The sequence below is a fragment of the Jeotgalibaca ciconiae genome (assembly GCF_003955755.1).
In the GTDB taxonomy this organism is placed as follows: Bacteria; Bacillota; Bacilli; order Lactobacillales; family Aerococcaceae; genus Jeotgalibaca; species Jeotgalibaca ciconiae.
In genome coordinates this window covers 2,285,071-2,342,741 of record NZ_CP034465.1, presented here as the reverse complement: position 1 = coordinate 2,342,741, position 57,671 = coordinate 2,285,071, and the positions used below count along the sequence as shown (strand labels likewise).

General features: G+C 37.9%; 53 protein-coding genes (2 of these 53 only partly in view). 8 read left to right on the top strand and 45 right to left on the bottom strand.

Annotated features, from left to right (window positions below; all coding sequences use genetic code 11):
- Both EJN90_RS10885 and EJN90_RS10880 read left to right on the top strand, forming a co-directional pair.
- Nucleotides 1-623, top strand: the 3' portion of a protein-coding gene (locus tag EJN90_RS10885) for a toxic anion resistance protein (RefSeq protein WP_126111161.1). It extends 583 nt beyond the left edge of the window; only the last 623 of its 1,206 coding nucleotides appear in the window; its start codon lies beyond the left edge, outside the window; it ends in the stop codon at nucleotides 621-623.
- Between the two features lie 145 nt (nucleotides 624-768).
- Complete coding sequence (locus EJN90_RS10880; protein ID WP_126111159.1) at nucleotides 769-1,020, top strand: GlsB/YeaQ/YmgE family stress response membrane protein; 252 nt, start codon at nucleotides 769-771, stop codon at nucleotides 1,018-1,020.
- A 148-nt stretch (nucleotides 1,021-1,168) separates the two neighbouring features.
- On the opposite strand, the gene cspD is transcribed toward EJN90_RS10880, so the two are convergent.
- From cspD to mraZ, 17 genes are all read right to left on the bottom strand, one after another.
- The gene (cspD, locus tag EJN90_RS10875; RefSeq protein ID WP_126111157.1) at nucleotides 1,169-1,369 is read right to left on the bottom strand and encodes a cold-shock protein CspD; all 201 of its coding nucleotides are present in this window, start codon (nucleotides 1,367-1,369) and stop codon (nucleotides 1,169-1,171) included.
- 195 nt (nucleotides 1,370-1,564) lie between these two features.
- Nucleotides 1,565-4,324: an isoleucine--tRNA ligase gene (gene ileS / locus EJN90_RS10870; RefSeq protein ID WP_126111155.1), complete on the bottom strand. Its 2,760-nt coding sequence runs from the start codon at nucleotides 4,322-4,324 to the stop codon at nucleotides 1,565-1,567.
- A 328-nt stretch (nucleotides 4,325-4,652) separates the two neighbouring features.
- Nucleotides 4,653-5,306, bottom strand: coding sequence for a DivIVA domain-containing protein (locus tag EJN90_RS10865; protein ID WP_126111153.1), 654 nt, complete (start codon nucleotides 5,304-5,306; stop codon nucleotides 4,653-4,655).
- Between the two features lie 25 nt (nucleotides 5,307-5,331).
- On the bottom strand, nucleotides 5,332-6,111 hold the full coding sequence (locus tag EJN90_RS10860) for a YlmH family RNA-binding protein (protein WP_126111151.1): 780 nt from the start codon (nucleotides 6,109-6,111) through the stop codon (nucleotides 5,332-5,334).
- 16 nt (nucleotides 6,112-6,127) lie between these two features.
- On the bottom strand, nucleotides 6,128-6,421 hold the full coding sequence (locus EJN90_RS10855; RefSeq protein ID WP_126111149.1) for a YggT family protein: 294 nt from the start codon (nucleotides 6,419-6,421) through the stop codon (nucleotides 6,128-6,130).
- A 46-nt stretch (nucleotides 6,422-6,467) separates the two neighbouring features.
- Entirely contained in the window at nucleotides 6,468-6,920 is a 453-nt protein-coding gene (locus EJN90_RS10850) for a cell division protein SepF (RefSeq protein WP_126111147.1), read from the bottom strand.
- Nucleotides 6,921-6,950: 30 nt separating this feature from the next.
- Entirely contained in the window at nucleotides 6,951-7,625 is a 675-nt protein-coding gene (locus EJN90_RS10845) for a YggS family pyridoxal phosphate-dependent enzyme (RefSeq protein ID WP_126111145.1), read from the bottom strand.
- A 2-nt stretch (nucleotides 7,626-7,627) separates the two neighbouring features.
- Nucleotides 7,628-8,878: a cell division protein FtsZ gene (ftsZ, locus tag EJN90_RS10840; protein WP_126111143.1), complete on the bottom strand. Its 1,251-nt coding sequence runs from the start codon at nucleotides 8,876-8,878 to the stop codon at nucleotides 7,628-7,630.
- 30 nt (nucleotides 8,879-8,908) lie between these two features.
- Complete coding sequence (ftsA, locus tag EJN90_RS10835) at nucleotides 8,909-10,243, bottom strand: cell division protein FtsA (RefSeq protein ID WP_126111141.1); 1,335 nt, start codon at nucleotides 10,241-10,243, stop codon at nucleotides 8,909-8,911.
- 221 nt (nucleotides 10,244-10,464) lie between these two features.
- Nucleotides 10,465-11,349 carry a cell division protein FtsQ/DivIB gene (locus tag EJN90_RS10830; protein WP_164544070.1) on the bottom strand — a complete coding sequence of 295 codons (885 nt, stop codon included), beginning with the start codon at nucleotides 11,347-11,349 and terminating at the stop codon, nucleotides 10,465-10,467.
- A gap of 105 nt (nucleotides 11,350-11,454) precedes the next feature.
- Nucleotides 11,455-12,555 (bottom strand): undecaprenyldiphospho-muramoylpentapeptide beta-N-acetylglucosaminyltransferase, encoded by a 1,101-nt coding sequence (gene murG, locus EJN90_RS10825; protein ID WP_126111137.1) that lies wholly within the window; start codon nucleotides 12,553-12,555, stop codon nucleotides 11,455-11,457.
- A gap of 40 nt (nucleotides 12,556-12,595) precedes the next feature.
- The gene (murD, locus tag EJN90_RS10820; protein ID WP_126111135.1) at nucleotides 12,596-13,963 is read right to left on the bottom strand and encodes a UDP-N-acetylmuramoyl-L-alanine--D-glutamate ligase; all 1,368 of its coding nucleotides are present in this window, start codon (nucleotides 13,961-13,963) and stop codon (nucleotides 12,596-12,598) included.
- Nucleotides 13,964-13,976: 13 nt separating this feature from the next.
- On the bottom strand, nucleotides 13,977-14,942 hold the full coding sequence (gene mraY / locus EJN90_RS10815; RefSeq protein ID WP_126111133.1) for a phospho-N-acetylmuramoyl-pentapeptide-transferase: 966 nt from the start codon (nucleotides 14,940-14,942) through the stop codon (nucleotides 13,977-13,979).
- Nucleotides 14,943-15,033: 91 nt separating this feature from the next.
- Nucleotides 15,034-17,184 (bottom strand): penicillin-binding protein, encoded by a 2,151-nt coding sequence (locus EJN90_RS10810; protein ID WP_126111131.1) that lies wholly within the window; start codon nucleotides 17,182-17,184, stop codon nucleotides 15,034-15,036.
- Nucleotides 17,181-17,567, bottom strand: a complete 387-nt coding sequence (gene ftsL, locus EJN90_RS10805) for a cell division protein FtsL (protein WP_126111129.1) — start codon at nucleotides 17,565-17,567, stop codon at nucleotides 17,181-17,183. The genes EJN90_RS10810 and ftsL overlap by 4 nt, the downstream gene beginning before the upstream one ends.
- A 46-nt stretch (nucleotides 17,568-17,613) precedes the next feature.
- Entirely contained in the window at nucleotides 17,614-18,561 is a 948-nt protein-coding gene (gene rsmH / locus EJN90_RS10800) for a 16S rRNA (cytosine(1402)-N(4))-methyltransferase RsmH (protein ID WP_126111127.1), read from the bottom strand.
- A gap of 8 nt (nucleotides 18,562-18,569) precedes the next feature.
- Nucleotides 18,570-19,001: a division/cell wall cluster transcriptional repressor MraZ gene (gene mraZ / locus EJN90_RS10795; RefSeq protein ID WP_126111125.1), complete on the bottom strand. Its 432-nt coding sequence runs from the start codon at nucleotides 18,999-19,001 to the stop codon at nucleotides 18,570-18,572.
- A gap of 379 nt (nucleotides 19,002-19,380) precedes the next feature.
- Between mraZ and EJN90_RS10790 the strand changes: the two genes are divergently transcribed.
- A complete protein-coding gene (locus EJN90_RS10790) occupies nucleotides 19,381-20,706 on the top strand; it encodes an IS3 family transposase (protein ID WP_126109157.1) in 1,326 nt (441 codons plus the stop codon).
- A 329-nt stretch (nucleotides 20,707-21,035) separates the two neighbouring features.
- On the opposite strand, the gene carB is transcribed toward EJN90_RS10790, so the two are convergent.
- The 14 genes from carB to EJN90_RS10720 all read right to left on the bottom strand — a co-directional run bounded on the left by carB (nucleotide 21,036) and on the right by EJN90_RS10720 (nucleotide 34,052).
- Nucleotides 21,036-24,227, bottom strand: a complete 3,192-nt coding sequence (gene carB, locus EJN90_RS10785) for a carbamoyl-phosphate synthase large subunit (RefSeq protein ID WP_126111123.1) — start codon at nucleotides 24,225-24,227, stop codon at nucleotides 21,036-21,038.
- A complete protein-coding gene (carA, locus tag EJN90_RS10780) occupies nucleotides 24,220-25,320 on the bottom strand; it encodes a glutamine-hydrolyzing carbamoyl-phosphate synthase small subunit (protein ID WP_126111121.1) in 1,101 nt (366 codons plus the stop codon). The genes carB and carA overlap by 8 nt, the downstream gene beginning before the upstream one ends.
- Nucleotides 25,321-25,676: 356 nt before the next feature.
- Nucleotides 25,677-26,696 (bottom strand): glycosyltransferase, encoded by a 1,020-nt coding sequence (locus tag EJN90_RS10775; protein ID WP_126111119.1) that lies wholly within the window; start codon nucleotides 26,694-26,696, stop codon nucleotides 25,677-25,679.
- A 41-nt stretch (nucleotides 26,697-26,737) separates the two neighbouring features.
- On the bottom strand, nucleotides 26,738-27,112 hold the full coding sequence (locus tag EJN90_RS10770) for a DUF3397 family protein (protein WP_164544069.1): 375 nt from the start codon (nucleotides 27,110-27,112) through the stop codon (nucleotides 26,738-26,740).
- Nucleotides 27,113-27,551: 439 nt separating this feature from the next.
- Complete coding sequence (gene rpmF / locus EJN90_RS10765) at nucleotides 27,552-27,731, bottom strand: 50S ribosomal protein L32 (protein ID WP_126111115.1); 180 nt, start codon at nucleotides 27,729-27,731, stop codon at nucleotides 27,552-27,554.
- Nucleotides 27,732-27,779: 48 nt separating this feature from the next.
- Complete coding sequence (locus EJN90_RS10760) at nucleotides 27,780-28,337, bottom strand: YceD family protein (RefSeq protein WP_126111113.1); 558 nt, start codon at nucleotides 28,335-28,337, stop codon at nucleotides 27,780-27,782.
- A 97-nt stretch (nucleotides 28,338-28,434) separates the two neighbouring features.
- Complete coding sequence (locus EJN90_RS10755) at nucleotides 28,435-29,637, bottom strand: nucleotidyltransferase (RefSeq protein WP_126111111.1); 1,203 nt, start codon at nucleotides 29,635-29,637, stop codon at nucleotides 28,435-28,437.
- Between the two features lie 29 nt (nucleotides 29,638-29,666).
- Nucleotides 29,667-30,413: a class I SAM-dependent DNA methyltransferase gene (locus tag EJN90_RS10750; RefSeq protein WP_126111109.1), complete on the bottom strand. Its 747-nt coding sequence runs from the start codon at nucleotides 30,411-30,413 to the stop codon at nucleotides 29,667-29,669.
- A complete protein-coding gene (rsfS, locus tag EJN90_RS10745) occupies nucleotides 30,413-30,769 on the bottom strand; it encodes a ribosome silencing factor (protein ID WP_227872504.1) in 357 nt (118 codons plus the stop codon). Before rsfS ends, EJN90_RS10750 begins: the two co-directional genes overlap by 1 nt.
- Nucleotides 30,770-30,783: 14 nt before the next feature.
- The gene (yqeK, locus tag EJN90_RS10740; RefSeq protein ID WP_126111105.1) at nucleotides 30,784-31,383 is read right to left on the bottom strand and encodes a bis(5'-nucleosyl)-tetraphosphatase (symmetrical) YqeK; all 600 of its coding nucleotides are present in this window, start codon (nucleotides 31,381-31,383) and stop codon (nucleotides 30,784-30,786) included.
- Nucleotides 31,376-32,029, bottom strand: coding sequence for a nicotinate-nucleotide adenylyltransferase (locus EJN90_RS10735; RefSeq protein WP_126111103.1), 654 nt, complete (start codon nucleotides 32,027-32,029; stop codon nucleotides 31,376-31,378). Before EJN90_RS10735 ends, yqeK begins: the two co-directional genes overlap by 8 nt.
- 36 nt (nucleotides 32,030-32,065) lie before the next feature.
- Nucleotides 32,066-32,377, bottom strand: coding sequence for a ribosome assembly RNA-binding protein YhbY (gene yhbY, locus EJN90_RS10730; protein WP_126111101.1), 312 nt, complete (start codon nucleotides 32,375-32,377; stop codon nucleotides 32,066-32,068).
- 15 nt (nucleotides 32,378-32,392) lie between these two features.
- Nucleotides 32,393-33,532 carry a ribosome biogenesis GTPase YqeH gene (gene yqeH / locus EJN90_RS10725; protein WP_126111099.1) on the bottom strand — a complete coding sequence of 380 codons (1,140 nt, stop codon included), beginning with the start codon at nucleotides 33,530-33,532 and terminating at the stop codon, nucleotides 32,393-32,395.
- Nucleotides 33,525-34,052 (bottom strand): YqeG family HAD IIIA-type phosphatase, encoded by a 528-nt coding sequence (locus EJN90_RS10720; RefSeq protein WP_126111097.1) that lies wholly within the window; start codon nucleotides 34,050-34,052, stop codon nucleotides 33,525-33,527. The genes yqeH and EJN90_RS10720 overlap by 8 nt, the downstream gene beginning before the upstream one ends.
- 29 nt (nucleotides 34,053-34,081) lie before the next feature.
- Here EJN90_RS10720 and EJN90_RS10715 point away from each other — a divergent pair, with 29 nt between their 5' ends.
- The gene (locus EJN90_RS10715; protein ID WP_126111095.1) at nucleotides 34,082-34,429 is read left to right on the top strand and encodes a hypothetical protein; all 348 of its coding nucleotides are present in this window, start codon (nucleotides 34,082-34,084) and stop codon (nucleotides 34,427-34,429) included.
- A 63-nt stretch (nucleotides 34,430-34,492) separates the two neighbouring features.
- Here EJN90_RS10715 and thrB read toward each other — a convergent pair whose 3' ends face one another.
- The 8 genes from thrB to EJN90_RS10675 all read right to left on the bottom strand — a co-directional run bounded on the left by thrB (nucleotide 34,493) and on the right by EJN90_RS10675 (nucleotide 43,728).
- Nucleotides 34,493-35,359 carry a homoserine kinase gene (gene thrB / locus EJN90_RS10710; protein WP_126111093.1) on the bottom strand — a complete coding sequence of 289 codons (867 nt, stop codon included), beginning with the start codon at nucleotides 35,357-35,359 and terminating at the stop codon, nucleotides 34,493-34,495.
- A gap of 20 nt (nucleotides 35,360-35,379) precedes the next feature.
- Nucleotides 35,380-36,624, bottom strand: a complete 1,245-nt coding sequence (locus EJN90_RS10705; RefSeq protein ID WP_164544068.1) for a homoserine dehydrogenase — start codon at nucleotides 36,622-36,624, stop codon at nucleotides 35,380-35,382.
- Between the two features lie 183 nt (nucleotides 36,625-36,807).
- On the bottom strand, nucleotides 36,808-37,038 hold the full coding sequence (locus EJN90_RS10700; protein WP_126111089.1) for a YkuJ family protein: 231 nt from the start codon (nucleotides 37,036-37,038) through the stop codon (nucleotides 36,808-36,810).
- A gap of 110 nt (nucleotides 37,039-37,148) precedes the next feature.
- Nucleotides 37,149-38,021 carry an NAD(P)-dependent oxidoreductase gene (locus tag EJN90_RS10695; protein ID WP_126111087.1) on the bottom strand — a complete coding sequence of 291 codons (873 nt, stop codon included), beginning with the start codon at nucleotides 38,019-38,021 and terminating at the stop codon, nucleotides 37,149-37,151.
- Between the two features lie 296 nt (nucleotides 38,022-38,317).
- Complete coding sequence (locus EJN90_RS10690; protein ID WP_126111085.1) at nucleotides 38,318-39,514, bottom strand: glycosyltransferase family 4 protein; 1,197 nt, start codon at nucleotides 39,512-39,514, stop codon at nucleotides 38,318-38,320.
- 514 nt (nucleotides 39,515-40,028) lie between these two features.
- A complete protein-coding gene (locus EJN90_RS10685; protein ID WP_126110898.1) occupies nucleotides 40,029-41,387 on the bottom strand; it encodes an IS91 family transposase in 1,359 nt (452 codons plus the stop codon).
- A gap of 344 nt (nucleotides 41,388-41,731) precedes the next feature.
- Complete coding sequence (gene ptsP, locus EJN90_RS10680) at nucleotides 41,732-43,462, bottom strand: phosphoenolpyruvate--protein phosphotransferase (protein ID WP_126112439.1); 1,731 nt, start codon at nucleotides 43,460-43,462, stop codon at nucleotides 41,732-41,734.
- Nucleotides 43,462-43,728 carry a phosphocarrier protein HPr gene (locus EJN90_RS10675; RefSeq protein ID WP_126111083.1) on the bottom strand — a complete coding sequence of 89 codons (267 nt, stop codon included), beginning with the start codon at nucleotides 43,726-43,728 and terminating at the stop codon, nucleotides 43,462-43,464. The genes ptsP and EJN90_RS10675 overlap by 1 nt, the downstream gene beginning before the upstream one ends.
- Nucleotides 43,729-44,163: 435 nt before the next feature.
- Here EJN90_RS10675 and EJN90_RS10670 point away from each other — a divergent pair, with 435 nt between their 5' ends.
- Nucleotides 44,164-46,359 (top strand): ATP-dependent Clp protease ATP-binding subunit, encoded by a 2,196-nt coding sequence (locus EJN90_RS10670; RefSeq protein ID WP_126111081.1) that lies wholly within the window; start codon nucleotides 44,164-44,166, stop codon nucleotides 46,357-46,359.
- Between the two features lie 207 nt (nucleotides 46,360-46,566).
- The gene (locus EJN90_RS10665; RefSeq protein ID WP_126111079.1) at nucleotides 46,567-46,860 is read left to right on the top strand and encodes a DUF1827 family protein; all 294 of its coding nucleotides are present in this window, start codon (nucleotides 46,567-46,569) and stop codon (nucleotides 46,858-46,860) included.
- Nucleotides 46,861-46,941: 81 nt separating this feature from the next.
- Here EJN90_RS10665 and EJN90_RS10660 read toward each other — a convergent pair whose 3' ends face one another.
- The 3 genes from EJN90_RS10660 to EJN90_RS10650 form a co-directional block, all read right to left on the bottom strand.
- Nucleotides 46,942-48,519, bottom strand: a complete 1,578-nt coding sequence (locus EJN90_RS10660; protein ID WP_126111077.1) for a peptide chain release factor 3 — start codon at nucleotides 48,517-48,519, stop codon at nucleotides 46,942-46,944.
- Between the two features lie 565 nt (nucleotides 48,520-49,084).
- Entirely contained in the window at nucleotides 49,085-50,452 is a 1,368-nt protein-coding gene (locus tag EJN90_RS10655) for a hemolysin family protein (RefSeq protein WP_126111075.1), read from the bottom strand.
- A gap of 419 nt (nucleotides 50,453-50,871) precedes the next feature.
- Nucleotides 50,872-52,284 (bottom strand): FAD-dependent oxidoreductase, encoded by a 1,413-nt coding sequence (locus EJN90_RS10650; protein WP_126111073.1) that lies wholly within the window; start codon nucleotides 52,282-52,284, stop codon nucleotides 50,872-50,874.
- Between the two features lie 254 nt (nucleotides 52,285-52,538).
- Here EJN90_RS10650 and EJN90_RS10645 point away from each other — a divergent pair, with 254 nt between their 5' ends.
- The gene (locus tag EJN90_RS10645) at nucleotides 52,539-52,976 is read left to right on the top strand and encodes a GNAT family N-acetyltransferase (protein WP_126111071.1); all 438 of its coding nucleotides are present in this window, start codon (nucleotides 52,539-52,541) and stop codon (nucleotides 52,974-52,976) included.
- A 491-nt stretch (nucleotides 52,977-53,467) separates the two neighbouring features.
- Nucleotides 53,468-54,793 (top strand): IS3 family transposase, encoded by a 1,326-nt coding sequence (locus tag EJN90_RS10640; protein WP_126111069.1) that lies wholly within the window; start codon nucleotides 53,468-53,470, stop codon nucleotides 54,791-54,793.
- A gap of 69 nt (nucleotides 54,794-54,862) precedes the next feature.
- Here EJN90_RS10640 and mgtE read toward each other — a convergent pair whose 3' ends face one another.
- The 3 genes from mgtE to EJN90_RS10625 all read right to left on the bottom strand — a co-directional run.
- A complete protein-coding gene (gene mgtE, locus EJN90_RS10635; RefSeq protein ID WP_126111067.1) occupies nucleotides 54,863-56,236 on the bottom strand; it encodes a magnesium transporter in 1,374 nt (457 codons plus the stop codon).
- A gap of 1 nt (nucleotide 56,237) precedes the next feature.
- Complete coding sequence (locus tag EJN90_RS10630; protein ID WP_174919281.1) at nucleotides 56,238-57,149, bottom strand: RluA family pseudouridine synthase; 912 nt, start codon at nucleotides 57,147-57,149, stop codon at nucleotides 56,238-56,240.
- A 143-nt stretch (nucleotides 57,150-57,292) separates the two neighbouring features.
- Nucleotides 57,293-57,671 carry the 3' end of a phosphoglycerate dehydrogenase gene (locus EJN90_RS10625; RefSeq protein ID WP_164544067.1) on the bottom strand. 578 nt of this gene lie beyond the right edge of the window, so only the last 379 of its 957 coding nucleotides appear in the window; its start codon lies beyond the right edge, outside the window — the gene reads right to left on this strand; the stop codon is at nucleotides 57,293-57,295.

The following is a 57,671-nucleotide window of genomic DNA, read 5'->3' as shown; positions in this document are numbered from 1 at the left end:
TTTACATTGCTGCTGGAGAAGTAAAAATGGAAGAACTATCCACTAGCAAAATTCCAGCTGCAATTGCAACGGCAGAACAATCAAAAAGCCAAATGGATGTACAAATCGTTAATGACTTGAACCAGTTCTTAGATCGTTTAGAAAAAAGAACCCATGATTTACGTCTAGCGAGACAAATGACGATCCAACAAGCTCCGCAAATTCGTTTGATCCAAAATACGAATCAGGCATTAGCTGAGAAAATCCAAGCTTCCATTCACACTGCCATTCCTTTATGGAAAAATCAGGTCGCAATTGCAATGACACTTCTTCGTCAAAAAGATGCTGTCACTGCTCAACGTCAAGTGTCGCAAACGACCAATGATCTGATGCTGAAAAACTCTGAAATGTTAAAAATTTCCGCTATTGAAACAGCCAAAGAGAATGAACGTGGCGTGATTGATATTGAAACACTTGAAAAGACCCAACAAGATTTAGTAGAAACCCTTCAAGAAACCCTTAAAATCCAACAAGAAGGACGTATTAAGCGTCGCGAAGCGGAAACAGAGCTTTCTTCTATGGAAAACGAGTTACGTGATCATCTTCTTAACTTACAAAAGGAAGAGAATGATTTATATAATTAGTTAATTAGAAGCTGGGATGATCATTCCAGCTTCTTTTGTTGTATAAAAGTGTTATCGTTTTGATAAAAGACTTAAGTACTTTATAATTAGTTATAGTTAGATAATGATTTTTATCTAAATAACTTACCAAAAGGAGGAAACAAAAATGGGATTAATTTGGACATTGATTGTCGGAGGAGTACTTGGGGCAATCGCAGGTGCAATTATGGGTAGAGATATACCAGGTGGTATTATCGGTAATATTATTGCTGGATTCCTCGGATCTTGGCTTGGTACGATGATTTTAGGAGAATGGGGACCTGAAATAGGTGGATTCTTTATTGTTCCAGCTTTAATTGGTGCTGTAGTTCTTATATTCATTGTTTCATTAATATTAGGAAGAATGAATAAGCGATAATAATCATTTTGTACAGAGCTGACAAAAGGGCTAGAGAGAAATGTCTCTCAGCCCTTTTTTATGCAATAAATTTTAAAAAGCACAATGATCGGTAAGATCACTGTGCTTTGGATTTTTTAGTTTATGAAGTAATTAATAATTTTAACGATTATAATTTTACAACATTAGCTGCTTGAGGTCCACGGTTTCCTTCAACAATGTCGAATTCCACGTCTTGCCCTTCTTCTAATGTTTTAAAGCCGTCGCCTTGAATAGCTGAGAAGTGTACGAATACATCGTCTCCACCTTCAACTTCGATAAAACCAAATCCTTTTTCGCCGTTAAACCATTTTACTTTACCTTGTTCCATACTAATACAGTACCTCCAAAATTTTACTAATAATTTGTCATATAAAAAACTTTTATATTTTCAAATTACTTCTTTAAGTATAATGAAGTTCCTTATAAAATGCAAGTTTTTTCTAAAAACGGTTACAAAAAAATACAGATTGGATTTTTTGGGTAAAAAAAAGGATAAGAGTTTCCCCTTATCCCTTACTTACTTTCATTCTTCTTCGACTAAAGCTTCTGGAAATTCGCTTCGAACAATATCTGCACAACGTTCACATAGGGTCGGTGCGTCTTCAATTGTGCCCACTTCAGCTTTAATTGCGCGACATCTCTCACAAGTCTCACCATGAGCGTGCTCTACGACTACACGAATACCGTCTTCTAGATTTTCTTCTTCATGAAGATCTAATTGCGATACGATAAATAGTTGTGACAATTCTGTATCAATTGATTCAAACAACTCTTTTACTTCTTTTGAAACATATAAATGAAGATGAGCTTCAAATGATTTACCAATCACTTTTTCATTACGAGCTTCTTCCAATGCTTTCAAAATTTTATGGCGCAAGGACATAAATGTATTCCATTGTTTTAAAACTTCGTCTTTATCAGCTTCAAAGACTGCTTGCGGTAAATCAGCTAATTGAGCATACTCCTCTTCTTCTTTTAAATAAGCCCAAATTTCTTCCGTTGTATGAGGAATGATTGGTGTTAATAGTTTTGTAATGTTCAACACTGCATCATAGAATACCGTTTGCATGGATCTTCTTGCTGCATCATCTTCACGCTCAATGTAAACAACATCTTTCGCAAAATCTAAATAGAAAGAAGATAATTCGACTGTACAGAAATTCATAATCGTTTGGTAAATAGTAGAAAAACTATACTCTTCGTATGCTTTCAAACAGGTTTCAACTACTTGGTTCAAACGAATCATCATAAATTTATCTACTGAACGTAGTTGATCATAGGCAACTCGATTCACAGATGGATCAAAATCTTCTGTGTTACCAATTAAGAAGCGCATTGTATTGCGGATCTTACGGTAAGTTTCAGATACTTGCTTCAAGATTTCGTCACTTACACGGACATCTGATTCATAATCCACACTAGATACCCATAGACGAATAATATCTGCTCCCATGTTTTTAACTACTTTTTCTGGAAGGATGGTATTTCCCAGCGACTTACTCATCTTGCGGCCTTCTCCGTCCAACACGAATCCTTGCGATAGAACACTCTTATAAGGAGCCTCTCCATTAATTGCTACACTTGTCGTTAAACTTGAATTAAACCAACCACGATACTGATCAGATCCTTCTAAATACATATCTGCTGGGAATGTTAGATTTTCTCTTGAACGTAAGACTGATTCATGAGAAGAACCAGAGTCGAACCAAACATCCATAATGTCTGTTTCTTTCGTAAATACCCCATTTGGACTGCCTGGATGTGTAAATCCTTCTGGCAACAATTCTTTTGCATCACGTTCAAACCAAATATTTGAACCATATTTTCCAATTAAATTCGCAACATGATCAATTGTTTCAGGAGTAATAATTGAATCACCATTTTCAGCATAGAAAATTGGCAATGGAACTCCCCATACTCTTTGACGAGAAATTACCCAGTCACCGCGATCGCGGATCATATTATAGATACGAACTTTTCCAGATGGATGAATCCAATCAACTTTTTCAATTTCGTCTAAAATATCTTGACGGAATTTTTCAATGGATGCAAACCATTGTGGAGTAGCACGGAAAATAACTGGTTTCTTTGTACGCCAATCATGCGGATAACTATGTTCAAAGAAGTCCAACTTCAATAATTGGCCTTTTTCTTCCAATAGTTCTGTAATCATTTTGTTCGCTTTATCATAAAAAACACCTTCAAAACCTGGCGCTTCCGCTGTATAGCAACCACGATCATCTACAGGAGACAGTACATCCAAACCATATTTCTTACCAATGATGTAATCGTCATCCCCATGTCCTGGTGCTGTATGTACCAGTCCAGTACCTGCTTCTAAAGTTACATGGTCACCGACCATTAACAATGACTCACGATCATAGAACGGATGTTGTGCTGTCATATACTCCATATCAGAACCTTTTAATTCTTTCAAGACAGAAACATTTTCCCATCCAATCTCATTTTGAACGGTTTCTAATAAATCAGTTGCGACAACAAACTTGCGTCCATCCGCTTCGATTTGTGAATAATTAAAGTCAGCATGAACGGTAATCCCTAAGTTTGCAGGCAATGTCCACGGTGTAGTAGTCCAGATTACAAAAGAAGTATCTGTATCTAATAAGCCTTTTCCATCTTTTACCGGGAATGCCACGTAAATAGAAGGCGACTTGACATCCTTGTATTCAATTTCAGCCTCCGCTAAAGAAGACTCACTGGAAGGAGACCAATAAATTGGTTTTAATCCTTTATAAATATAGCCTTTCTCGGCCATTTTACCAAATACACGAATTTCTCCTTCTTCGTACTCCGGAGTCAGGGTTACATAAGGATTATCCCATTCGCCATTCACTCCTAAACGTTTAAAGACAGTACGCTGCCCATCAATTTGCTTCCAAGCATAGTCTTCACAAAGTTTACGGAATTCTGCTAAACTCATTTGCTTGCGATTCACACCTGTATTCGTCAATGCTTGTTCGATTGGCAAACCATGCGTATCCCAGCCAGGAACATAAGGAGCACGGTATCCCGACATAGATTTTGAGCGAACGATAAAATCTTTACTGATTTTATTTAGAGCATGTCCCATGTGAACTGCTCCATTTGCATAAGGTGGGCCATCATGCAGCACAAAAGTTGGCTTGCCCGCATTCTTTTCTTGTCTTTTTTCATATACACGATTTTCTTCCCAGTCTTTTTCACGTTCTTGTTCACGTACTGGTAAATTTGCTTTCATAGGAAATTTTGTTTTTCCTAATAGCAAAGTATCTTTCATTTTCATGAAATATATTCCTCCATTTTTACATAAATTTCTTTGCCAACAACAGTCTTTCTCCAAAAAGAAAAAGACCCCGTCCTCAAAAGGGACGAAGTCTTCGTGGTACCACCCAAGTTCAAAGCATTAAAAATAATAATAATAGCTTTCTCTAGAAACTGGTAACGCTGTTCAGGCGATTATACTTAGTGATTTATAGTGATAACTCTATAAAAGTTCAGTAAATATTTCATGGATGATCCGCTGATTATAGGGACTATTGACCTCTCACCATCTGTCAATTCGCTGATAAGTATCTAATCTTTGGGTGTTCCAATCATCAATTAGTTTAATTTTACTTGTTTCCAACTAAAATATCAATAGCTTCCACTTGGCCGCCTTCAGTTTCTTCCTCTAGCTCTTCATTCTCAGTAACTATATGAACTGTATCGTTAAATCCAGTCCCTTCAATCAAATCATCTACTTTACGAGAACGATTCATCAACACTTCATCAAGCGTAGGAGTCTTAATTTCTTTTTCAGGTGCTGTGTTCAACAATACATCCCATTCTTCATTTTGAATAAGATTTAATTGTGATTCTACAAGTAACTGTAGTTTTTGTCTAAAATTGCGACTTTCTCTGCGAACACTATCTGTTTCTTGATTAATTTGAGTCGCTTTATCGGCTGCTTCTTTTAATAAACGGTCCGCACTTTTTTCTGCTTCAAAGAGGATAATTTCTGCTTCTTTACGAGCATTCTCTTTCAGACGATCAGCCGCATCTTGTGCTACGACGATCGATTTATTAAGAGCATCTTGTAGATTTTGGAAATGTTCAATTTTCTCTTCCGCAAATCTCAATTGTTTTTCTGAATCTTTATGCTCTTTAATAATTTGCTCGTAATCTTTCTTTAAAAGATCAAGAAAATCATCTACTTCATCTTTATCATAGCCTTTAAATTTTGGTGTGAACTCTTTATGCTGAATATCCAATGGTGTTAACGCCATTTATCATCATCCCTTTCAACTCAAATTACTTACGAAGAACGCCTATTTCTATTCGCCACTTGTCTTTTTTTGACTTCCCTTGTATTTCTCGAATCTGAATTCTTCCATATCCTCGAATAGAAATAATATCAAAAATTCCTAACTCAAAATCAGGACGGTCATACAGCGCCCAATTTAATTTAACTTTGCCAGCTATGATGAGCTCTTTTGCTCGCTGGCGTGAAACATTATAGACGGAAGATATAATTGTATCAATCCGTAAAGAAGTTACCGTATCCTGTTCGATCGTCCAGTCATCAATTGGCTGGATTAAATCAAGATAATCTCGTTCTTCTAAACGAACAGAAACATTACCAATTCGGCTCAACTGCAATTTCACAAAATTGCTAACATTTTCTGCTGTAAAGAATTGCCATCTCTGCCCATCTGACATAATATCGCCGAACATCTCTCTTTTTATTCCTGAACCAATCAATGTACCTAGTATTTTCCCATGAGAGAGTTGAGTAAATTTAACTGGGTATTGAATTTCAAATAATTGTAATTCATAATCTTCCTGTTGAGGCTCAAAATACTCTGGATACAGCAACGCACGTTTTCGCTCGGCAGCTTCATAGCCGCCAAAAAAAGAAACACGAACTTCTCCTTTTTTACCAACTAACATTTCAACGATATATTGTTGTCTCGGATCTAAAAATTCTGTCAAATAAGGAGAATATTGTCCTTGTACTTGTATTATCCAAGATTCAACCATATCAATAAAAACTTGTTCTTCTTTTCGAAAATGTTGATATACCTGTTCCATTTGTAAATCCTCCCTTTTAGAATTGTGTAACTAATCGAAGAAGGAATACTAAAACAACATGTGCCCCATATTCTACTAAGCGTAAGAATAGAATTGCAAAAAGGACACTAAAACTTACCATACCGACTGATGGTATCAGACGGTAAAAAATACTTAAATAAGGTTCTACTAGCTTCCTGATAAGCTGTCCAAATTTTGATGACAAAGCATTTGGCAGCCAAGTCATTAGTGCGTAGATGGCCAGAATAGCTGTATAAGCATTAATAATCTTTGGCACAGCGTATATGAGCCAGATAATGATTCTTGCCATTCAATTCTCCTTTCCCTTCAAAGCAAAGCACAAGTGTCTGTTCGCGTTAAAAGTAGTATTCAGAACTTTCATTTTCGGATTCTCTACTAGCAATCTCAAAGTTTGCAGGTGTGCACAGGAAAATGCCTTCACCAACTTGCTGAATGTCCCCATTAATGGCATATACAGTGCCCGCAATAAAATCAATTACTTTTGTTGCTTGATCTTTTTCCATCCTCTTAAAGTTTAAAAGAACAGAGCCTTTTCCCATGAGATAATCGGCAATTCGTTCAGATTCTGTAAAGACTCTCGGCTCAATTACATGGATGCTCGCTTTTTGCATCGGATTACGCTGATTCATGGGGATAACCTTCGATTTTAAATTTTGTGTTGGAACAGAGCTACGCGAAACATACTCACTAGGAATATGCTCATTCTCCTCAAGCTGACTCTGTTCGTCCCAGTCTTGAGATTCATCATCCAATCCAAAAAAATTTCTAATCATATCTTTTAGACTCAAGTTATTCCCTCACTTCTTTATTGATAACCATTATTCGCTAAAAAAGGCTGACCCAATCCGAATAAAAGTAGCACCTTCCTGAATCGCATACGGATAATCGCCACTCATTCCCATACTTGTTTCAGTGCAAGGAGCATATGCCCATCGCTTCTCAGCAATCTTCTCTTGCAAATCTTTGAGCTTTTTGAAATAACCATGCAATTCTCCCTCAGTTGCTTCAATTGGCGCCATTGTCATCAAACCAATAATCAATACATTAGGATATACGGAGAGCTGTTCAATAAATTTTTCCAAATCGGAAGGAGAAACTCCATGCTTCGAAGTCTCTCCTGATACATTTACCTGTACAAAACAAGCAACTGGTTTTTCAGCTCTTTTGTCTATTTCTTTTGCCAAAGATTCTCGATCCAACGAATGAAGATAATCAATTTTATTAATTATTTGTTTAACTTTTCTAGTCTGTAGAGAACCAATGTAGTGCCATTTTATATCCGATTGAGAAAAGACCGCTTGTTTTTCTAACAGGCCTTCTGGTCGGTTTTCACCGAAGTGACGATGGCCGTATCTATACAATGCGTCCATTTCCTCTATCGTTCTTTGTTTCGTTACAGCAACACAGTTTAGTTCCTCGGAATTACGATTAGCAGCAGTTAAATTATCCTTAATCTGAGATTCAATTTTCTGACAGTTTGAAATAATTGTCATTTTTATCTACGTCTCTTACGGAAAAATGGCGGTGTTTCTAATTGGTCATCATCGTCAGAAGCATCTTCGTTTTGTTGGAAACGAGGATAGTTTTCTTTTTGAGATTCCGGTGTGTTCTCTCTTGCAGTAGAATCTCTGCGAATGTCCCAGTCTCCGAACAAATCTTTTTCGGGTTGTGCTTCTTTTTCATTTACTGCTGGCTCTTGATAGCTGGGTGTCGGGTTTGAAGTTACTTCTTTACGACCTTTAAAAGGGCTCCCTCCACGCGCATTAGACTTTTTTTCTTCTTTACGTTTTTCTGAATCGATCCCTGTAGCGATAACAGTTACGACTACTTCATCTCCTAAGCTTTCGTTAATAGAAGTACCGAAGATAATGTTCACTTCAGAAGTTGATGCTTGTGCAACAATGTCACTTGCATCTTGTGCTTCAAACAAGGTCAAGTCTGATCCACCAGTGATATTTAATAGAATTTGTTCTGCGCCATCGATGGAAACTTCCAGCAATGGAGAAGAAATAGCTTTTTTCGTTGCTTCTGCAGTACGATTTTCACCTGATGCAACACCAATTCCCATTAAAGCAGAACCTTGGTCTTTCATTACTGTATTTACGTCAGCAAAGTCTAAGTTTACGTATCCAGGTGATGTAATCAAGTCTGAAATACCTTGTACCCCTTGACGCAGTACGTTGTCTGCTTCGTTAAAAGCTTCTAACATAGGAGTCTTTTTATCAACAATTTCTAATAGTCGATTATTAGAAATAATAACTAATGTATCAACGTTTTGTTTTAATTCAGCAATACCTTCCGCTGCGTAGCGTCCTCTTTTTGGACCTTCAAAACTAAATGGACGTGTAACCACGCCAACTGTTAGCGCGCCTTGATCTTTTGCAATTTTTGCAACGATTGGAGCTGCACCTGTACCAGTACCGCCCCCCATTCCACATGTAACGAAAATCATATCCGCGCCTGCTAAAGCTTCCGCTAATTGAGGTTCGCTTTCTTCAGCAGCTTTTCGTCCAACGTCAGGAATAGAGCCTGCTCCCAATCCTTTTGTCAATTTAGGTCCTAATTGAATTTTCACTTCTGCTTTTGAAGCGTTTAAAGCTTGAGTATCTGTATTTGCAACGATGAATTCTACACCTTTTACATCATCTGCAATCATACGGTTAACCGCGTTACCGCCTGCTCCCCCTACACCAATAACTTTTACTTTTGCTCCACCGCTCATAATTGAATCGAATTCCAGTTCCATTATTTTTCCTCCTACTTATCTATCTTCCACTTATTCAAAAATCGATTGAATAAATTGTTTTATTTGATTAACAACTGAATCTTTTTTCGTTGGTTCTGTATCTGTATATTCTTCCGTAACAGGCTCAGAATATTCTTGTTTCTCTTGTTTTTGTTGCAATGGAACCACATTTTGTTTCTGTGTCTGAGTTTGAATAGGAGATGATTTTTTTGCTTTGTTTTTGGCAACTTGATAAATATCATCTTGTTCTCCTACAAACTTTATCAAACCGAGACTTGTTGAAAAAATAGGATTACGCATTCCCATTTGTTCTGGAATATACATCTTCACATTACTTTCGAACACTTCTTCAGCAAGTTCTAACACACCCGGAAGAGCTGCTCCTCCGCCTGTTAGTATAATGCCGCCTGGAAGTTCAAATGCCTCTACTTGATCTAACGCACGCTTGACATTTTCCAGAATTTGTAAGACACGCGCCTCAATTATTTCTGAAAGGTATTTTTCGTCTACCCGTACTGGCTCATCTTTTCCGATTACTTCGACTGGGAAGTATTCTTGATCAGACGTATCGCTTGGTATTGCATAGCCATATTCACGTTTGATTTTTTCAGCATTTTCAATGGTCGTATTTAAGATAATAGAAATATCTTTTGTAATCAGGCTTCCGCCTTCTTGATCTACATAGACAAATTTTAGTTGATCATCATGCATGACTGAAGCAGTTGTTTGACCACCGCCCATGTCGATTAAAATAGTACCAAAATCCCGTTCACCTTTATTCATTGCAATACTTGAAATTCCCAATGGCTGAACAACCATATCTTGAATAGCAAGCCCTGCACGTTCAACACATCGTTTAATGTTATGTACGATTGTTTTTGGTCCTGTAATCATGCTTGCATATAATTCTAAGCGAACACCAATCATACCTCTTGGATCTCTTATTCCATCAAATCCATCTACAATGAATTCTTCTGGAATTACTGAAATGATTTCTCTTTCTGGAGGTAAAGATCTCACTCGAGCTGCATTAAATACATTTTGTACATCTTTATCCGTAATTTCTTTGTTTTCACTAGCTACCCCATACATTCCATGACAAGGCTCGATACTTATCTGATTTCCTGGAATCCCGACGATCACATCGCGTATTGGGATATTTGCTTTTCTTTCAGCTTGTTCAACCGCTCGTTTAATCGAGTCAACAGTCTCATCGATATCAACTATGACTCCACGGCTGAGACCTTTAGACATTTCATTACCTACTCCAATAATGTTCAACTGATTATTTACATATTCCGCCACAACTACTTTTATTGAAGTGGTTCCAATATCTAGGCTGACAAACAAACCTTGATTTTTCATAACTTATTGAAACCTCCGATTTCCTATTGCATTCACATTTTGAAGGAACTACATTTGAAATTTTTGACGGCTCAGTGCTATTTCTGTTCGTCATTTTTTTATTTTTTTAAAATTACTTATACCTTATACATTTTATCATAACAGTCTTCTCTTTTTAAGGTTTTTCAGGATTAATCCCATATTTCTTTTTTTAAGATTCATTAAACACTCAACTTCCCGATTTATTCTTCGCTGGAATTTTCTTCAGCTTGGTTGTTGCCGGTGTTTTCTACATCCTGATTATTTGGGAATGGTGTAAAATAAACGCCTACTTCCATATCAATAATCCCTTTTTTATCTTCAAGCTCTTCCAATATTTCAGGATAATAAATAATTTTATCAGCAAAATCATTCAAATTTGCTTTTACTCGATTTCCATCATTCATATGTAAAGTAATGGCATACGGGTTTTCTTCTGTTCCAGCAAAACCAATTTCCGAAATGCTGTTTTGAATTTCTTCATTTGTTTTCCTAAACTCAGAAATAAATTGATTCAAGACAGGCCCTAGTTCAAAACGGGTCAATAATGGTTTATTTCCTAAAGGAACAGTATATTCATCAAGTAAAATCGTCCCATTTTCTAACACACTCTGATACCGATTGCCGTTATCAATGTACGCAATGGTCGTAAAATCTTCCACATTTACTAAAATGTCATGCACTCCTTGCAAGTGAACTTCAGCCTTCTTTATTTGAGGAAGCGCTCCTTGAATTTGTGCTTCAATTGTCTGTTGATTTGTAAGCGTGCCAATTACGGTTTGTTTCTTTGTAATTTGACTCGCTTCAAGAATTAATTGTTCAGGAACAATTGTATTTCCTTCGATATATACTTCATTTACCTTTCCATATGGAGAAAGTAAATAACCTGTGCCCATTAAGCCAAGCACAAAAAAAGTATAAAGTAACAAATAATGATTCTTTTTTGTATGTTGTTTTTTATTCTCTGAACTTGTATTCTTTTTTACTGTTTTGTTTCCATCTTGAGAAGCTGCATATTCAGCTTGCGCTTTTTCCAGCTCTGTCAGTTCCCTTTTTTTCTGCTTGGCTTTGTTAAAACCTTGAAACACCGATCCACACCTCCTCAAAATAGTGTCCATCTTTCTAATCATTCCTTATTCTATCGTAAGATAGACACTTTTTGTTGTTAGTATTGTTTCGTTCCTTTTACATTATCATTTCATTATCGAACGGACTACATCCATTAAACGATCTGCCGCATCAGGAACACCCAATTCTTTCGCTTTTTCTGCCATATCATTTCTTTTTTCTGGGTTCGTAAGTAAAGAGTCAATCAATGAAAACAAGCTTTTCTCATTTAAATCGACCTCTTCAATAATTTCTGCAGCTGAATTTTTGGACAGACTTTGTGCATTCTTCAATTGATGATTGTTTGTCACATATGGACTTGGTATCAAGATACTTGGAATGCCAAGAGCTGTTAATTCGGTTAACGTTGTTGCACCACTGCGACAAGCTACTAAGTCAATACTATTGAATAATGCCGGCATCTGTTCTACGTAAGGCACAACTTTCACATTGGTCACGGCAGGGACTAAGGCTTCAATTTGTTTTTTTATCTTTTCATAATGAATATCACCCGTTATTAATAAGGCTTGATAAGGTTTTCCTGCAAAAGATGAAGCAGCATCAACTAATGACTGGTTGATTTTTTCAGCCCCTCGACTGCCGCCGAATATTAATACAGTCGGAAGGTCTTCTTTTAATTGATAGTTCGATAAAGAAGTTTTTTCAGTAATACTAACTACTTCTTGAGCACGTGGATTCCCTGTATAGATCACTTTATCAGCATACTTTTGAAAATCATTACGTGCATCTTCAAAACAAAGACAAATTTTATCCACGTATCGTGCTAAAAATTTATTTGTAACACCTGCAACTGAATTTTGTTCATGAATAATAGACGGAATACCTAGACGAGAAGCAGCATATAAAACGGGAGCACAAACATATCCACCGGTTCCGACCACAACATCGGGTTGAAACTCTTTAATGATTTTCTTTGATTTTGAAATGCTCGTAGCCATTAAGAAAAGTGTTTTAAGATTGTCTAGTGAAAGAGAGCGTCGCAATCCTTGTATTTCGACTGATTGAAACGGAACCCCTGCTTTGGGAACAATCTTACTTTCAAGCCCGCGATCAGTGCCTATGTATAAAAATTCTGCATGGGGATATTGTTCCTTTATTCGTCTAACTAATGCTAGCGCAGGGTAAATATGTCCTCCTGTTCCACCGCCTGATAATAATATCTTCATAAATTTAAGAGCTATTTCAGCTCTCCACCTCTTTCCATTTTTAATCTGCTTTCAATTCTTGGACGGCGTGAATGTATAAATCACCACGAACTTCGAAGTTTTTATATTGATCCCAACTGGCACATGCCGGAGATAATAAAATAACATCCTCTTTTTCACTGATTCGATAACTTTCGGCAACAGCTGTTTCTACGTTTTCAGTCAGTTTGATAATCTTAATAGCTGCTTTTTCAGCTGTCTCTTGCAACTTTTCTTTTGTTTCACCGAAAAGAATCATGGCTTTTACCTTATCTAAATAAGGGATTAATTCGTCAAAAGAATTACCACGGTCTAATCCACCAGCAAGCAAGATAATTTCGTTGTTTGGAAAGCTTTCTAAGGCTGTTTTTGTAGCAACTATATTTGTTGATTTAGAATCGTTATAGAAACTTCTACCATTTATTTCTTTCACGAATTGAATGCGGTGCTTCACTCCGCCAAATTGGGATAACGCTTCATGAATGATATCATTTTCAATCCCTTTTAATTTAGCCACAGCTATAGCTGCGAGGGCATTTTCAATATTATGAAGACCCGGAACATGGATATCTGAGATAGGCATGACAGACGCCTCGTTGAAGTAAATCATGTCATCTTTCAGATAAGCACCGTTTTTTATTTCTTCCTTACGAGAAAACGGAACTATTTTTGCTTTCGTGTTTTTAGAAAGTTCTCTTAATTCTTCTTGGTCCCAGTTCAAAATTAAATAATCATTTTCCGTTTGATTTTCCGTTATCCGCCATTTGGCTTCCACGTATGCATCTCTTGTTCCATGATAGTCGATATGGGCTTCGGTAATGTTTGTGATAACTGCAATACTTGGATGCATTTCATCAATTCCCATTAATTGGAAACTGGATAACTCCATCACAATGTCGTCATCCTTCGTTGCTTCTTGTGCAATAGCTGCGGCAGGAATACCGATGTTTCCTGCTTTATACGCTTTGCCTGCCGGACGTTTATAATCCAGTAATTCATGAATCATTGTAGTCGTTGTTGTTTTCCCGTTTGTTCCTGTGACACCTATCAGATCAGCTTCCATTACTTCAGCAGCCAACTCAACTTCCGTTAAAATAGGAATTGCCAGCTCCGTTGCTCGCTCCAGCATTGGATTGGAATATGGAATACCAGGATTTTTAATGATGTAAGCAAAACTTTCATCTAACAACTCGACCGGATGATATCCTGCAATTACACGAATACCGGATGCAACAAGTTCTTGTGCATCCGGATTATTTTCTAACTCTTTTGCATCGTTCACCGTTACAAAAGCACCGAGTTTCAGCAACAATTTTGCTGCGTGAAACCCGCTTAGTGCCAAACCGAGAACCAATACTTTTTTATTTTCATAACGTGTTTGTCTGATCATTTTTTTACCTCCATCACAAAACTAGTAAAAGACCAATAATTGCTGCAATTAGTCCTACCAGCCAGAATGTGATTACTACTCGCCACTCACTCCAACCACTCATTTCAAAGTGATGATGAATGGGACTCATTTTAAAAATTCTTTTTCCACGTAACTTGAAAGAACTTACTTGGAGAATCACGCTTGCTGTTTCAATAACAAAAATAAGCCCAATAATTAATAAACTCCATTCTTGGTGAAGAGACAAAGATACAACAGCAAGTCCTGCACCTAACGCTAGTGAACCCACATCTCCCATAAAGATTTTTGCCGGCTTTTTATTAAAAATAAAGAATCCAACTAAACCGCCAATAATCGTTAAACAAAACAATAAGATTTCTGTTTGACCTTGGACATGAGCGATATAGGCATAGGCTGCATAAGCGATACTTGCTGTTCCTGCAACTAAGCCATCTAATCCATCTGTTAAATTGACAGCGTTAGAAAACCCTGTAATCCATATGATTGTAAAAGCAGCAAAAAACAGCCAATTTTCAACTTGTCCAATAAATGGAACGGTAATCAGTGGTGCTTTGCCACTTAAGTAAAACAGGATGACAAAGATTCCTGAACCTACTAGTTGAGCGATAAATTTTTGTTTAGAGGTTAGTCCTTCGTTTTGCTTTTTGAAGATTTTTATAAAATCATCCCAAAAACCAATTGCAGCAAAAAATAGTAAGGCAACCAGTAACATAATCGTTGTATAGTTAAATACCTTTTGCCACACAGCGGTAACAATGGTAATCAAGATAGCTGCAATAATAAATACAGCTCCTCCCATAGTGGGAGTTCCACTTTTTGCTTCATGCCATAAAGGTCCTTCTTCTCTTGTCGTCTGGCCAAATTGGCGTAACCGAAGATAACCAATGAAAATTGGCAAGATGCTGATTGTCAGAGCAAAGCTAAAAGCAGAGGGGATCAGCATTTCTGTCCAGTGCATGTTATTCCTCCTTGAATGTTGACAGGTTTTGGTCAGGAGATGAATAAAGGTCTCATCTCCTAATCCGTTAGCCATTATATCGCAACATTTCCTATTCTAAATTAATTTTAATAGATTCTTCAACATTTAATAATGAGCCTTCTGATTTTTCTTGATAGACTACGTAGCCATCTCCTTCAAATTCGAAAGAAACTCCTGTTAATTCAGATATTTTCAGAACATCATCTTTTGACCAACCACGAACATCTGGCATGGTCATCGCGCCTTCCGTCATCAAAATCACCTTTTGATTAAACAATGCTTGCGTTTCATTGTATGGGAATTGCTGGACAATTCTACTGCCACTGCCGATTACGCTAACAGATGAAAAACCAATTTCTTCTAAATTTGCTACTGCTTCCTCTTTTGATAGGTTGGTTACTTTGGGAATTGCGGCTTGTTTCTTTGTTCCTTCCGATTCTGTTCCAAGCTCATCATAAGCAACCGCACGAGTCATCATTGGATTAAACACATCCGTCAAATAATCAACAAAATTCTTCTGTTCATTATTCTTCGGCATTTTTAAGGTAACGTATAAAATATAACTTGGATCTTCAATAGGAGCGAAGCCAACTGCAGAATATAGATACTCATTAGTTCCTGTATAATATTTCCCGGATTCTGGATCTACTAATTCTGCTGTTCCTGTTTTGACACCAACTTTGGCATTATCAATGGAATAAGCAGTCGCTGTTCCATAATCTTCGTAGACAACGGTTGTTAAATATTCTAGAACAGTTTGAGCAGTTTCCTTTGTAATAGGCGAAGAAGTTTCTTGTGGTTGAATTACTTCTTCTTCATTAGTAACTGGATCAACAATTTTGTGAATATAATTGAGCTTCATCGTTTTTCCATCATTTGCAATCGATGTAAAAGCTTGAACCAATTGAAAGGGGGTGATGGTTACCCCTTGTCCAAATGTTGTATTAGCTTTCTCCAACGGGTAACTGTAATTATAAGCCCCTGTCGCTTCATTCGCTAATCCAGATTCAGTGGAAGTACTAACTCCAAAAGCATGCATGTATTCTTCCCAGACATCATATCCCATTTCTTGGACGAGTTTCACTACCATTACGTTACTTGAACGACCGAAACCTTCTAAATATGAAATCTGTCCCCAACCAGTCAGATTGTAATCATGGATGGTTCCACCCTCCACTTCAATCTCACCAGATGAATAGGTATCATATGGACGAAAAATACCTTCATTAATTGCTGCAGCAATTGTCAGAATTTTGAAAGTAGAGCCAGGTTCAAATGGTTCTTCTATCAGCAAATTCTGCCATTTGGAATCAATTCCTTCCATTGTTGTGGCATTAAAAGTCGGACGCTGAGTGGCTGCCATAACAGCCCCCGTTTTTGGATTTACTAACATCGCGACCATTTCTTCCGGTTCTGCTTCTTCGTATACTTTTGTCATAAGTGTTTCCAAATATGTTTGCAAACGCATATCAAGCGTCAAATAAATTTCTTTCCCGTCTATTGGTTCTTCCAAAACAACTTCTGTTCCTGGAATGCCGTAACCTTCTGAATCTTTTTGATCACTCACTTTTCCATCTTGACCATTTAAAATATCATCGTATGCTTCCTCAATACCCATCATTCCGACTAAACGATTTTTTTCTGCATCTTCCGTTTCAGTGTCAACCGCTGCGTAGCCTACTAAATGAGAAGCGAAGATTCCGTTTGGGTATAGACGGGAAGGTGTTTCTTCGAAAAAGATTCCCGGCAGTTTTTCTGCTTCAATATCTGCCTTTGTTCCATAGGTTAAATTGGTACCTGCTAAGCCAAATTCAACTTGATCCACTCCTTCTTGATTCAAGAGCGATAGAATTTCGCTTTTTGACATACTAATATGTTTAGAGAGTGCTTCAGCTGTTTCTTCTTTTTCAATAATATGCTGTGGATTTTCCTTGTCCTGACTCCATTTATCAGTTAAAACAGCCACTAACGAATAAGAAGTAGCATCCATGGCAATAGGATTACCACCGATATCATAGATGGTCCCTCTTTTTGCGGGTAGGATGCTACTTCTGGAATACAAGTTATCAATCTGTTCGCTTAAATTTACGCCATCTACCTTTTTCGTTAACATAATTGTTGAAAAGCGATAAACAAACACAAGAAACGTTAATCCCGTTAGCAGCATCATGATTTTAGTCATTATACGACGGTTCTTTTGCGGGTTGTTCTTATCTTTCATTCGATTACATTCCTTATGTTGGTTTCGTTCATTTCCAAACCTAATTCTTGCGCTATTTCCATAATCCGGTTATAGCGTGAAAGTTCTTGAACTTCTTGGCTCAAATTATTATTTTCTGTTGATACAGCGACATTTGTATTTTGCAAGTCTTGAAAACTTCTATTTTGATTGGAAATCATTACTTGAGTGATTAAACTAGAAAATACTAATATAATTGCAGAAATCCCCATCAACGTCATCGTAATCATTTCTTTTTTTGTTACTACTCTTGTTTTTTGTTTTGGCCTGACTATCTCGGGAGACTTTGGCTCTTGTAACGGCTGCGGGTTATGATTCGGTTGTATTTGGTTATAGGTAGACTCTGCATATTCTGGTGTTGCCAAATATCCCACTCCTTCTTTAACTGCTAAATAAAACTAGCCTTCTTATTCATTTAACACGCTCGATAACTCGTAACTTTGAGCTTTGAGAACGCCTATTTTCATTTAATTCATTTTCCGATGGCAAAATTGGTTTGCGGTTGATTAAGCGGAAATCTGCTTCAATTTCTTGTGGAAGTACCGGTAAATTCGGTGGTACATCTAAAACAGAAGAGGCTTCCTTAAACATAACTTTTACGATTCGATCTTCCAATGATTGGAACGTAATCACACTGATTCGTCCGCCCACCGCTATTATTTCCAAGGCATCTTCCAGTGAATCGGAAATTGCAGAAAGTTCATCATTAACAGCAATCCTTAGTGCTTGGAAAATTCTTTTCCCAGGATGTCCACCTTTTCTTCGAGCCGGTGCCGGAATGCTTTCCCGGATAATATCGACCAGCTCTCCCGTTGTTACAATCGGCTGTTTCTCTCTCTCTCTTTCGATTCTTCTAGCAATCTGTTTGGAAAATTTTTCTTCTCCGTACCGGAAAAAAATTTTTATTAATTCTTCGTAGGACCATTCGTTCACAATGGTTTTTGCAGTTAATTCTTGTTCTTGATTCATTCTCATATCTAAAGGGGCATCAAAACGATAACTGAATCCTCTTTCAGCTTCATCAAGCTGGGGAGAAGAAACACCTAAATCATATAAAATACCATCGACAGATTGAACATTTCGATTTTCTAATTCTTCTTTTAAATAACGAAAATTCTCTTTAATTAACGTAACCTGTCCTTTTTCAATATAAGGGGCTAACTCTTTTTTTGCATTTTCAATCGCAATTCGATCCTGATCAAAGGCATAAAGATGACCGCCTTCAGTTAATTGCTCTAATATTTTACGACTGTGGCCAGCTCCACCTAGCGTGCAATCAACGTATACACCATCTGGTTTAATAGCCAGTCCTTCGATTGACTCTTCTAAAAGGACACTATAATGTTCAAATTCAGTCATGTTTTCACCTACAATCCAAAATCAATCATATTTTCAGCGATATCTTCAAATGAATCCTCTGCCATATCCGCAAATTCTTCCCATTTCGCATTACTCCAAATCTCAACACGATCAGATACACCTACGATACGACATTCTTTTTCAATTTTTGCATAATCAACTAATGTACTTGGGATATTAATTCTTCCTTGTTTATCTATTTCTGCTTCTACTGCTGCAGAATAGAAGAAACGAACGAATGAACGCGCATCTTTTTTCGAAAGTGGTAATTGTTTTAGTTTTTCTTGAAGTATTTCCCATTGCTCCATTGGATAGCCGAATAAACATCCATCTAACCCTCTTGTGAGGATGAAAGACTGACCAAGCTCCTCACGAAACTTAGCAGGCATAATAATCCGCCCTTTTGCGTCCATATTATGTTTATATTCGCCAATCAGCATGAGAAATCACCCCACTTTACAATATGAATTTAGTCTACCACAATCCCCCACTTCCCACCACCTTTTATCCAAAAAATGGTAAAAAAAAATCTTTTGATGGTATTTCCCGATTTTTTGATCAATAATCCTCTTTTTTGGAATGCACGATACAGTGTTTAAGACTGGCCTGCTCCACAAAAAAAAGCCCCGCAATTGGAGTATCTTACTCTAAAATGGACCCTATAGAATGGACACTAAAAAAAGTGCCCTTCTATAGGGTTTGTTTTTGTATACTTATGAATAGAGGAAAATACGTTAACGTTTGAATTGAAGTAGTATTGCTCCATTCATTAAACCACAATTCATATTAACTGCACTACGTGCAGAAAGGAGCCGCTAAATGTCAAAGTTAATTTTTACATCGGAACAAATTCGAGTTTTGAGAAGAAATCCGTACGTTAAAAATGTATCAGAGAAAAGCATTACTTATTCCGATGAATTCAAACGCCATTTTGTTTCAGAATCATTGGATTCAAAAACGGCTAAACAAATATTTATTGAAGCAGGATTTGATCCGGAAATGCTTGGTGAAAGCCGGATAAAAGCATTCGCTAAGAAATGGCGAAAAAGATATCGTGATAATGGTGTTTTGGCATTGAAAGACACTCGACAAAACCGTTCAGGCAGACCGCGAAAGACTGAACGAACACCTGAACAACAAATTGAAAAGTTACAAGCTAAAATTTCATTATTAGAGCAGGAAAATGAATTGTTAAAAAAATCAGAATGGAGCGAAAGGAGGCTAGAAAACAGCGAAAAGACTAGTGAAACCTTCGCAAGAATCCATAAAATGAAAACAGATGGTTCATACACAGGAACGATTATAGATGCATGTGAAACGCTGGAGGTTTCTCGCTCAGGTTATTACAATTATTTAAAGGGCTTAGCCCAGAGAAACGTACGAGAAGAGGAAGATCAAGCTTGGAGAATCCAAATTGAAAACGCCTATAGCTACCGTGGTTACAAGAAAGGCTCTCGTAGTATTGTCATGTATTTCAAGAATATTCTAGGAATGACAGTCAATCGTAAAAAGGTCCAGCGCTTGATGAGGAAATTTCATATTTTCTGCCCCATTCGTAAAGCGAACCCCTATAAGAGAATGGCGAAAGCTACCAAAGAACACCACACTGTTGAGAATAAATTGGAGCGTCAATTTGTCCAAGGAATAGCTCATAAAGTTCTCTTAACTGATATCACTTATTTACCTGGAGCCAATGGATTTATGGGTTATTTGTCGACCATTAAAGACGGCACGACGAAAGAGATACTCGCTCACTATGTATCTGATAACCTAAAACTAGCTATCTCATTAACTACCATTGATGTATTAATGAGCGCCCACGGCGCAACGTTACACAAAGATGCCTTTATCCATTCAGATCAGGGCGTGCACTATACGAGTCCTAAATTCCATAAGAAGTTGGCGGATAATGACTTAGGACAGTCCATGTCTAGAAGAGGTAATTGTTGGGACAACGCTCCTCAAGAGTCGTTCTTTGGTCATTTGAAAGATGAAATGGAGTATAAAAGTTGTGTCCATTTAGAAGAGTTACGAGCAATAGTAGATGATTACATAGACTACTATAATAATGAACGCGGACAATGGAACCTAAAAAAATTGCCTCCTGTTCATTACAGGGAGCAATTTTTATCGGGTGTTGCATAAGGTCTTTTTTTTAATGTCCTTGACACAGGGTCCATTTCACTCCAATTGCGGGGCTTTTTTATAGACTAGGGGATTATAAGTTCAGCCATCAATGTCTAGCTCCCAAGTCCTGACCTAATGAAAAAAAGATAAATTTGCCCCATTGCGCGCTTCGCTGCTCGCTAACGCATATCATTCGACTAACCCGCTGAAGCGTGAAGTCTCCTGACAATTCAGGGTCAAATTTCCTATTTTTTCATAGGCCAAGGCGGACTTGTCCGCTTTTCTTATTTTTTAGTATTGTTAGATATGCATCAATGCCAGAAATGATAAGGTCATTATTTTTGTCTTTACTTACTCATTTCTTCCAATTGAAAATGGATTGTTTCCATTGCTTGCAACAACGCTTCTGCTGTATCCAAGGAAGTCAAACACGGAATATTGTTTTCTACTGCCTCACGACGAATCAAAAATCCATCAGTCTCACTCGACTTTCCAGCTGTCATCGTATTGATGACCAAGTTGATACGGCCATCGCGGATAGCATCTAGAATATTATTGCTGTTTTCATTGATTTTTTCAATGACATCGACTTTAATATTTTCGGCTTCCAAAGCTTTACCCGTCCCGGTCGTCGCAACAATATGATACCCTAACATGATCAATCGTTTTACTAACGAAATAAGTTCTCCTTTATCCTTGTCAGACACTGTCATTAATGCCGTGCCATATTCAGGCACATGGATACCAGATGCAATAAACCCTTTGTATAATGATTTCGGCAGATCGATGTCTTTCCCAATGATTTCCCCCGTAGACTTCATTTCTGGTCCTAACACTGTATCGACCTTCTTAAGTTTGTTGAAACTGAAGACAGGCATCTTCACATATACGTTAGGCTTTAGTGGAGCCAGCCCTGTTGTGTACCCCATGTCCTTTAATTTCAACCCTAGAATTCCTTTTGCAGCCAACTTCGCCATCGGAATCCCCGTTACCTTGCTCAAGAAAGGGATTGTCCTGCTTGCGCGGGGATTTACTTCGATAATATAGACTTGGCCGTCACTGATGACAAACTGGATGTTCACTAGTCCGACCGTTTTCAGTCCCTTGGCTACGCGAATGGTGTAGTCTTCAATCGTTTGAATCAATTCAACCGACAGATTTTGTGGTGGATATACAGCAATCGAATCCCCAGAATGGACGCCAGCCCGCTCGATGTGTTCCATGATCCCCGGAATTAAAACCGTTTCACCATCACAGATTGCATCAACTTCCAATTCTTGTCCAATCAGATAATGATCGACCAATATTGGACGTTCTGGGCTAGCTATGACTGCTTCTCCCATATACTTCTCAAGATCGATTTGATTGTATACGATTTGCATTGCCCGTCCTCCCAATACATAGGATGGACGCACTAATACGGGATAACCGATTTCATTTGCTACAGCCACCGCTTCTTCAACAGTCACAGCTGTTTTGCCGGGCGCCTGTGGAATATCCAAGTCACGCAACAACTGCTCGAACAACTTACGATCTTCAGCCCGGTCCAAGTCTTCCAAGCTCGTGCCGAGGATTTTCACACCATGTTTTACTAATTTTTCAGCTAAATTAATGGCTGTTTGACCTCCGAACTGCACAACAACTCCTAAGGGTTGTTCCAAATCAATAATAGCCATCACATCTTCTTCGGTCAGCGGCTCAAAATACAATTTATCTGAGACCGAGAAGTCTGTCGAAACAGTCTCTGGGTTATTATTAATCACGATTGTCTCGTAACCGGCTTCCTGAATCGCCCAGACTGCATGCACCGTTGCGTAATCAAATTCGACTCCTTGTCCAATACGTATCGGACCTGAACCCAATACAATGACCTTTTTGCGTTCACTTGGAAAAGATTCCTGCTCCATTTCATAGCTGCTATAGAAATACGGCGTGAAGGATTCAAACTCACCCGCGCAAGTATCCACCATTTTGAAAACAGGGACAATCCCATTTTCTTTGCGTAACTCATAGACATCTTCTGAAGGCATATTCCAAAATTCCGCAATGATTTCGTCACTAAAACCGTATTTCTTGGCTTCTCTTAGAATCTCAAGATTTTTCGGTTCGGCTGCCGCTACTTCCTTTTCCAAGTCAATGATGTGCTTTAATTTGTACAGGAAGAAATAATCAATCTCGCTCCATTCATGGATTGTTTTCGGTGTTACTCCCTGACGCAACGCTTCGCCTAAATAGAAAATTCGTTCATCGCAGGCGAAACGAATATTTTTTTCGATCTCTTCCATCGTCACAAGCTGTCCATGGTCTTTAGGCAAAGATATGTGGTTGACACCGTATTCCAACGAACGAATTGCTTTTAGCATGGATTCCTCAAAGGTTCGTCCCATAGCCATGACTTCACCAGTCGCCTTCATTTGTGTTCCTAGACTGCGATCACCCTTTTCGAATTTGTCAAACGGAAAACGCGGGATTTTGGTCACTATGTAGTCCAAAGTCGGTTCGAATGCGGCATAAGATGTACCCGTCACTGGGTTCTTCATCTCATCCAAAGTCAAGCCAACAGCTATTTTTGCTGCCATCTTTGCAATCGGATAGCCAGTCGCTTTGCTCGCCAATGCTGAAGAGCGGCTGACACGAGGGTTCACTTCAATGATGTAGTAGTCGAACGAATACGGATCCAATGCCAACTGGACATTGCAGCCTCCTTCAATTTTTAAAGCACGAATAATCTGCAAAGAAACATTGCGCAGCATTTGATGTTCCCTGTCCGTCAAAGTTTGAGATGGTGCGACAACAATCGAATCGCCCGTATGAACTCCAACCGGATCAACGTTTTCCATATTGCAGACAACAATCGCATTGTCATTGCTGTCACGCATCACTTCGTATTCAATTTCCTTAAAGCCAGCAATCGACTTTTCCAATAAACATTGGGTTACCGGTGAATATCGCAAGCCGTTCGCCACAATCTCACGCAAGTCGGCTTCATTGTAACAGATACCGCCTCCGGTCCCTCCCATCGTGAAAGCAGGTCGAACAATCAATGGGTAACCGACTTTAGCTGTGAAAGCCAAAGCTTCCTCTACCGTATGGACGATATCGCTCTCTGGGACTGGCTGGTTCAGTTCTGCCATTAATTGACGGAACAAGTCACGGTCTTCAGCCTGTTGGATGGAACTCAACTTTGTACCCAGTAATTCAACATTGAAGTCTTCCAAGACACCTGCTCGATCCAGTTCCACTGCCATATTTAAACCGGTCTGTCCGCCTAACGTTGGCAATAATGCATCCGGACGTTCTTTACGGATGATATTGGTGATGAAATCTAAAGAGAGTGGTTCCATATAAACTTTATCCGCAATTTCGACATCCGTCATAATTGTGGCAGGGTTCGAATTGACCAAGATAACTTTATATCCTTCTTCTTTTAAAGCCAAGCACGCCTGTGTTCCAGCGTAGTCAAATTCTGCTGCTTGCCCGATGATGATTGGTCCTGAACCAATTACTAGAATCGTTTGAATATCTGTACGTTTAGGCATGTTGTTTTCCTCCTTGAGCAGTTTTCATCATATTGATAAAATGATCAAACAAATCATTCGAATCATGCGGGTCGGGCGATGCTTCAGGGTGATACTGAACCGAAAAAATCGGTTTTTCTTTATGCTTAATGCCTTCATTCGTTCCATCGTTCAAAGCACGATGACTTACAATTAAATCGGTTTGTTTCAAACTATCTTCATCTACAGCATAGCCATGATTTTGGCTCGTAATGCTGATTTTTCCATTTTCAAGGTCCTTGACCGGATGGTTTGCGCCCCGATGTCCAAATTTTAATTTATAGGTAGTTGCACCGCTAGCCAACGAAATCAATTGGTGTCCAAGACAAACACCAAACATCGGTAAATTTTCTTGTGCAATCAGTTGCTTGATTGTTTCAATCGCTTCCGGAACAGATGTCGGATTTCCAGGTCCGTTACTCAACATAATACCTTGTGGTTTGTAGGCCAAAATTATCTCAGCACTCGTATTCCAAGGAACCACGATAACTTCACAGTCTCTTTTCGATAATTCTACAAGGATGTTATCCTTGGAGCCAAAATCCAGCAATATAACACGTGGTCCATCACCAGGAAATTGCTTGATTTCCTTTGATGAATTCAATTGAATTTCATCAACTGGCAATTGATAGACCTTCAACGATTCGACAATTTCATCCAATTTATCGGCATTATCTACCAATGTGCCGCGCATTGTACCACTACTGCGAATCTTTCGTGTGATGCTGCGTGTATCCACACCGTAGATTCCGGGTACATCAAAATCCTTTAAAGCTTCATCCAACGTTTTAGTAGATCGGAAATTACTTGGATGTTCCGCCAATTCATGAACGACCATTCCTTTCAAACCTGGATACACACCTTCATAGTCATCTTCATTGATGCCATAATTTCCGATTAACGGATAGGTAAAAGTAATAATTTGACCTGTGTAGGAAGGATCCGATAAGGTTTCTTGATAGCCTGTCATCCCTGTGTTAAATACGATTTCTCCAATCGCATCTTTTGTTGATCCGAATGCGTACCCCGGATAACAACTGCCATCTTCTAATACTAAAAATCTACGTTGTTTCATGTTCTTCCTCCCGATTTTTGATTGTCAAGGTATATCTCCCAGGCTTGAATGAAAAGCAGAAAACAAAAAACACACCTGGTATGGGCGTGTTTCAACGGTTGTCTACATTAATCGTTTCACATGCCTTGTTAGCCTCTCTGTGCTAAATTAAAGACCCTTTAGCCAAATACTGTATCTCGTACAGCATTGTGCATGTTGTTTATTTTAAAATATTTAAAAGAAATTTTCAATTTATTTCCTCTAAAAATGAAAAATAAATGTGAGATTTAATCAACCCCTCTTTTTGATAAAAGAAATTTTGTACAAAAAACCTTCTTCTGGTCTTAACCAAAAAAAGGAGGAAATTACTATTTGAATTATTTTTCGTAAAGTTTTACTGATAGTTGAATTGCTTCTCGATAAACATTTACAAGTTGAGAACCTATTTTCTCAATATCGCGTTCTTCAACATTTTTTAAGCTCTGTTCCGTTAAACGCGGCAACTCACCTTTTATAATTCCTTGTATTAATTTTATAAATTCTTCGTTTGTCTTTCCTTTATAGACATCCTTCATGTGCAGGTACTCTTCATATATGGGGATATCTCTAATCAAACAAGTTTGTCTCATTGCCATGGCTTCGAGAAGAACAATCCCTTCCGTTTCTTCGTAAGTTGGAAAAAAGAACAAATCAGATCCAGCATATGCCTCTCGTAATTTCTCAGGAGTAACATAACCGGCAAAGATTAAATTAGGCAGCTCTGTATGAACAGCATTTCTAATCTCTTTTGGAACTTGTTTTAAATCCAAATAACCAAACCAAATGAATTGATATTCTGGCATTTTTTTAGCTATTTCGACAAAATCAAGCAAGCCTTTTCTTTTGATATAGAGACCAACCGACATAATTACTTTATCTGAATCAGAAAATCCATATTCCTTACGAAAATTGCATCTCATCTCGGGATTTTGTTGATAGTAAGAAAGATTAATCCCATTTGAGACAGGGTAAATGGGTTTTGTTACACCGGATTGTTCCAATAATCTTTTTGCATATGGCGTTGGAGTAATCACTACATCTCCATGATTGTAGCAATAAACAATCCATTTTCTAAACAGCGGCGAAAAGAAATTTGAAAAAAGAAAAGAATTACGAAAATCTTCTTCTGTAGAGTGTCCGTGGTAAATTACCGGAACTCCTCTTCTTCTCATACGTTTCGCCAGCAGCAAGGATTTTAAAAAGTATGTATTGATGTGCACGCAATCAAATGAATCAGTTCTTTCTGTCGTAAACGATACTCCACTAAAAGTTAATGCTTGCTTTTGATGATCAATCGCTCTACCTAGTCCAGATTTATGAATCCACTTCATCCCTTCTGAATATAAAAGAACTTTCATAACTTTCCACCTTCCTTCCACTAATAATCTGTGTTCAATTATCAGCCATGCAAAATTTGAAAAATACGAGCAACGACGATTCCATAATATGTTAAAAAGCCAAGTACAAAAGCAGCTTTAAGAAATATGGAAAACAGTTTAGCTGTCGTTAAATTTCTTTTAGAAAAATCAAAATATAAAGTTAATAGAAGCCCTACGAAAAAAGCAGCAAGTAAAAAATGCGGTAATAAACTATAGGTAAGTAATCTGACACTAAGAAAATGGATTCCTAATAGTAAGATGGGTAAAGTTGCATCTGATACAGCAAGTTTGAATTTTTTATATTGTAAATAAGGCTTGAAAAAAAACGTTAATAAAATAATTTCAATAATCGGAAAAACATATAAAAATATTTCAAATGAATCAATATTTTTCAATAAAAACACCCCTTCCATTAACTATCCTTATTCTACCTTTTATTATAATAGATAATACCGACCAAAGTCTTATTTTTTTAGAAAAGCGGACAAGCCCATTTTGTCCTGCAGCGAAGCTCGCTAGGATAAACGGAGATTAACCTCTGGATTGGGCTCCCCTCGTTTCCACACTTCCTTCTAGATTCAAAAAGATGGCTATTAAAGGAAAACAGGGTATTTAAATCCACCCTTTCCTTGATATCCATCACTTATCAGGGAAAGCTAGCCATAAAAATCAAGTCTTTCCTTGATAAACTGCTTTTATCAGGGAAAGTGGACAAATTATCGGGTCCTTTTATCTGATAAAAGACAAAATAAGAAAAGTGAATACGCGCGCTTTTTCTCCTAAGAAAACAAAAAAACCGAGGATTGGTTATCTCTCGGTTGAATCGTTATGGAATTACGCTTCGTTTGATACTACTTCTTTGCCGTCATAATGACCACATGAAGCACAAACGTGGTGGCTTTTCTTAAGTTCACCACAATTTGGACAAGCATTCAATCCTGGTACTTCTAGTTTAAAATGAGTACGTCTTCTAGCTTTACGTGCTTTAGATGTTCTTCTTTTAGGTACTGCCATTTCCTTACACCTCCCCATAATGTTGCTGCATAAACAGCAGGTCGAACTTTATTCCTCTTTTTCTTCGTCTTCCAGGAGAGCTTTCAATTCCGCTAAGCGAGGATCTACTTGTTCTTCCTTTTGTTTCGCCCTTTTTTGCTGATAATCGTCTTCTGAAACGACTGACCAATCTGCCCCTTGAGGCAGTTCACTTGAGCTAAGCTCTTCTTCCGTGAAAATTTGTACCGGAATATTTAAGAGAATCATATCTTCAATGGCAGGAATTAAATTCACTTCATTGTTTTCAATCGGAATAACGATATCGTTTAATTCTTCCGACGTTTCATAAGATTCTTCATCTTCCACATACGTTTCAAAGATTGGCACACTCATTGAGACTTCTACCGGCTCCAATGAACGAGACGAAGGCAGGGTGATCGTATAATCGATCTGGAAATTGGCAAGTACTGATCGATTTTCATATAGTAGAAAACCAGTTGCTTTAATATCTGAAACTGCCAGGATTTCTCTATCCCTTTTCATCAGTGACTCTTCACGGTTTACTATTTCAGTAAAATGTAACGGTTCACCACGATGTTCTTGGATTTCTTTTAAGGTCCACTTCATTTCCTTCACCCCTAAAATAACAAATTGAATTATACTAGTGAAAAAATTGTTTGTCAATGTATTTTCCTTTACATGCTATAGAAAAGTTTTTAATTTACTAACTTTTGACAATTGGTGTACGGGTATAATTTTGTTCAGACTGCTTTAACCCCAAGCCAAATTGATAAATTTGGTCGGACTGAATTTCTATTGATAATTCATTACGATTTTTTTGGGAAATATTTGTATAAAACATCCGTTCTTTTTCTTTTTTCAACATGCGTAAATATTCTCTTCCTTTTTCCGTGAATCCTAGAACCCGCACAGCCGGTTCATTGTCAAAGAAAATGGATATATCTTGCCTTTGAATATTCAATAACACATATATAGACAACCTTTGTAACCTTACCCAAGACCACCGTTTGTTTTTTACAAGTTCAATAAAATTTTGATAAGAAGTAGCGATAGAAGCAAATTTCTTTAGACGGTATTCGATGCCCTCTTCCATTTGATAAATCAAACGAAGATTCTCTAGGCTCTCCACTAACAAACGATATCGCAGAAAGGGCCAATATGCTTCCCAAGCAACCGGCTCTAATTCTAACAGTTTATCTGCGCTTGAAGCTGGAATCCATCTTGAGATATCCTCAGAAGAATCCTTTGAAGTAAGTAATTGCCGAATGGCTGTTCCACTTGCAAAAGAAGCTTCTTTATTTATCGCTTCTTTATTTATCGCTTCTTGATGATTCGCTCCCTTACGTTGGATAACAATTGGTTTCATGGGTTGAGGATACAGCTGGTTTTCTTTCATATAGCTGATTCCAAGCTGGCTGTTTGCTCCCCAAAAAGCTGGAAACAAAAAACGTTGTCCTAAAACACTCTCAATTGCATCCGTCATCTGTGACGCATAGTTGCGACCATCATTCCGGAAATTTTGAAAGATGCTATCAATTTGTTTTTCCTTTTCAAGCAAGACGTCGGTTACCCGAATAAACTCTTCCGTTGTTCCTTCTTCTGCTCCAAAAGAAAAATAATCACAATCAAGCTCCTGTAATAAACGAATGCCTGCTTTTGCGAATAGATCGGTTGATTGAACACTTCCTAAAACAGATTGTTCAACGACCAAATCGGCACCGTTTTCTAAAGCTGTTTCCGCTCGTAACCATTTGTCTGCAATCGCAGGTTCTCCTCTTTGAGTGAAATTTCCACTCATGACCACAATCATTACATCGCTGCTTGTTTTCTTGCGTGCCTCTTGTATCTGATAAGCATGACCATTATGAAAAGGATTATACTCCGCAATAATACCGCAACTTCTCATACAACCGCCTTCTTCCTATCCTCACAAGTTTACTTTCTCGCCACAAAAAACCAGCGGGTCGTAGTTTCAGTTACTTCCTCTTTGCCAAAGTCAGCTTTTACTTCTACGCTAGTAAAACCAGCTTTCTTTAACAATCTTTGGTAAACATCTATTGAGAAAGAACGTTCTTCATGGACTTCTTGCATTCGTTCATAACGACCGTCTGCTTCTTCAACAAAAAACGTTAAAACATGCTCCACAGAATTTTCTTGTTCGCCAAGGAAACTTTCCCATAAGAAAACTTCCTCTTCTTCTTGATAGATATATTGATATCCCGGGAATATTTCATTCATTTGATACAACGAATGGACATCAAATAAAAATGTCCCACCCATACAAAGGTTTGCATGCACACCCTGGAATACTTGCAGCAATTCTTCTTCCTCATGTAAATAGCACAAGGAGTCCGAAAAACAAGTGACCATATCAAAGTTCTGGATGAACGGTAAATCACGCATATCTCCCTGCATCAACTGAATGGTTACATCCTTTTGTCCCATACGGTCATAAGCTAATGATAGCATATCATCAGACAAATCAAAACCAGTTACCGTATGTCCTTTTTCAGCCAACTTTGTAGCAATAATACCAGTGCCGCAAGCTAACTCCAAAATTTCCAAGGATTGTCTTTCTCCATGATATTTTGCTTGATATTGCCGAACAAATGACAACCAGTCATCGTATACAGATTGATCCATTACTTTATCATAAAAATTAGAAAAAATTTGATAACTCATTATTCACTTACCATACCGCTGATATCAACAAGTGGTGCATCGCTCCAAAGTTTTTCCAAGTTATAATAAGAACGGTCACTGGAACTGAATACATGAACAATAACATCTGTTAAATCTAACAATGTCCAACTTCCTGAATCTTTTCCTTCTTGGTTTTTAATAGCAATTTTGTTTTTATGAGCAGCTTCAACTATTCCATCGATGATTGCTCCCATTTGACGTTCGTTTCGGCCATTCATTACAACGAAATAATCCCCAAGAGATGTCAATCCGCGTACATCTAACACCATAATATCTTCTGCTAATTTATCATCCGCCGCTTTTACGACAACTTCTAAAATTTCTTCACTATTCAAAATATTGTTTCCTCCTATTTGTTTATCCATGCATTGTATACAAAAAGAGTTTCTGGATAGATTTTTACCCGCTTTTGTACCAAGTGGATGAGCGTTTGGGTAATTTTATAGATAACTGCTTGATTCAAATCTTCAAAAGCTAGTTCGCGCGCTTCCTCGACTCCTGGAAAAGTTCGTCCTTCTTCTACATAATCAGCAATGAATAGAATCTTGCTGAGCAAAGTCATCTCCCTGCCGCCAATTGTATGTTGAGAAATCGCAGATAGAATAGCTGCATCTACAATACCAAACGTCTTCTCTGCATAGTAAGAGCCTGCAGGCCCATGCCAAATTTGACTACCATACTCCAGTAATTCTGCTTGTAAATCTCCATTATCAACCAATCGTTTAATGGTGTCTTTATCAACATCTTTCGCATAATCATGTAAAATAGCAGCAAGACTGCAAGCTTCTTTATCAGCTCCATACTTCTCGGCTAAAGCAATGGCACAGCTTTCTACTCGCAGTATATGCTCATAGCGAGCAGGAGTGATTTTTGTTTGAACTTCCTTTAAGATAGCTTCTCGAGACCAGCCTGTATAGTGGTTGGAATAAAGCATATTTTTATCATTCATCAAGATAAAGCCCTTCTTCCTTAATATATTGCTCTACACTTTCGGGAACAATGTACCGTAACGACCGTCCAGACTTTACCATACTTCTTATTTTTGTTGAGCTGATATCAATCTTTGGAGCATCCACCCAGATGATTGGATAAGGACTGTGGTTAGGATACCCTGGGCGCACCACTCCTACAAAATGCACCAACGATACTAACTCATCAATTCTTTCCCATTTCGGTAAATACTCCACCATGTCGCCGCCGATAATAAAATAGTAATCCGTATCGGGATTTTCTTCTATCAACTGCTTCATCGTATCGATTGTGTAACTCTTGCCGCCCCGTTCTAATTCTATCGTCTCAATCTCAAACAAATCATTTCCTTCAATCGAGCGTTTCACCATTTGTGCGCGATGTTCCCCTTCAATAAATGGCTTTTCATCCACATGAGGCGGTTCAGCATCGGGCATAAAATAGACTTTATCCAAAGCAAGTTGCTGCCCAACTTGTTGGGCAATGATCAAATGTCCTAAATGCGGAGGATTGAAAGTTCCACCAATAATTCCTACCCGTTTTCGGCCAGAAATCATTTCTTCGGGTTTCGTTTCTTCAACCACAATAATATCCGTTAAAAATTGAACATCAAACAATTTGACCATAACTTCCTATTCCACCTTTCTTGCAAGAAAATAAGATTAAATTCTTTTTACTAATTCAGAAATTCGTTGATTTTTTTCTTTTGATGACTCACGGAAAAAGATGATTGTTTTACCGATTTGTTGTACAACGACCGCACCAATACGATCAGCGACTTCAGCAGCAACGTCAGCTGGTACTTCGTCTGTATTTTGCAGTAAATTAATTTTGATCAATTCTCTTTTTTCTAAGGCCTCATCAATTTGTTTAATAATTTCATCTGACAAACCACCTTTTCCAATTTGAAAAATTGGTTGTAAGTGATGTGCTTCTTTCTTCAAAAATTGTTTTTGCTTTCCTCTTAATTCCATTATGAACCTCTTCCTCTATATAATTTGTTGTCTGATAACGACGTCAACGCCTTCAGGAACCCATGCAGCAACTTTCCCCGGATTTTGGACTGCTACCCAGCCCAGCCCTGAGAAAACGATATCCGATGGTTCTTTTACGTTAAATTCTTTTCTAACAAGCGGTGGAAAATCATTGATATCTTTTTCGTTTGGCGGTTGTAGTAATCCACCTTTGTGTTTCTCATAAAAGTCAGTTGCCTTTTCAAGCTTCGTACGGTGGATTTTCAGCTCATTTGCAAAGTAGCAAGTAAAGGATGACCGATTTCCCTCAACGAAGTCAAAACGTGCGACAGCTCCCATAAACAACGTTTGCTCGGGGTTCAATTGGAAAGTGACAGGCTTCATTTCCTTCTGCGGCGAAACGATATTTAAATCATTTGCCGTTAGTACATGAGCCATTTGGTGACGGTGAATAATTCCTGGTGTATCAATTAGGGCTGCACCATCATCTAAAGGAATACGAATCAAATCCAAGGTCGTTCCCGGAAAACGCGAAGTAGTAATGATATCTTCTTTATTTCCAGTTGCTGCTCGAATAATTTGATTCATAATAGTGGATTTTCCAACATTCGTAACCCCGACAACATAGACATCACGGCCATTACGATGCTGTTCAATCAGCTCTAATAACTCATCAATCTGTGTCGCTTTTTTCCCGCTTACAAGCGCAACATCAAAGGGACGTAATCCAGCTTGATGCGCTTGCTGCAACATCCAGTGTTTGACACGGGAATGTTTAATGGATCTCGGCAGTACGTCAACTTTGTTCCCTATCATTAAAACAGGGTTCGATCCTACAAAACGATGCAAGCCGGGAATCATACTCCCGTACATATCAAAAATGTCTACAACATTTACTACCAGAACATCTTGCTCCCCAATTTGACTCAGCATTGCCAAGAACTCATCATCCGTAGCTGAAACTTTTTCTAATTGGTTATAGTGGCGCAATCGGAAACACCTTTGGCAGTATAACTCTCCGGTTTCTTGTCCTTTTTTCAGAGCACTTGGAGGCGTATAGCCTCGCTCATTTTTATTTTCTGTTTGAATTTGAGCACCGCATCCAATACAATACAATTCTTCATTACCTAATTCTTGGATATTCTCTCTATTCAAGTCGTTTCCTCCATCTCATATTTGGATCATCTTTAAGTAGTTTTTTCATGATTATTCGTTCAAAAAAACGATTAATACGGGTATTCCACGCATCTGAATTCAATATAGGAATGACCAAAATCGTTCGAAGACCGATTCGATTCGCACCGAAAATATCTGTAATCAACTGATCTCCAATCATTACACAATCTTCAAGCGGCACCCCTATTTGTTCAGCTGCTTGAAGGTAGCCTTTTTTCAAAGGTTTTAATGCCCTTGGAATATAATGAAGTTTCAAATGCTCAGCGACTTTCTGCACACGGTCACCGCTGTTATTTGAAATAATCGTTACTGGAATATCATTTAGCTTCATTTCTTCTATCCAAGCAAGCAGTTCTTCCGTTCCTCCCGGATTATTCCAAGCGATCAATGTATTATCTAAATCACAAAACACCGCTTTTATCTGATGTTTTGCTAATTGTTCAGCAGAGACTTGATAAACACTCTCCACCATCCATACGGGCTTAAACTTTTTAAACATATTGACTCCTTCTCATAAAAAGAAGAGGTTTGGGACAAAAAAGATACTTGGCTCAAAAATTATACAACTATTTGAAGCCACATCCAACCTCATACTCTGTTATTTTATTGAATATGAACACATCATTTTACCTTAATTATATAAGAATAGCAAAGAAATACAAGAAAATAACAGAGTGCGATGAAATGCGGGAAGAAGTGAAGCACTGGAACGAAAAAGCGGAAGATGGTCAAAGACCGTCTGAGCTTTATTCGCGAAGTGGTCTCACTTCTGCATTTCAGAACACCTTTCGAACAGAGTGCGATGGAATGCGGGAGAATTCTCGTAAAGTTCAACTTTCCTGCCCCATCAAGTTGAACTTGGTCGTAAGACAATAACGACAAAAACATTATAAAAATTCTAATCCATAAAAAGAGCGGTTCACTATGAACCGCCCCTTTTTATTCTACTCGAGATCCCATTGTATCAATTGTTGTTAGGAACACATCACAATCTGGAAACTCTGATTGAATTCTATTTAAAATATTTTCAGAAACTTCTTCTTTTGCTAACGTCATTACCGTTGTTCCTGCTCCACTCAGATACGTTCCATACCCACCTTCTTCATGAGTAATTTCACGGATTTTTGTTAATTCAGGAATCAGCGACTCACGATAGGGTTCATGAAAAACATCTTCCTCCATTAATTTCCCCGCTGTATCAATGTCGCCTAAATGTAAAGCTGAAACCATAACATTCGCAATGCTGCTGCCTTTAATTGCTTCTTGCAAGGAGAGATTCTTAGGCATTACCGCCCGGCTCTCACTAGTCAATAATTCTCTTGAAGGTACCGTAACAATTAAACGGGTCTTTGGGAAAGGAACTTTTGTCCAGATGACATTACTATCAATTATCGTTCCGAAAGTTAAATTTCCCGCAATAGCTGGCATAACATTATCAGGATGACCTTCTATTCTAGTTGCTATTTGAACTTTCTCATCCTCAGATAAATTTAGTCCAGCCAGATGGTTGGCAAGTTCAATCCCTGCAACTATTGCCGCCGAACTACTTCCTAAACCTCGTGCTGGTGGAATATCAGAGCGCATTTTCACATGATGTGGAGTCAAATCATCGGCTACTTCTAAAGCAGTTTGAATAATCAGATTTTTCTCATCAGAAGGAATCGACTCTCCAACGGAATGTTCAATAAACCATTCTGCAGCTTGTTCAACAATCTCCAACTCCAAGTATAAAGAAACGGCTATTCCAATTGAATCAAATCCTGGCCCTAAATTTGCCGATGTAGCAGGTACTTTAATAACAGTCATATAGAAACTCCTTCATTCACTTATATCGATTTGTACTGTGCGTCAATGTCCACAAAAGCTTTGTTCCTCAATTGGTCCATTACTCTGTTTAATTCATCTAAATGAATCTCTTTTAAATGCAAGTAAATAGAACCTTCTTTAGAAGTTAGAATATCTGCTTTTATTTCAGAAACAGCTTTCTCATTCGTTTTCTCCGTCTGCTTACAACGCAGTAAAACATCTGCATAATGCACATTTGCTGTTCCTAATTGAACAGCTGAATTAATCACTGGCAATCCTTTTCCAGTCTGATTTATTTTAATATTTTTGGCAATTTGCAGAACATCTGCTACAACACTGTTCGCTGTTGGCATTCTCCCCGCTCCTGGTCCGTACATCATTGTTTCTCCTACAGCCTCTCCTGTCACATAGACAGCATTGTTTTCATTTTTTACATGCGATAGAGGATGGTCTAAAGGTACAAGCATTGGTGCAACTTCTACCGCTAATTTACCCTCTTCTACTTTCGCACTGCCGATTAATTTGATTGTATAGCCCAGTTGTTGCGCGAGTTCAAAATCTTCTAAAAGAATGTTAGAAATACCTTTTGTATCCAACTCGTCCAATCGAATGCTCTGTCCAAAAGCTAACTTAGTCAAAATGACCATTTTTCTCGCTGCGTCCAGACCTTCTACATCACCAGTAGGATCGCTTTCCGCAAAACCGAGTTCTTGTGCTAAACGAAGTGCTTCTTCATAAGAGTATGATTCTTCTTGCATTTTAGTCAGCATAAAGTTCGTTGTTCCGTTCACGATTCCTAAAACTTCTTGCAAATTATCTCCAATATAACTCTCGTTTAAAGCACGTAAAATTGGAATTCCTCCAGCAACACTAGCTTCAAAATAAAGGTCTCTTCCATTTTTTTCAGCTAATTCATATAATTCATCACCGTAAACAGCTAATAAATCTTTATTGGCTGTCACAACATGTTTTCCATTTGTTAGGGCAGCAACAATAAATCCTCTTGCTGTTTCAATTGTACCCATTACTTCCACGACAATCTCAATACTTTCATCTTCAATAATTTCTTTAAAATTATCAGTAATTGGCATTCCAGCCTCTACAGCCTCGGGAAAAGCTTTCGTATCATGGACTAATATTTTACTGACTTCCAATTTTGTTTGTGTTAAATGTAGATACTTTTCTTGGTTATTTTTTAATATTTCATAGACTCCATAGCCTACTGTTCCAAATCCTAATAAACCTATTTTCACTGTTTCCTTCAATGTCGTCTCTCCCATCACTCATTTATTATTCATCAGTATACTGAATAAAAGGATATTTCTCTACCCAAAAGTTAAAAAAAGATTAGAAAACTACATGATAGCGCATTCTTGTAAATCTATAAAAAAGTAACAACCTCCAAGAAAGACTTTCTTCTTAGAGATTGTTACTATACCTGTTTTAACTTAGTCTTGTAAAAGCTCAAAGATTTCAATTGCAACTAAATCCAAGTCATCAAATTGATAAGTTTGATTTGTTGCATGTTCTTCTAACTCAAAAGTTTCAGTATCTCGGTTATATTTTACAACGCATCGCTCGTTTCCATCCTTTTCAAAACGGCGTACTTCGATTTCTCCGTTGTCTTCCATCATCACTTCGAGTCGTCGGATGATTGCAGATAATTGTGAAGGTTTCATAGTTTTTCCCCTTTCCAGACTGACTTCTTATCTATTCTAGCATTATTTCTTTTTCACCGCATCAATTTATGTTCGATTTTAGAAATAAATTACCAGTCTGTGGAATGTACTTACTCCCCCCACCAAAGTTTGATGAGAGCTTGTGTTCCATCATTCTCATTACCCTCATTTGCTAGTCTTTCATATAAGTCTTTTGCCAAGGTTGTGCTTGGCAAGTCAATTCCCATGCGTTCCGCTTCATCCAAAGCTATTTTTAAGTCTTTAACAAAGTGTTTTACAAAAAAACCTGGTGAATAATCTTTTTTCAAAATACGTGGGGAGTAGTTTGTCAATGACCAGTTTCCCGCACTTCCCGCACCTACTTGATCAATCACTCTCTCAACATCAAGACCAGCTGCTTTTGCATAAACCATCAGCTCGGTCATTCCCGTCATTGTACCAGCAATCATAATTTGATTCGCCATTTTTGTATGCTGCCCACTTCCTGCTGAGCCTTGCAGCATTACTTTGCTTGAAAAACTGTCTAAAACTGGTTTTGCATTATGATAGGCTTCTTCATCTCCACCAACCATTGTTGTCAATGTACCATCTTTTGCACCTTTGTCTCCCCCAGAAACAGGTGCATCTAGAGCAGCGACGTTTTTTTCTTTTGCCGCATTGTATATTTTCATCGCTAAACTCGGTGTGCTAGTGGTCATATCAATTACAATATCGCCTTCTTTAGCTGCATTTAAAATGCCCTTTTCTCCAAAATATGTATCTTCCACATCTTTCGGATAGCCAACAATCGTAATAATAATATCTGAATGTTTGGTAACCTCTGCCGGATTATCTTGCCAAATTGCTCCTTCTGTAACCAACGAATCAGCTTTACTCTTTGTTCGGTTATATACATGAACTTCATAACCAGCTTTTAGTAAATGCCTAACCATCGAGGCCCCCATCACGCCAGTTCCAACAAAACCAATTTTTTTCGTCATCATTATTCCTCCCATCTCATTATACTTACCCTAGTATATCATTGAAAAGAAATCAAATAAGAAAAGCGGACAAGTCCGCCTTGGCCTATGAAAAAATAGGAAATTTGACCCTGAATTGTCAGGAGACTTCACGCTTCAGCGGGTTAGTCGAATGATATGCGTTAGCGAGCAGCGAAGCGCGCAATGGGGCAAATTTATCTTTTTTTCACTAGGTCAGGACTTGGGAGCTAGACATTGATGGCTGAACTTATAATCCCCTAGTCTACAAAAAAAGCCAGAGAATTAACTCCAGCTTATGATTATTCATAATGTTTTGAAAAAGATTTTGTTTCTTCTATTTGACTGTCGAAATAATAATTCTCAATGACACTTTTATAATAGCTAATGACTTTCCTACCAAATGTTGCAGAAGAAATTTCTTTTAATAATACTTCTTTTTGTTCCAGCTTTATTGGACTGTTTGTTTTTTTCAATAATTCAATCATTTTTACAATCGTTATTCCCATGTCTTCATCCTCTTTATACAATAGTCCTAACAAAGGATTGCGGACAATCTCGGATAAATAATCATTACGCTTTGCTACAATCGGGCAATCGTTCACGATACTTTCTAAATAAGTAAGTCCTTGTGTTTCACTAGCAGATGCGCTCACATATATATCAGCCATCTGGTAATAATGATGGACGTACTCATTTTTCACTTCACCAACGAACTGAATATAATCTGTCAGATCCAACTCTTTTACTAATTCTTCCAAAGATTCTCTCGCTGGTCCATCACCTACAAAAACAAGTTTTGCATTTAGGTGATGTTGCAAAACAGTTGGAAAAGACTCAACAATTTTATGCAAATCTTTTTCAAAAGCAAGACGCGATAAAGAAAGTAGGACCATATCATTTTCAGTTAATTGTAGCTGTTCACGAATCGTTTGACGTAACGCTGAATCCTTTTCAGGAATCTCTACTCCAGTCGAAATCACTCGAATTTCTTTGTATACGTCATAAGAAGTAAGCTTTTCCTTCATTAATTGACTTGGAACAATCACACCCATTGTTCGGTTACAAAAAAAACGGGAAACTGTTTTTACATTTCTTGGTCTGATAATTTTTCCTTTTGCAATATAATGAAGATACTTTTCGTACATTGTATGATAAGTATGAACGTTAGGTATATTCAACATATAAGCAACAAATTTCCCTGTAATTCCCAAACTAAACTCAGTGTGAGTATGCACAATATCAATGTGATATTTTTTTGCTTCTTTCAGTGCTTTTGAAAAACCTTTGATCGCAATCCGACGATCTTTAAAAGAAAGAAATGGAATGCTTTTTAAACGAACGATATTTTCTTCCTCTTCAACCGCATTAGGATCAGTTGTTGTAAAAATAATCACTTCATGTCCTTGCGCTTCTAATTCATCCTTTAACACTTTTATGGAAGTTGCTACTCCACTGATTTGTGGAAAGTATGAATCTGTAAACATTCCTACTCGCATTTTTTCACCCTCTATCTCAATCAGTGAGAACTTTTATAAGGTAAGTATAATTGAACAAGCCGGTAATTGTCATTAGTCTTAAGTCCTATCGTTGTAATAATTTTAAAAGAATGAATAAAACAGCTACTCTTTCAGAAAAAAATATATAAATATATCTATAAGAAAAGCGGACAAGTCCGCCTTGACCTATGAAAAAATAGGAAATTTGACCCTGAATGAGCAGCGAAGCGCGCAATGGGGCAAATTTATCTTTTTTTCACTAGGTCAGGACTTGGGAGCTAGACATTGATGGCTGAACTTATAATCCCCTAGTCTATAAGAAAACCTCGAGCTAACGCTCGAGGCCTTTTTATTTTAGTGGAGACTTTCAACTCGGAGATATCGATTGTCGTAGAGGACGCCGGTGGCACCTCGGAAATATTCTGGAATCATTTCTCCCTGGCAGACTTGGCAGCTGAACCGCGGTGGGTCATGAGGATCTCCCCCATCCAGCCAATCGAATTGCTCCACGACCTCAAGTGGAATCTCTTCCACTGCCCTGCATTGACGACAGATATAGCTCACGCTCTTGTCCTTGGGCTCTCTGTCGTAATCCTTCCCAGTCGAACCGAAGGTTTTCAAGAGCTTGCGCTTCTGCTTTTCCCTGCTGGTGTTTTTCTTTTTCTGACTCAATCCGTTCAATCTCCTCCCGTAAATACCTTCTCGCATCCCAATCGTTCGCATATTGGATGGTAAGCTGTCCTTTTTTGGACACAACAATCCCCTTGAACTCGTAGTAGTTGCCGCATTTCGAACATTTGAGTGGATCGATTCCGAATGTTTCGGTTATCCTTTCGCGCCATTTTTTCGGTTGGGTCATCTTTCGCGCACGGATGAGCAACTTCGTCATCTTCTCCTGTAGATGACGGACCACCTTTTGGACGGTCTTCTTGATACGTCTGCTGTACAACCCGTAATGGCGGATTGTTTTGAAGCCTTTGTCCGGGATGTGCCGGATCAGCGAAAGGATAAACTCTTTGGCCCCCATTATCTTGATTGCTTCTTTGTTTGTGCGTTTGTCATGATACCGGAAGAGGACCGTGTCACCATCGTAATAGATGATCCGTTCGAGCGCGATGGGTCCTCGTTTCATGTATCGGCTGATATATTGCAGCAGTGCCTTCACATTGGTCCTGCTCCGTTTCGGGGCGTTCACGTAAAAGCCTTCCGCATTCTTCGAATACGCGTTTTGCAGCAGGGGCTGGGCTTTCTTCTTCTCCTTCGGAGTAAGGGTACGCCGCAGGAGCTTAAGAACCGCGTTCTGCCAATGTATTCGCAAGAGTTTATAGGGAATGTAGTCGTAATCCACCCATTTCCCGCTGTCTGTCAACCCGCCCATGGTCACAATCATGTGCACATGGGGATTGAACTCCAACTGGGAGCCGAAGGTATGTAGGCCTGCGATGATGCCCGGGGTGATGCGTTTCTTGCGGAAATACGCCTTCACCACGTTTGCTGCCTCATCCATTAATCCCTTCAACAGTTCCTCCCGGTGAAGGAGAAACAAATCCCGCAATCCTTCATCAATCGTGAACACGATATGCCGGTGAATGGTGTGGTACATGTCATCCGCAATCATGTCGCTCCAGCGCTGACTCTCCCCAACCGCACAGGTTGGGCAAAACTTTCCCTTGCAGCGAATCGGAACATGCTTGACATCATGACAGCCTTCGCAAACGAACAATCGAAATCCTTTCCTCACATCGCCGCAATAGCGGAACTTATCTACTTCCGACAACACCACAGAGCGAATTCTTTTCTTGTGTATTCTCACAAGCGAGTCCCAATGGTGTTCTTTATCAAAGAAGATGGCGTGAAGAATATTCTTATTCATACCTTTATTTTACCCTCCGTGGAACAAAAAGCAAATTTGTGGAACATGCATCCGGATAAGCTTCTTTTCAAGAATAATTTTATAAAACCCTATACTATAAGAAAAGCGGACAAGTCCGCCTTGGCTTATGAAAAAATAGGAAATTTGACCCTGAATTGTCAGGAGACTTCACGCTTCAGCGGGTTAGTCGAATGATATGCGTTAGCGAGCAGCGAAGCGCGCAATGGGGCAAATTTATCTTTTTTTCACTAGGTCAGGACTTGGGAGCTAGACATTGATGGCTGAACTTATAATCCCCTAGTCTATAAAAAAGGGGCTAGACAAAAAGTCCAGCCTCCACCCTTTTAATTTAATGAATTTGTTAATTCAGCAACTAATTCAATAACTTCTTCAACCGTTGAACACTCATTGATTGCTTTACCAGCAAGAGCTTCCATTTCTGTTGAGTCTAGTTTTGCAAGCAAGCTTCTTGTTTTCAGGATACTTGATGCACTCATGGAGAATTCATCTAAACCAAGTCCTAATAACAATGGTACAGCGGTTTGATCTCCAGCCATTTCTCCACACATTCCAACCCATTTACCTTCAGCATGAGCAGAATCAATTACATGTTTCAGTAAAGTTAGAATAGCTGGGTTATATGGTTGATACAAGTATGACACTTGCTCATTCATACGGTCAGCAGCCATTGTGTATTGAATCAAGTCGTTTGTACCAACACTAAAGAAGTCAACTTCTTTTGCGAATTGGTGCGCTAATACTGCTGCAGCTGGAATTTCAATCATGATTCCTACTTCAATATCATCAGAAACCGATTGTCCTTCTGCAACAAGTTTTTCTTTTTCTTCTTCCAACATTTGTTTTGCTGCTCTAAATTCATTTAAAGTAGCAATCATTGGGAACATAATACGCAATTTTCCATAAACGGAAGCACGTAATAATGCTCGAAGTTGTGTACGGAACATTTCTGGTTCAGCTAAACAGATACGAATTGCACGATAACCCAAGAATGGATTCATTTCTTCAGGCAATTGAAGATAAGGAAGTTCTTTATCTCCACCAATATCCATTGTACGAACAACAACAGCTTTACCATTCATTCCTTCAAGAACTGTTTTATAAGCAATAAATTGCTCTTCTTCTGTCGGGAACTGTTCAGAATCCATATAAAGGAATTCTGTACGGTATAAGCCGATTGCTTCTGCGCCATTTTCATTTACTCCAGTAAGATCTTTAGGAGTTCCGATGTTTGCTGCAAGTTCAACATGTTTACCATCTTTTGTGACAGTTTCTGCATCTTTCAGCTTACGCCATTCTTCTTTTTGTGTTTCAAATGCCGCACGTTTTCCTTCGTATTCAGATAGCGTGTCTTCATCTGGATCTACAATAATGTTTCCTTCCAGTCCATCAATGATGACCATTACCCCATCGTCAACAAGCTCTGTAATTGTTTTCGTTCCTACTACTGCAGGAATTTCTAACGAACGAGCCATGATTGCAGAGTGGGAAGTACGTCCGCCGATGTCTGTAACAAAACCTTTTACATATTGACGATTTAATTGAGCTGTATCACTTGGTGTTAAATCTTTTGCGACAATAACGACTTCTTCTTTAATCGTTGAAGGACTCGGTATTTTAACACCTAGCAAGTGCCCCATAACACGTTCAGTAACATCACGAATATCTGCTGCACGTTCTTGCATATATGGATTATCTTCCATTGCTTCAAACATGCCAATGAACATACTTGATACATCCGCAAGTGCTTGTTCAGCGTTAATTTTATTATCGGTGATATTTGATTTTATTGTATCTAACATTTCTGGATCTGACAGAACCATTACATGAGCATCAAAAACTTGTGCCTCTTCTTCTCCGACAGCAACAGCTACATGGTCACGGATTGCTTGAACTTCGCCTTTGGCATTCTCAAAAGAATCCAGAAGGCGAGAAATTTCGCTTTCTGGATTTTCTATTGTTTTTTTCTCAAAGGTTAAGTCAGGTTCCGTTAAAAGATAGGCCTTGCCGATCGCGATACCATCACTAGCAGCAATTCCCATTAAACGGTTTTTCATCATTCAGCTAACCCTTCTTTTTTAAGTGTCTCAACGATACCAGCCATAGCTTCTGTTTCATCTTGTCCTTCAATAGAAATGGTTACATTTGCACCTTGGCCTACACCAAGAGACATAACGCCCATAATTGATTTCAAGTTAACAGATTTACCTTTGTATTCAAGGTTGATATCAGAATTAAATTTACTTGCTGTTTGTACAAGTAAAGTAGCAGGTCTTGCATGAATCCCTGTTTCAGCAGTGATATGAAAGTCTTTTTTCTCCATTATGTTAATCCCCTTTTTTATGAATTTATAGGATAATTACCAGTATTTTATTAAGCAGCTTGAAAAAAATGAGCAAAATAAAAAAAACTGGAAATATAACCCTTTCATAGAATAAGATTACCATTTTTTCTCAATAAGAACAACTATTTTCAAGCTTTTTCTATTAATGTTTACATTTTAGTGAGAAAAACACAGGGTTTTATTTTATTTTCATGAGCAATCTGTTAAAGTACGCGAATTTTTTTAGAATAATAGGGAAACTTCTCTTTACTTTGATGCTCAGTTGAAAATTATTATCCACAATGGTTCCATATATTAAGCAAAAAAACTTGAAAGTCAAAATTGGTCAATGTATAATAGAGTCACAAGGTCGAGAAACCTTGATTAAGAATGATGAAGATATTTACGAACTATATTACGAAAGGATGTTAACCCATGAAATGTATGAACTGTGGAAAAAATGACGCATCCATTCATTTGTATGCGAGTTTGAATGGTCAAACACAAAAAATTGACCTATGTCAAAACTGCTATCAACAATGGAATGCATCTCAAAATAAAAACCGTGGGATGGGATTTTTTGGATCCACTTCTGGGAACAACCCATTTAATATGGAAGACTTAGAACAGTTCTTCCGTCAAATGCCAAGTCAAGGTCGCGGGCAAAACCCACAAGAAGGTGCTCCTCGTCCGAACCAAGGACAGGGTGGAAATCGAGGCGGCGGATTATTAGACCAATTCGGTATTAACTTGACTGAATTAGCTAGGCAAGGTGCTGTCGATCCGGTTATCGGACGAGATAGTGAAATTGCTCGCGTCATCGAGATTTTAAATCGTCGTAACAAAAATAATCCAGTATTAACCGGAGAAGCAGGTGTTGGTAAAACCGCAGTTGTTGAAGGTTTAGCTCAAAAAATCGTTGATGGAGATGTCCCTCAAAAATTATTAGATAAAGAAGTAATCCGTTTAGATGTTGTTTCTCTCGTACAAGGAACAGGGATTCGGGGGCAATTTGAAGAACGTATGCAGCAACTAATGGATGAAGTAAGAGAAAACAAAAATATCGTTCTCTTTATTGATGAAATCCATGAAATCGTTGGTGCAGGGAGCGCTGAAGGAAGCATGGATGCTGGTAATATTCTAAAACCAGCTCTAGCTCGTGGTGAATTACAATTAATCGGTGCTACAACTCTTAACGAATACCGAAAAATTGAAAAGGACCCTGCTTTGGAACGACGCTTCCAGCCGGTTCGTGTCAACGAACCTACTCCGGAACAAACCTTGATTATTTTACAAGGCCTTCGCGGAAAGTATGAAGATTACCATAAAGTAAAATACTCTGACAAGGCATTGGAAGCAGCCGTCACATTATCTCATCGCTATATCCAAGATCGTTTCTTACCCGACAAAGCAATCGATTTACTTGATGAATCAGGTTCAAAAAAGAACCTTTCATTAAAAATTGTCGATCCAAAAGAAATTGATGAAAGAATGGAAACAGCTGAAAAAGAAAAACAAGCTGCCCTTCACGCAGAAGATTACGAAAAAGCAGCTTATTACCGTGATCAAATTACCAATCTAAAAAGCATGAAAAATAATCCAGAGGCTTCTGGTCAAGATAATACAATTACTGAAAAAGACATACAAAATATTATTGAAATCAAAACAAATATCCCAGTTGGAGATTTGCTTGAAAAAGAACAAGAGCAGTTGCGTAACCTAGATAAAGATTTAAAAGCACATGTGATTGGACAAGACGAAGCAGTTGATAAAGTAGCAAAAGCGATTCGCAGAAATCGAGTAGGCTTTGCCCGTAAGAATCGCCCAATTGGATCATTCTTATTCGTTGGCCCTACTGGTGTAGGAAAAACAGAATTGGCAAAACAATTGGCAACTGAAATGTTCGGTACAGAAGATGCAATCATACGCTTTGACATGAGTGAGTATATGGAAAAACACGCTGTCTCTAAATTAATCGGTTCACCTCCGGGATATGTCGGCTACGAGGAAGCTGGTCAATTAACAGAACGGGTCAGAAGAAACCCTTACAGCATCGTTTTACTTGATGAAGTCGAAAAAGCCCATCCAGATGTGATGCACCTATTCTTACAAATTTTGGAAGATGGACGTTTAACGGATTCCCAAGGCCGTTCTGTCAGCTTTAAAGATACAATCATTATTATGACAAGTAACGCTGGTACAGGATCTCAAGAAGCAAGTGTCGGTTTCGCTGCCTCCCTTTCTGGAGAAGCAAAATCAGTCATCCATCGTTTGAGTGATTACTTTAAACCGGAATTCATTAACCGATTCGATGCAATCGTCGAATTCAACTCCTTGTCGAAAGAAAATCTAACATCAATCTTGTCATTAATGTTAGACGATGTGAATCGAATCCTTTCCGATAAAGAAATCAGTGTTAGCATCAGTGAGTCTGCTAAAGAAAAACTGGTTGAAATTGGTTACAATCCGTCTATGGGAGCTCGTCCGCTTCGTCGAGTGATCCAAGAGCAAATTGAGGATCGAGTAGCAGATTATTACTTAGACAACCCAGAAATAAAAAATATTTCCTTTGATGTAAATGACCAAAATGAAATAGTCGTTCAAGAAGCACAAAATGCTACAATAGAATAAAACTTTTTTTGATATGAACTTCCTGTTAATTTCAAAAAAGGAAAAAAGGGTGGAATTAAATTCCGCCCTTTTTCCTATATTAGCAAGCTTTCATTTCCTTTTCTTAATTTTTGATTCAATCGAATGAGGTATTGCTCTTTTATAATTTTATGAAAAGGTTTATAATAGTTTTAATAACAAAATCTAACTAAGTGAGGGGTGTGTCACATGAAATTAATTGATGTAACCAATAGCCATTTTGACTTAGTTCGTGAACAACTTGCCAACACAGATGCTTCAATTGTTAAAGTCTTTTCATTAGGACAAACGACGGTCATCTATACTGGCGCCCCGACACACGAAGATATCATTTTACTAAATCGTAATCGACGAGTAAAACAAAATGAAATAGTTTTTGTTTTAAATAAACTTTTACAATTAACAGTTGATGATGTTGAAGTGATGCCCGGACATAACTTTGTTGAACTATCATACATTAAGGAACAACAAGACGCATTTTAATTTGTGCGGATATAAAAAAGGACCGAGATTTATATTCTCGGTCCTTTTTTATTGTGTATAGATTTAAAGTGAACTTATTTTTTACAGTAATGCAGTCAGATGAATATCTGGATATTTATCTTCGAACCATCTCATCGCAAATTGATTTTCAAACAAGAAGACAGGATGATCAAAACGATCCTTGCAGAGTAAATTACGACTTGAAGACATATTTACATCTAAATCCTCTTCATCAATCCAACGAGCAATTTTCGAACCCATTGGTGTCATTTCCACTTCAGAATTATATTCATTTTTCAAACGATATTCAAATACTTCAAATTGCAGTTGCCCCACTGCTCCAAGAATAAACTCTTCTGTATGATACGTTTTATAAAGCTGAATGGCTCCTTCTTGAACCAATTGTTGAATCCCTTTGTAGAAGGACTTTTGCTTCATTACATTTTTAGGAGTTACCTTCATGAATAATTCTGGAGTAAATTGAGGCAACGCTTCAAATTGAAGAGGCTCTTTTCCTTCATAAATGGTATCCCCAATTTGCAAATTACCGGTATCATAAAGTCCAATGATATCTCCAGCTACTGCACTCTTTACATTCTCTCTTGAATCAGCCATAAATTGTGTCGTATGAGCCAGCTTCATCTTTTTGCTTGTACGATTGACAATGACATCCATCCCCGGCTCAAACTCGCCTGAACAAATTCGAACAAATGCAATTCGATCTCGGTGAGCTGGGTTCATGTTTGCTTGAATTTTAAATACAAAACCAGATAATTCTTCTTTTCCTGGTTCAACGATTTCACCTGACTCTGTTTTATGAGCACTTGGACTTGGAGCAAAATCAATGTAAGCATCCAAGAAAGTGTGTACTCCAAAGCCTGTTAACGCTGACCCAAAGAATACTGGTGTCAATTCTCCCTTTGCGATCGCCTCTTCAGAAAACTCATTCCCTGCTTCTTTCAACAAAAGAACATCTTCCATCGCTTGCGTGTAAGTACTTGACTTTGTTATTTCAAAGTCACCATCGATTGCACCATCTTCATTAATAGGTAAGAAATCATTGCCACCATTTTGTTCAGGGTGAGTAAGCTCAACGCGATTATTATAGATATCGTAAATACCTAAGAAGCCTTTTCCCATTCCCATTGGCCAATTCATTGGATAAGCATCGATTTCTAATACTTCTTCCAATTCTGTAATTAAATCCAATGGTTCTCTCCCATCACGGTCCAATTTGTTAATAAATGTAAAGATGGGAATTCCTCTCATACGACAAACTTTAAAAAGTTTTTTCGTCTGAGGTTCAATACCTTTCCCGCTGTCAATAACCATGACTGCACTGTCTACTGCCATTAATGTACGATAAGTGTCTTCTGAAAAGTCCTCATGACCAGGAGTATCCAAAATATTGATTTGCAAACCATCGTAATCAACTTGCATCACCGAACTAGTTACAGAGATTCCACGTTGCTTTTCGATTTCCATCCAGTCTGATTTAGCAAATTTTCCTGATTTTTTCCCTTTAACAGTCCCTGCTTGACGGATAGCTCCCCCAAAAAGCAATAACTGTTCTGTTATGGTTGTCTTCCCCGCATCCGGATGGGAGATAATTGCAAAAGTTTTTCTTGTTTTAACTTTATCTGCGATTGTTTGTTTCATAATTAATCCTTTCTATTCCTTAACATCATAAATATGAATCTTTTATTGTATCAAGGTCGTATGCTTACTTTCTCCAATTTCCTTATCATTCACTCTTTTCACTTTAAATATATTGAATATAAATGAGTCAGTATATTAAAACGTCTCTCAAAACTTGCCTTTGTTATTATATCGGAAAGTTGCCTATCTAACAAGTAAGGGAATTTCATTTATTAGAACACCTCGGTCTGGGATTCTCAAAAATAAAGACGTTCAAGCTCCTTTTTCAAGCTGAATGTCTTTATTTTTTTAGATTAACGTTGTTCAGGGGGAAATTTCCTATTGAACATCAGTATTTTTAAAAAATAAAGATGTTCAGCCCCCAAATTCTATTTGAACATCTGTTTCTATAAAAATATCCATATTGGTAAACCAAAACTCTTATAGAAAAGTGCACAATGGGTACAATTCATCTAATTTCTTTGAGACAGGCTTGAATCGCCAGACATTGATGGCAAAAAACTTATTCTACTCTACAAAAAATCTAGCTTCCATAACGGACGCCAGATTTTTTTGACATATTATTCTAATTGGTTTGTTTTGGTATATCCTCTACAACTAACCGATCTTGTATGGTACGAGGCGTATTTTTTAAATACTCTACCCCAATCTTTGCAAGGCGACGATTATCAAATTCAAGTGCTGATAACCGCATTCCTTCCATTTCAATACTCTTGATTTCACCATCCACAGGGAAATCACCTAATTCCGTTAATACATAACCAGCAATGGTATCCACTAACGCAGTTTCGATATTTGTATTGAAAAAATCATTGAAGCGATAAATCGGTGTTACCCCATCTACTTCATAGTAGCCTTCTCTAATTTTTTCGATCAATACATATTTTTCATCGTACTCATCGGCAATGTCTCCCACGATTTCCTCTAATATATCTTCTAATGTAGCAATCCCAACTACACCGCCATACTCGTCATATAGAATCGCAAGTTGGTTATGACTCTTTTTCAGAAAAGACATTAATTCATCTGTTGATATGGTTTCTGGAACAAACAACGGCGCATTCAATATTTTTCTTAAATTAATTTCTTCTAAAGGCGTATGGCGAGATTCTTTTAATAAGTTTTTCAAATGAAGTACCCCGACAATATCGTCTTTGTCGTCATCATAAACAGGGATTCTTGTATACGGTGAATTTAATGCCTTTTGGATATTTTCATAAGTATTCTCTTGCAGATCCAACATGAACGTATCTGTTCGAGGCACCATAACTTCACGCGCCATCTTATTATCCATTTCTAAAACACCTTTTAACATACTGAATTCAGCAGCTTCAATGGCGCCTTCCGTACTGCTTCGTTCTAATAATCCACTTACTTCATCACGCGTATATAGGTCTCGGTTTTCATCAAATTTAATAGGCGTTACTTTTTGTAATAGACTTGTTGAAAAAGATAAGAACCGAATAAAAGGTTTTAAAACTTTCTGAACGGTTGTAATAAATCCAGCGCCTGCATAAGCAATTTTTTCTGGAACTTGCATGCCAATTTGTTTTGGTAACAACTCTCCAAAAACAAGCGTAACATAGGACAATAGTAATGTAACAATCAGAATAGACGTTTGCTTTCCGCCTGGTATATTAACAAGGAGCGGTTCTAACTTGCTTGCAAACGTATTGGCAGCTGCAGCACTCGAAAGAAAACCCGCAAAAGTAATCGCAACTTGAATGGTTGCTAAAAAATCATCTGAGTTGTCTAACAAGGCGAGTATTTTCCGAGCTTTTTCATCTCCTTTAATCGCTTCGTTTGCAACTTTATTTTTGTTTAAAGATACAAAAGCAATCTCAGACGACGCAAAAAAAGCATTAATCAATGTCAGAACGATTATTAACAAAATTTGCCATATTAACATCTGACTATCAGGATCTGCATTCATAAATCATTTTTCCCCTTTAATGTATATAATTTGTTAATCGTATTATGCCCTCAAAACTAAAAAAAAACAAGCACTTTAAAACAGAGTGTGAGGAAACGCGGGGAGCCACTCGTAGACTGGAAGAAATACCGAAGAGGTGTTTACACCTCACAGGAATTTCTGAAGTCATAGAGTTGCTGCGTTTTCGAACATATTTAAAACAGAGTGTGAGGAAACGCGGGGAGCCACTCGTAGACTGGAAGAAATACCGAAGAGGTGTTTACACCTCACAGGAATTTCTGAAGTCATAGAGTGGCTGCGTTTTCGAACACATTTAAAACAGAGTGTGAGGAAACGCGGGAGCCACTCGTAGACTGGAAGAAATACCGAAGCAGAAAAAGAACGAATCAGTATCATCCCGATTCGTTCCCACTTTTTAATTATTCACTTACTGTTTTTTCAGCATGTTCTGCTGCTGCATCGAAACTCTCAACATCTACTTTACTGATCATGTTTTCTTGTTCTAATGCTTTTTGCGCAACTAGATTCAAATAGTTCCAAGGACGGTCAAAATGAGGTTGGAAGAAGAAGTCAACTAGAGCTAAATCTTCAATTGTCATACGAGCTTGGATTGCTAAAGAAAGTGTATTAGCAGATTGTGTAACGTCATACTTAGACATTACTTGTCCACCCACAATACGTAATGTATCTTTTTCATAAACAAGTTTCATTAAGATTTTTTCATTTGTTGGCATGAATTCTGGACGATAGAAATCTTCGAATAGTACTGAACTTGTTTCCAAACCAAATGCTTTTGCACTTGAATCAGTCACACCAGTAGAACCGATATTGAATCCGAATAAATGTAATCCAGAAGTAGATTGTGTACCACGGTATTTAACTTTTGGTCCATCAATGTTTTTACCAACCAAGAATCCCATACGAACTGCATTTGTTGCTAATGGAATATATGCATGACCACCTGTTGGATTGTAGTTCACTGCACAACTATCTCCAGCAGCAAAAACATCCGGTGCGCTTGTACGCATATAGTCATCAACAATGATTGCACCATTTGGCATCATGTCAACTTGATCTTTAACTAGTTCCGTGCTTGGTTTAAAGCCGACACACAAGATTACTAATTCTGATTCATATTCACCACCGCTTGTTACAACAGTAGTCATATCTCCAGCTTCATTGTCAGTGAATCCTTGAACCATTTCATTCAGTTGGATTTTTACATTGTGATTTTTAATTTCTTCTTCAAGAACAGAAGTAAATTCATGATCTAGATATTTATTCAATACGCGATCTAATCCATCAACCAAAGTAACTTCTTTGTTATCATTTGCAAAGGCTTCTACTAATTCAATACCAATGTAGCCTCCACCAACAACTGTAATTTTTTTCTTATCTGTTTTACGAGCAATAATCTCTTTTGCTTGATTATAGTTTTTACATAAAACAACATTCTTGCTCTCAATTCCTGGAATTGGAGGAATGATTGGCCAAGAACCTGTTGTAAGTACTAATTTATCATAAGAATCATCGAAAAACTCACCTGTTTTTAGGTTTTCTACAGAAAGCGTCTTTTTATTAACATCGATATTTGTAACGTTATGTTCCATACGAACATCTGCACCCATGGATTTTAATTCGTCCGGATTTGAATAGAATAAACCTGCTGGATCTTTAACAACTCCACCTACATATAGTGCAATCCCACATGATAAGAACGACACATTGTCATTTCTTTCGTATACCGTTACCTCTGCGGTTGGATTTTCAGATAATATAGTTTTAACTGCTGATGTACCAGCATGTGTACAACCCACAACTGCGATTTTCATTGTGTTTCCTCCTAAATATGAATTGTTCTATTTCGAACAAAAGACATCGAAAGCACACTTCGATTGTCTTTTAGTTAAATGAATTTTTGCACAAACAACTAGTCTTTTGTCTGCCACATATAGATTCTACTCTTATTATTTCCTTTTGCAACTAAAATGCATCAGATTTTCAAAAAAACATTTCAAATTTACTGTTTCTTAATTTTCTAACTACTGGTACCATAAAATAACCAACACTTGAAAGGAGATATTATATGCTGCTATTTAAAAATACAATGACAATCTCATCCCCTATATATGAAGATTCTCTTCAAATAAGGAGGATTGTTTTTATTGAGGAACAGAACGTCTCCCCTGATATTGAAATTGACGATAAAGAAGAACGATGTATTCATGTTGTTGGATATAAGAAAGAGAAGGCAGTTGTAACAGCACGGCTGCTTCCATTAGAAACGAATCAATACAAAGTTCAAAGAGTCGCTGTACTAAAAAAAGAACGTGGAAAACATTACGGAAAATATCTTATGTTGGAGCTAGAAAGAATTGCAAGAGAGAAGGATGCGACAAGCATTGTTTTAGGAGCCCAGAACCATGCTCTTCCTTTCTATGATCGGCTAGGATATACGATCAATAGTGAAGAATATTCAGAAGCAGGAATCCTGCATCACGACATGATAAAAATATTAGATTAGAAAAGCGGCCAATTTTGCTTTGTACGAGTACAAGAAAATTTTCGGCAGACTTCCTGCTTCAGCTGGTTGATTAAATGGTATGCATCATCTTGCAGCGAGGCGTGCAAGATGATGTTTCTGTATAATTTCATCTAGTGGGAATCTTTCTAGCGTTTACTGGATGATAATAACAGTGAATCTCATCTAGTGAGTCATGCTCAAGTTTCCACTAGACGAGAATCAGTGTTTATCTCATTTAGTGAGGGCCACCCACGCTGTCCACTAGATGAGATTACCGAAATAGTTCTATTCTAGATTAGAAAAACCCACTACCCTGAGACTAAAATGGACCCTATAGAATGGACACTAAAAAAAGTGCCCTTCTATAGGGTTTGTTTTTGTATACTTATGAATAGAGGAAAATACGTTAACGTTTGAATTGAAGTAGTATTGCTCCATTCATTAAACCACAATTCATATTAACTGCACTACGTGCAGAAAGGAGCCGCTAAATGTCAAAGTTAATTTTTACATCGGAACAAATTCGAGTTTTGAGAAGAAATCCGTACGTTAAAAATGTATCAGAGAAAAGCATTACTTATTCCGATGAATTCAAACGCCATTTTGTTTCAGAATCATTGGATTCAAAAACGGCTAAACAAATATTTATTGAAGCAGGATTTGATCCGGAAATGCTTGGTGAAAGCCGGATAAAAGCATTCGCTAAGAAATGGCGAAAAAGATATCGTGATAATGGTGTTTTGGCATTGAAAGACACTCGACAAAACCGTTCAGGCAGACCGCGAAAGACTGAACGAACACCTGAACAACAAATTGAAAAGTTACAAGCTAAAATTTCATTATTAGAGCAGGAAAATGAATTGTTAAAAAAATCAGAATGGAGCGAAAGGAGGCTAGAAAACAGCGAAAAGACTAGTGAAACCTTCGCAAGAATCCATAGAATGAAAACAGATGGTTCATACACAGGAACGATTATAGATGCATGTGAAACGCTGGAGGTTTCTCGCTCAGGTTATTACAATTATTTAAAGGGCTTAGCCCAGAGAAACGTACGAGAAGAGGAAGATCAAGCTTGGAGAATCCAAATTGAAAACGCCTATAGCTACCGTGGTTACAAGAAAGGCTCTCGTAGTATTGTCATGTATTTCAAGAATATTCTAGGAATGACAGTCAATCGTAAAAAGGTCCAGCGCTTGATGAGGAAATTTCATATTTTCTGCCCCATTCGTAAAGCGAACCCCTATAAGAGAATGGCGAAAGCTACCAAAGAACACCACACTGTTGAGAATAAATTGGAGCGTCAATTTGTCCAAGGAATAGCTCATAAAGTTCTCTTAACTGATATCACTTATTTACCTGGAGCCAATGGATTTATGGGTTATTTGTCGACCATTAAAGACGGCACGACGAAAGAGATACTCGCTCACTATGTATCTGATAACCTAAAACTAGCTATCTCATTAACTACCATTGATGTATTAATGAGCGCCCACGGCGCAACGTTACACAAAGATGCCTTTATCCATTCAGATCAGGGCGTGCACTATACGAGTCCTAAATTCCATAAGAAGTTGGCGGATAATGACTTAGGACAGTCCATGTCTAGAAGAGGTAATTGTTGGGACAACGCTCCTCAAGAGTCGTTCTTTGGTCATTTGAAAGATGAAATGGAGTATAAAAGTTGTGTCCATTTAGAAGAGTTACGAGCAATAGTAGATGATTACATAGACTACTATAATAATGAACGCGGACAATGGAACCTAAAAAAATTGCCTCCTGTTCATTACAGGGAGCAATTTTTATCGGGTGTTGCATAAGGTCTTTTTTTTAATGTCCTTGACACAGGGTCCATTTCAGACAACATAAATCCAGGTTAGTGGGTTTCATTATTGAGTAAGCATATCCAAGAAGTTTTTTGCAATGTTAAAGTAAATTAAGACACTGGTTAAGTCACTAAATGTAGAAATAAATGGACCACTTGCTACAGCGGGATCAAAACCGATTTTGTCCATCAAGATAGGTATAAGACTGCCCGCAAGATTAGCAACTGTAATTGCCGCCAACATAGAAAAGCCAATGATACTGCCTAAAATAAAGTTCTTTTGCCAGATTCCGACAACAATGGTTATTGTTAGTCCAGTAATCAGACCGGAAATAAGGCCTGTTAATGTTTCTTGCATAACAACCGAAAACCACGTACGTTTTTCAGTGTCTGGCAGACCAATTTTCCTAACAGCAACAGCCAACGATTGTGTTCCAGCATTCCCTGCCGTTCCTGTAATCAAAGTAACAAAGACAGATAGAACCGCTGCATTCGATATCAATCCCTCATATCTGCTTATCAATGTGGAAGTCCCCATTCCCAAAAATAACAGCGTAATGAGCCATGGCAATCGTTTAGATGCTGCTCGAAAGGGATTCATTGTCGTTTCTTCCACGTCAACTGCAGCCAAACCAGAGTAATCACTCGTTGCTTCTTCGTGCATAACATCTAAGATATCATCGACCGTTATAATACCTAACAAAATATTGTTATCGTCGACTACAGGAAGTGCCAGTAAATCGTAATCACGAGCAACACGAGCGACATCTGCCTGGTCTTCATCAACATTAATTCGAATAATCCGATCACTCATTATTTCATAAATCATTTTATCTTCATGGGAAATAATCAAGTCACGCAGAGAGATAACTCCCACTAATTGCTCTTTACTATCAATGACATAAATATAATAAATCGTTTCCGCTTCAGCCGCCTTACTTTTTAATATCGCCATAGCAGAACGAACCGTTTGATTTGCCTTTATAGCAATAAACTCAGTGGTCATGATCGCACCCGCAGTGGCATCTTCATAGACTAATACTTCACGTAAATGTGCTGCTTGTTCATCATCCATTAAGCGTAGATATTTAGGGATCATTTCTGGTTCTAATTGTTTCAGCATATCGACAGCATTATCCGTATACATGTTCGCTAACATATCGGCGGCATACTGCTTATTCATTTCAAGTATATACGTATCGACTGATTCTACATCTTCTTCCAAAATCTCAAACATATCAGACATTTCTTTTGGAGATAAATAGTTATATATTTTTAACCGATTATCTGGGGATAAGTTTCGATACAATTGCGCTTGGTCATATAAGGGATAATTCAAAAACAACTCACGAAAGGTCTCCAAATTGTCTGTATTCAAGATTGCTCGAATATGTTCGGTTTCAAGCTCAAGATCAAATTCGTACTGAGGTTCATTCATTCTATCTACCTTCTTTCAAACGTTGGTTTTTTATCCACTCCTGAAAGTCATTCGGAAAACCTGTTTCAAATTTCATTTCTTCTTTTGTAAATGGATGAATAAAAGATAATTCTTTACAATGCAAAGCTTGGCGCTTAACAATTGAATCTACTTCTCCACCATAAAGCGTGTCTCCAATCAATGGTGCTCCAACATGTGTGAAATGCACACGTATTTGGTGTGTTCTTCCGGTATGCAGTTGAATACGAAAGAGCTGCCCTTGTGCAAACACTTCTTCTTTCCAATATTCCGTCAATGCTTCTTTTCCTTCTTCACGAACTTCACGAGTAATGATGGAATCATCCGTTCTTCCAATAGGTGCTTCAATAAATCCATGTTCTTCATTTAAGTTCGCAGTAATGGAAGTAAGTGCATAATAAAATCGATTTACTTTTTTTGCGCGTAATTGCTGGTCGAATAAGGCATGGGTATAACGATTTTTTGCAAAAAGCATCAAACCGGTCGTATCTCGATCTAAGCGGGTTACAATATGAATAACTTGATCAGCGTATTTCTGCCTTTGATAATATCCTTTTACCCGATTTGCCATTGATAAGTGTGGATTTTTTCTCGACGGTATCGATGCAACTCCCGCCGGCTTATCTACGATTAACAAATGCTCATCTTCATAAACAATCGTAATTGGTATATCGACGGGTGTTGTCGTTTCATGTTCTCCTTCATCGGGGACTGTAATACGTATGTGATCCCCCATTTTCAGATGTACCAATACATTTTCTTCTACACCATTTAAACAAATCTTCCCCCCGTGAAATTTGATTTTTGCTAAAAGGCGCTTTGATACTCCTTGGTTTCTTAAAAACGTTCTTAATAAGATGGGTTGTTCTTCCATATAATTCCATTCATAAATCACTTCTGTAACTCCGCTTCTATTTTTCAATTATTCTAACGATTTTTTGAAAAGTTCGACAGTTCCTGCCGTTGTTCCCAACAGTTCTAAAAGAAATAAAACCTGCGAAACTTCTGCAGGTTTTAAGTAACTTATTCAAACAAAAACTAGTAACTTTTATCGTAGTCTACCACATTCACTGACGGTTTTCCATCATTTACAAATGCTTCCACGTTTGGTTCTATAACAGAAAATAGCTCATCACGAAAATGTTCTACTAATCCTGAAACATGGGGTGTAATCAATACTTTTTTATGGTTCCAGAGCGGGCTGTCCTCTTCAAGGGGTTCCTTCTCAAACACATCCAACGCGGCAAAGGAAACTGTTCCATTATCAAGCGCCTCTGTCAGCGCAGCTACATCAACCGAACTTCCTCTACCAACATTTACAAAAGCTACTCCCTCTTTCATTTGAGAAAAACGTTCTTTGTCAAAAAAGTTTATTGTTTCTTTTGTTTCTGGTAAGATATTTACAACATAATCAGCT

Bases quoted from the DNA above. Each gene is read 5' to 3' on its own strand.
- EJN90_RS10880 (WP_126111159.1), top strand. From the start codon at position 769: ATGGGATTAATTTGGACATTGATTGTCGGAGGAGTACTTGGGGCAATC.
- cspD (WP_126111157.1), bottom strand. From the start codon at position 1,369: ATGGAACAAGGTAAAGTAAAATGGTTTAACGGCGAAAAAGGATTTGGT.
- ileS (WP_126111155.1), bottom strand. From the start codon at position 4,324: ATGAAAATGAAAGATACTTTGCTATTAGGAAAAACAAAATTTCCTATG.
- EJN90_RS10865 (WP_126111153.1), bottom strand. From the start codon at position 5,306: ATGGCGTTAACACCATTGGATATTCAGCATAAAGAGTTCACACCAAAA.
- EJN90_RS10860 (WP_126111151.1), bottom strand. From the start codon at position 6,111: ATGGAACAGGTATATCAACATTTTCGAAAAGAAGAACAAGTTTTTATT.
- EJN90_RS10855 (WP_126111149.1), bottom strand. From the start codon at position 6,421: ATGGCAAGAATCATTATCTGGCTCATATACGCTGTGCCAAAGATTATT.
- EJN90_RS10845 (WP_126111145.1), bottom strand. From the start codon at position 7,625: ATGACAATTATTTCAAACTGTCAGAAAATTGAATCTCAGATTAAGGAT.
- ftsZ (WP_126111143.1), bottom strand. From the start codon at position 8,878: ATGGAACTGGAATTCGATTCAATTATGAGCGGTGGAGCAAAAGTAAAA.
- ftsA (WP_126111141.1), bottom strand. From the start codon at position 10,243: ATGAAAAATCAAGGTTTGTTTGTCAGCCTAGATATTGGAACCACTTCA.
- murG (WP_126111137.1), bottom strand. From the start codon at position 12,555: ATGAAGATATTATTATCAGGCGGTGGAACAGGAGGACATATTTACCCT.
- murD (WP_126111135.1), bottom strand. From the start codon at position 13,963: ATGATCAGACAAACACGTTATGAAAATAAAAAAGTATTGGTTCTCGGT.
- mraY (WP_126111133.1), bottom strand. From the start codon at position 14,942: ATGCACTGGACAGAAATGCTGATCCCCTCTGCTTTTAGCTTTGCTCTG.
- EJN90_RS10810 (WP_126111131.1), bottom strand. From the start codon at position 17,184: ATGAAAGATAAGAACAACCCGCAAAAGAACCGTCGTATAATGACTAAA.
- rsmH (WP_126111127.1), bottom strand. From the start codon at position 18,561: ATGACTGAATTTGAACATTATAGTGTCCTTTTAGAAGAGTCAATCGAA.
- mraZ (WP_126111125.1), bottom strand. From the start codon at position 19,001: ATGCTGATTGGCGAATATAAACATAATATGGACGCAAAAGGGCGGATT.
- EJN90_RS10790 (WP_126109157.1), top strand. From the start codon at position 19,381: ATGTCAAAGTTAATTTTTACATCGGAACAAATTCGAGTTTTGAGAAGA.
- carB (WP_126111123.1), bottom strand. From the start codon at position 24,227: ATGCCTAAACGTACAGATATTCAAACGATTCTAGTAATTGGTTCAGGA.
- carA (WP_126111121.1), bottom strand. From the start codon at position 25,320: ATGAAACAACGTAGATTTTTAGTATTAGAAGATGGCAGTTGTTATCCG.
- EJN90_RS10775 (WP_126111119.1), bottom strand. From the start codon at position 26,696: ATGAAAGTTCTTTTATATTCAGAAGGGATGAAGTGGATTCATAAATCT.
- rpmF (WP_126111115.1), bottom strand. From the start codon at position 27,731: ATGGCAGTACCTAAAAGAAGAACATCTAAAGCACGTAAAGCTAGAAGA.
- EJN90_RS10760 (WP_126111113.1), bottom strand. From the start codon at position 28,337: ATGAAGTGGACCTTAAAAGAAATCCAAGAACATCGTGGTGAACCGTTA.
- EJN90_RS10755 (WP_126111111.1), bottom strand. From the start codon at position 29,637: ATGAGAAGTTGCGGTATTATTGCGGAGTATAATCCTTTTCATAATGGT.
- EJN90_RS10750 (WP_126111109.1), bottom strand. From the start codon at position 30,413: ATGAGTTATCAAATTTTTTCTAATTTTTATGATAAAGTAATGGATCAA.
- yqeK (WP_126111105.1), bottom strand. From the start codon at position 31,383: ATGAATGATAAAAATATGCTTTATTCCAACCACTATACAGGCTGGTCT.
- EJN90_RS10735 (WP_126111103.1), bottom strand. From the start codon at position 32,029: ATGGTCAAATTGTTTGATGTTCAATTTTTAACGGATATTATTGTGGTT.
- yhbY (WP_126111101.1), bottom strand. From the start codon at position 32,377: ATGGAATTAAGAGGAAAGCAAAAACAATTTTTGAAGAAAGAAGCACAT.
- EJN90_RS10720 (WP_126111097.1), bottom strand. From the start codon at position 34,052: ATGTTTAAAAAGTTTAAGCCCGTATGGATGGTGGAGAGTGTTTATCAA.
- thrB (WP_126111093.1), bottom strand. From the start codon at position 35,359: ATGACTGTTATTAAAGTACCTGCTACATCGGCAAATTTAGGGCCAGGA.
- EJN90_RS10700 (WP_126111089.1), bottom strand. From the start codon at position 37,038: ATGAAACCTTCACAATTATCTGCAATCATCCGACGACTCGAAGTGATG.
- EJN90_RS10695 (WP_126111087.1), bottom strand. From the start codon at position 38,021: ATGATGACGAAAAAAATTGGTTTTGTTGGAACTGGCGTGATGGGGGCC.
- EJN90_RS10690 (WP_126111085.1), bottom strand. From the start codon at position 39,514: ATGCGAGTAGGAATGTTTACAGATTCATACTTTCCACAAATCAGTGGA.
- EJN90_RS10685 (WP_126110898.1), bottom strand. From the start codon at position 41,387: ATGAATAAGAATATTCTTCACGCCATCTTCTTTGATAAAGAACACCAT.
- ptsP (WP_126112439.1), bottom strand. From the start codon at position 43,462: ATGAAAAACCGTTTAATGGGAATTGCTGCTAGTGATGGTATCGCGATC.
- EJN90_RS10675 (WP_126111083.1), bottom strand. From the start codon at position 43,728: ATGGAGAAAAAAGACTTTCATATCACTGCTGAAACAGGGATTCATGCA.
- EJN90_RS10670 (WP_126111081.1), top strand. From the start codon at position 44,164: ATGAAATGTATGAACTGTGGAAAAAATGACGCATCCATTCATTTGTAT.
- EJN90_RS10665 (WP_126111079.1), top strand. From the start codon at position 46,567: ATGAAATTAATTGATGTAACCAATAGCCATTTTGACTTAGTTCGTGAA.
- EJN90_RS10660 (WP_126111077.1), bottom strand. From the start codon at position 48,519: ATGAAACAAACAATCGCAGATAAAGTTAAAACAAGAAAAACTTTTGCA.
- EJN90_RS10655 (WP_126111075.1), bottom strand. From the start codon at position 50,452: ATGAATGCAGATCCTGATAGTCAGATGTTAATATGGCAAATTTTGTTA.
- EJN90_RS10650 (WP_126111073.1), bottom strand. From the start codon at position 52,284: ATGAAAATCGCAGTTGTGGGTTGTACACATGCTGGTACATCAGCAGTT.
- EJN90_RS10645 (WP_126111071.1), top strand. From the start codon at position 52,539: ATGCTGCTATTTAAAAATACAATGACAATCTCATCCCCTATATATGAA.
- EJN90_RS10640 (WP_126111069.1), top strand. From the start codon at position 53,468: ATGTCAAAGTTAATTTTTACATCGGAACAAATTCGAGTTTTGAGAAGA.
- mgtE (WP_126111067.1), bottom strand. From the start codon at position 56,236: ATGAATGAACCTCAGTACGAATTTGATCTTGAGCTTGAAACCGAACAT.